We start from the raw sequence: 57,671 nt of genomic DNA on the forward strand, positions 1-57,671 counted from the left end.
CGAAATTCCGACACCCATAAATACCATGTTCAATATTAAAAAAAACGAATTTGTTTGAGGCGTATGAAGAGACATAAGAACTATAGAAACAGCAAAGATGATTAGGGCTGCAACATAGACAGGCTTGTGTCCTCTCTTGTTTATTATGCGGTTATGAATCGGCAGGGTTGCCATCATGGTCAGCAAAAGAGCACCTTGGGCTATTACAAAAACGCTTCCGCGGTTTAAATAATCTACAATGTAGAAGAGAACTAAAGACATTACTATATCCAAGGCTCCATAGGAGCATACATACATAGCAATATGAATTCTACAAGACTTGCTTTTAAAAAGAGACAAAAAGTTTTTTATAAATTTAGCTTCGGATTTTTTTTGAGGTTTTTCTTCAGGCAGTTCCCATGTTTCAAAATAAAGAGGAATCCACGGAAGGGCAAAGATGAGGGCAAAGACTATACTCATCACAAAATAGCCCATCATACTGCCGTGAAAGGCATCGATAATAGGCTGAGCCAAAAGTCCGCCTAAAAGGGTAGCTATAAAAGAAAACATAAGGCGGGAACCGTTGAGTTTATTTCTTTCGGAAAAGTCCTTAGTTATTTCGGCTGAAAGAGCCGCATAAGGTATGTACGAAACAGTAGAAACCGTAAAGAAGATAATGTAGGCTACCGTATAAAAGATAAATTTTCCGGCCTGACTTTCGATCCCGGTCGGAAACCAAATTATGATAAAGGAAAGAGCAATCGGAACAATCGAGACCAAAAACCACACCCTTCTTTTACCGAAGCGGTTTTGCGGTGTATTATCGGCTATATAGCCCATCATAGGATCCGATATAGCATCCCAAAACTTTCCGATTGCAGGAATAAGCCCTGCAAGTACCGGATGAAGTCCTATTACATTTACCAGATAATACATTGCAAATGTAGTAACGATAAAAAAACATCCTCCGCCGTATAAATCGGCAGCCCCATAGGCGAGATAAGTCCGCCAAGTCATCTTTCTTTGCTTGTTTAACATAAGGACTATTATACAATAGCTTTTAAGGGAATTCAAGCATAGTATTACAGATTAAGGGGTTCAGGTTTATATAAGATGATTCAAAAAAATACGGGCCCTACACTAGACAATTTATAAAAAAGCCACTAGAATAATAAACAGGTATTAAAATTTATTTTTAAAAACATCCCATATTTTAAGGAGTCGTAAATGAAGAAAGGATTTGTATTTATACTGCTGTTAATATCATTGTCAGCGGTAAAAGTTTTTGGCGATGACGGTATGAGAATAAAAATCGATAATTATGAAATTACCGTCCCATCAGGCTGGATGGCACAGAGAATCGATTCGGCTACAGTATTTATGTTGTATTCGCCAATCGAGGAAAATGATGACTTTCAAGAAAATGCTAATTTAGCGGTTGAAAAATTACCCACAAAGTATACGGTAAAAAAATATTTGGAAACAGGAAGAGAAGCTCTAAAAATCGTGTACGGCGATTTTAAATTGATAGAGGAAGGAAAAAATTACCATATAATATCGGGAAATATAAATGGTATACTTGTAACCCAAATACAGTTTGTTGAAATGAAAGGAAATGAAGCATATGTTTTAACATTTACTTCCAATCCTAATAATTTTAATCGATATCTTGAAATATTTAAAACCATATATAAAAGCTTTAAGTATTAGTAAATTGGAATCCCCCCGCCGGATAATCCGATGGGGGGATTTTTATTAGCCGCACGGATGTAACGCCATGGGCGGCAGTGGTTCCACGCAGCAACGAAGTTTGAGGCGAAGCCTCAAACTTCGCCGTCCGGCAAGGCACAAGGAACTACCTTGCCATACAATTACTTCTTTTGTGCAGTTTCGATATAGCCGTTCATCGCCTGCCGTATAGCATAAGCCAGCACGGGATTTGCGGTACCGTTGCCGTATACCGTACCGTTTTCAATACCGGAACTATTCGTGCCGGTTACGGAATTCTTGATAACACCTCCGGAAGTTTTCCATACGCCGACGTTGATATTGTCCTGCTGGACACGGCTGGCAGTCGGCACAACCGAAACCTCCCACTTACCGGTAAAGTAGCCGGTATCATCGGTACCCTGGGCCGAGCCGGATACGCCCGTTTCCGTATCCACAAGATAGGCAAGTTTGGAGCGTCCCGCGGAAGCCGAGTAGTAGCCTATATAGGGTACCGGCTTACCGGCCGCCGTATATGCGACATCCAAAGTAATATGAGTTCCGGCTATGCCGTAAGAATCAACCGTAGAGGTTTGGAAACTCGCAGCATTATAGCTTGCCAAATAAGCGTACTTCAAATCAGCCGTATCCGAGTCAAAGGCTGCAATATGTATACCGCCGGCCTTATCGACGGCAATCTTGCAGTATTCGCCCACATTCATCTTATTGAAAACATCTATAGGTTTTTTCCAAGTTCCGCTGCCGTTGCCGCTTTGAGAAGCGTGGTTTCCGTTTTGCGGATCGGTTTTATAGGTGTATTTAAGCTTTCGGTTCGTTTCGTCAAACCAAATTAAGACGGCCGTATCCGCCGCCGCCGTGGTACCCGACACAACACCTAGTGACAAATAGGTTCCCGTAGCGTTACCCGTATTAACAACGGCGGAACTGCTTTTATATTCTCCTGCAACGATACTTACATTGGCTTGGCTGTACGGCTGTACTGCTCGTTTCGATGCTTCATCTACAAACTGCCCGAATCGGGTCGGACTGGGATTTTCATTGTTTGCAGGCGGGCTTGTATATGTCAATGAATCCGCAATAGTGCCGTACTTAAACCGTATTTGATCGTTTATGCCGTCATAATAGGCAAGATAAACCCGTGTTTCATTAGCAGTACGTTTTGCCGCCGCAAGAGAGGGGTGCTGGATACGGGTTTTATCGAGTATGGCACCTCCTGATCCATTCATATCGTCAACTTGCCCGATAGATTCCAATCGTAAGGATTGTTGTCCGTTATAATTGGCACCCTGATCCGAAACACTGCCGGTTCCCCATTGACTTGTAAAATAAGCAAATTTACCGCCTTGATTACCGCCCGAGTTTATATCCCGTCCTACAGCTACACCGTGTGACTTTCCTACACTGTCGTATACAAACTCCACATTACCATAGTCGTCATAGTTTCTTTGCCACTTTGTATACGAATTGCTTGTTCCGTTACTCATACTGAAAAAGTCGGGGCCGTTGGCAAAGGCAAAGCCTATCATGCCGTTTGAAGGATTGATACGCATAACGGGTTCGGTTATAACACCGCGGCCGGGCAAAGCAGCTTTACTGTTAAACTGCCAGACATCAAGGAAAAGGTCATCCGTCAGCTTATCGTTACTGGCGGTTTTCTTTGCCTTGTTGTATGGCTTCTCGTTATTGTTGATATTGTTGACGGCCTTAACTGCACTTCCTCCTGAAGGAGTTACGGTAAGCTCAAGAGCACCGCTTTTTGCACCGGCATCAAGAGTCAAAGACCACGGAGATCCTGTATCGGTCAAAGTTCCGGAGGAAACGCCTCCCACCGTTACGGCAGCACCGGTAAGGTTAAAGCCCTGTATCTCTATTTTTTCCTTATCCTCTACCGGATAGCGGCCCGTTGCTGTCCGTGCATACAAGTCGGGATCGTTTCCGCCGAGTTTTGAAAGAGCTGTTTTTATGCCGGTTACATAGGGCACCACATTTACGCTCATCGCCGGCTTATTAAAGGAAGGTTCATCGCCCGCATACCCTACAGGATAGAGGTAATAAGACATCAATGTATCATCTGTAGCAGGATTGGCTACTGTAGGAAGAAGTACATCTTTCCACTCAACAACCGAGCCGTTTACCGATGTTATAGGAAGCAAATATGAAGCATCGGCATCGGTTGAACCGGTCTTACCAACAATACGGATAAATTGTCCGGGCACGGCCTTATCACCAGGAGCAAGGGTAAGAGACTGAACCGTTCGTGCCTGGGCATTTTTTTTCGTAAGACTACCTACAACTGTATTGCCGCTTACTACTGTACCGCTGTGGTATGCCTTAAGTAAAATCTGCTTGTTGTTTCCCGGTGTTCCGGTTATCCAGCTATACTCCCATGACACCCAGTGACCGTTTACGTCTAGTCTCGTATCTTTAACCTTTAAATCAGTCAGGGAGGTCCAGCTTCCGGCAGCATACTCTGCTTTTTTTTCCGATCCGTCCACAGTAAGTGTAAGCTTGGTAAGCTTGGTCGGATGATAGGCTGTTCCTCTGATAACAACCTGTCCCGAAACATCGCTTTCTCCTGCACCGGATGAAACTTTTGCAATCTCAATATGCCCCTTATCCCGGCTGTTTGATACCAGGCTGTTTTCGTTCTCTCCATTCCAATAGAAAGGAGAAACAAAGGCAGAAGGCTTGCGGGTATCCTTTGTTTTTACGTTAAATGTTACCTTAAGAGTTAATTTTCGCCCTGTATCCTCAACTGAAGCACTATCCGTTAGAACAATAACGAATTTTTGATTATCACCATCCTGTATTGCAGCATTTCCAAAATCTACGTTCTCAAAATTAATCGCATCGTTAAGCTCAGGATTCGAATTTGAAGAGCTGAGAGTTCCGGTTTTAACCGGCGCTCCTGACTGATTACCCGAGCTATCAGCCTTATAAAGTTTATAACTGCGTGCTCCATAACCGCCAAGTAATTCAAACTTAATTTGAGACTTATCTGCATTTTTAATAGTAAATTCACTTGCTATATCAATAGTTTGACTGTAATTTTTTACTTCATCTATGTATGAATCATCACCATTCTTTGTCACTGTTTCAATCAAGCCGGAGCTCACATTATTAGAATAAGAATTGCTGCCGTTTAGATCCGTACTAAAGCTTACATTCGTTAGCTTTAAGGGCTTGTTACGCACATATATGGGACATGAATATTCATCACCCTTATTACCGGCATCATCGGTTGCATTAAGTTTTAAGCTATACATACCGTCATTGATATTTTTAGTTTCTATACTATGCTTAAAACTTACAAAGTCTCCGATTTCAGCATCAAATTTATTAATATCTGCCATAGATGTATCGCCAAACTTAACTGAAAGGGTCTTTGTTTTAGATCCGCTGTCATAGGCAAAACCCTGCAGTTGGTAATTGCTGCCATCTTTATCGAAAACAATGGGATTTTGCTCAATCAGTATACAGTTCGCTGAATCTGCAAAAATACCTGTACTTGCAAAGGTTACTTTTGCATGACTTCCATCTACCTCTATATTAGTTATTTTAACAGCCTTAGCCGATCCATCCTTTGTTTCAGCAAATAAGACAAGGTTACCTATATTCTTTTTAAGCCTTGCAACAGCCTGTGTTATATTTTCAGAACCTTGAAGACTTACCGAAACACCTGAAGCTGAGGTAGCGGTAAATACAGCCTTTTTAAATTTACCGGCAGCCGTTCCGAATACTGCAGACGGAAGACTATTATCATATCTAAGAACTATAGTATAAGATACCGGAACGGAGGAACCATCGTTACGGGCATCTATAGCCGAAATATCAAACTGAATATTTCCTGCCTTTTTTGTGTAATGAGATGTTTTGATAGGAATTGTAAAAGCGTAGCCAGGTAAACCTCCTACAGTAACAATATCTCCGTTATCATTAATATTTCCCTCAGTAAACCAGCCTAAAGTATTGCTTGTATCAAGACTTTGATATCCGGCCGGCAATGTCGGCGGTGATTCGGCTTTAATGTTGGGCTTTATACCGGCACTATGCCTTACAGCACCTTTTATTTTAAATAAATCACCTTTTACCCAAACCGAATTCTGAACGTACGTTTCTTCAATATAATCAGGAGGAGGAGCATTATTCGGCACTAATTGCTTTATACCGGTAAATTGGGCAACATCCGTATTTATTGTAAAGCTAACTATAGAAGTCCAATCTCCGATTAGTCCGTCGCTATTTTCTGCCTTTACGCGTAAAAATACTTCCTTTTTATCGGCTCCGGCTAAAATATCTGTTTTCACTTCGGATGGGAGAATATGGTTCCAATAATACACATCAGCATTACCCGAGTCAGGATAAATTTGAACTCCGGTTGCTGATCCGTAGTTTTGGTTATTTAAAGACCAAGCTGTATTTGCTTCAAGCTCAGCCCGAGTTTTTCCCAACTGTAAATAAATCTTTTTGACGGTTTTACCTGAAGCAGGGTTTGCAACATGGGCACTTCCGCTTATTAATATATCGCCTCCAAGGGCATCACCATTTTTTGGTGAAACCAGCTCGGCGAAGGGTGTACCTCCGGCAGGGTCAAACTTCACACTAAATTGAGAAGAAGTAACCTCATTGCCCGCCTTGTCTGATGCCTGTAATACTATAGGAATACTATAAATGCTGCTGCCTAATCCGGGAGCTGAAACACCGCTAAAGGTTTGATATTTTGCTATATCCGGAATTACTATAGTCCATGCTCCGCCTGAATAAATTATTTTGCTTAATTCCTCACTGTTATGCACATGAGATGTTAGAAAACCTGAGTTACCGATTTTATATTTTACAGTCATTTCATTAACGCCTGAGGTAATTACATTTCCGGAAGCCGATTCATCAACTATGTTGCCCATCAGCTTTACTTCTTTGAAAAAGATGTTTTGTAAATCCGGAGATGACTGCGTTACCTTCGGCGCTGTAAAATCAACTACTATAGGATTAGGCCATTCGGTTACTGTACCTGAATTAGACTCAACATAAAGCTTAAAATTGGGATTTCCTTCAACATGAGCAAGATCAACATCGTTTATTGTCCATTCCTCATAGTCTCCGGAAACACCTGTTTTTGTTCCGTTTTTTTCTACACCGCCGCCTATCGAAACTTTTACGGTTTTAATTCCAAAAGCATTTTTTGCGAAAATCCTGAAAGAAGCTTGTTTATTTGCATAGTTACCGATAACGGTATTTTGTTTTACTAAGGTTATGGGTGACGCCTCAACATATGTTGCCCCCAACGAAAACCTTACATCATCGAATTTAATCTGCGGAGCATCGGTATTTACCTCATAAGGACCGAATTCTTTATCGGTTTTATTTCCTGCTTTGTCATATACGCTTACAAGTACATAGTTTTCTTGTTTTTGCCGGAAACTTACAATAGCCTCCCATTTGTACTCAGTCAAACCTGTTTCCGGAGGAATTAATCTTGCGGGTGTTTCATCTGCTTCATAGTTAATATTGCCTCCGATTTTTGCCCCTATCTTATAGGTTACTTTATCTATACCTGAACCCATAAGATCACTGCCTATCGGCATATCCGCTGCTGTTCCTTTAAATGTACGGGACCAAGTACTGAATACAGTTTGAAGGGGGTCTAGCAATGAAGGTTCTTTAGGGTTTGTCCTGTCAAGTACAAAACTAACCTGCCCAACCGCAAACACTGAATTTGTACTGCGAGCTCGAAAATGAATATGACGCCTACCTTCTGAAAGTCCAGCCACCTTAACTTTACCTTTATATATATTGGTTGCCCCGACTTGAGTTAACAAAAAATCAGTATCCGTAGGCGTCTCTGCATCTGCGGGCGAATCAATCTTATAGTAGACCGAACCGCCTGCAAGATTTTCAACAGCACAGCTTATATCAACATCTCCATTCTGATATTCATTAGGTTGATGGGGAAACATATATGGAGCTCCGGCCGCTTTAAAATCAACAATAAGCAAACCATTTGATGGTTTATTTTTATCATTATATGGTGTAAAATCTGAGTTTCCTTTTACATCGTGCCCTTCAACATTAATCCTATAAAGTCCCGGCTCAATGTCTCCAGGAAGAGGCTTAGTTATTTTTATAAGTCCTCCGCTTTGCGTAACTCCCGAAAAATCAGGGCTTGGTACTGTAGCATCAAAAAATGGAGACTGCGAGGTATAATTACCGTTTTTTAAATCTGTAACAGTATTACCCTTGCAAAGAATAACTTTTAATTCGCTTCCTGCATAGTCTGTACCGGCAACAAGAGCATTCTTGTCCATATTCGGATATAACTCAACAGTTAAGGAAGAAGAAGAACCGAACAACATTGGAGCCGGAAGAGGAGCCGGATTAGTTGATCCTTCAGGGAAGATTACCGGATGAGCTCCGATAACCTTAAACCCGGGAGACTTATCCGGATTTAAAGAGAATACGCTTTTATTTTTTGAAGGTTTTACTTGTTTATTTAATAAAATATTTCGGATACTTTCACTTTCAGATTTTCTTAAATCATATATAGCTTGTTCGTGAGATGTCCCCCCGTCTTTTCCCTTTTTACCGGAGAAATAATCGCTTATTACCTTTGCCGTATATTTATTTAAATCAACAGAGCCTTCTATTTCATTTTTTACGTAATAAAAATCTGATTCGTTTCCTTTATTGTCTACGCTTCCGTTATACATACGGGCGTTATCCTGCAATTTTATATCGGCTCTTATTGGTTTATCTATATTTACCCCGTTATTTATCAAATCTGAATAGTATTGGTCGGGATAAGCTGCCATAACAATATCAACAGAATTTTCTTTGTTCTGTTTTGTTATGGATAAATCATCTCTCACCTTTAATGTAATCAAACTCAATTCATGCATATCACCTGCCGAACCTTCTATTTTCATAACTGCACCATATTGGTCTACAGTAGGGTAAGGGTCTTCATCGATCGCCACTAATGACGGTCTTGAAACAATAAATACAGGAGGAGTATTATCTATCTTATAAGTTTTATTTAGCATTGTAATTTTATCATTCTTGTCTTTGATAGTAACGGTAATCTCATACTCCCCATCAGGTATGGGATAAATCTTTACCAAGGGATGACCATCTTCAGTACCGGTAGACTCGTTATTTATCGCTATTTCCCAAGTTACGTTTCCGCTGCCGCTTGCAGTAACATGCCCGGGAAACGGGCCTTTCTGTATTCCAGGGTTTTCTTTATTTTTAAACATAACCGATACAGATTTGACTTCTTCATCGTCAAAGGCGGTCCCTTTTATAATAAAGCTGCCCCGGATAGGCGTTTCTCCTGTTTCAGGATAGGTTATTCTTCCCTCAGGCGGTAAGACGTCTACCGTAGTTCCCAACGAAACAAGAGGTTTACATGTCAGTAACATTATCACCGTAAATAAACTTAATACTAAAAAACTTAAAAATTTTTTGTTCTTTTTCATTCATTTCCTCCTAAATTAAAATATATCAAACCTTAAGCCGACAGATATATTAGGAATTACAGATCTTATCGCAGACGTTTTTCCCTTAGAATCTACATCAGTAGGTACAAACCACAATTGTCCTTCTGTAAATAAGGATATAGCGCTGAAATACTTTTGCTTATGAAATTTAACTCTAGGAAACTCAAGCTGCATAAGCAAAGCTGACAATACTTGAGGACGGCCGCTCTGGGTTTGCGTAAACAATCCAAACTGTGCACCCAAGGCCACATCCAAATATAACCACTTCCAATCAGGTCCAAAATAATATCCAAAAGGCAGCTCATATACGTTTGCCAATAGCTTTAACGATATTATATGCCCTCCATATCTCATCTTATGGTTACCGCCATATAGCAGATTAAACTGACTTTGTAAAAACTGCCCATAATGAAGCTGGAGTTTTACGTTATCATCAAAAAAGCTTAAACCTAAGCCTATATCCCATAAGGCCGCTCCCCAAAACGCACCTTCAACATGCAAGCCTTGAATAAACTTTGGTACTCCATAACTAGCCTTATCTCCCTTCCTTAAAAGAGCTTCTACAGTTGACAGCTCTATGTCATCTGAAGATAAGCCGCTAAACTCTATTGCTCCATTGTACCGGCCTCCCTCACCGGGCGATATCAAGGTAACTTTTGGAGCTGTCTTATCTATCTTTATTATTGTCCTACAAACCGCTACCTCTCTATTTTCCATAACGGCCCTTAACAATAAAAAGTGATTTCCTTCTGCCATATCCTCTGTTTCAAGCCTGTACTTCCAATTAGCAGCCGACTTAACAGGAGCAAAGGTTTTTCCGTTGTCAAAACTGATTTCTACATACTTAACGCGCTTTGCTTTAAAAGCTCTTTTATCCTCAGATGTAGAACCCTTTGAGTAGACACGGGTCTTTTCTTCTTCGGATACTGTATAACCGGCTCTTCCTCTAAGGTAGGGCCTTTCTATTGCAAAGTCTCCCATCGCAAAATTGTCTATGGTGATCCACGGCCCCTCTGCGCCATAATTTATCTTATGTACCTCAGAATTAAGCGGTCCGGCACCTGCACGGTTTGCCCTTAACTCAAGGCTATGCTCTCCATTTACGAGCTTTTCACTGTCTAATTTAAAACAAACATAACCCGTTTTAGATACAGAAACCCTTTCAACTTCTTTTCCGTCTATATATAAAGCGGCCTCTTCTACACCATTATCAGCCATCAGCCTTCCATATACATTGAACTCGCCTCTTACCGTTTCGCCGTTTAAAGGATACAATAACTCTATCTTGTTTTTATCCTTCTTTCTATACACATCAAAGTTGATAGAAGCCTCATTAGTATTATTGGCCTTATCTACTCCGCTTATCTCAAGATTATACCTTCCTTCAGGCAATGAGCTTATATCTATATCTTTTGAAAGAATTATATCTTTTTCAAGCTTGATCTCGGATAGCTTTTGAGGCACCGATTTTCCGTCAAGGCTCTTTATTTTTAACATTACTCCTTCAAGAGAAACATTATCATAAACTTGACCTGATACAAAAAGGTTGTTATCCAATTTTGAACCGGCTAAGGGATATTCAAGTTTTAATATAGGAGGCGTGTTATCTATGTTTATCAATGTCGAGTATAAAAATACTTGCTCATAATTATCTGTCGCCTTTACAAAAACTACATGGGTTCCGTCATTTATTATATGGGTATTTATACGGTATTGCCATTTTTCTCTGCCTTCTGCAAGGTTATAGGTCTGCCCGTTATCAAAGGATACTTCAACCTTCTTGATTCCGTTTTTATCCAATGCACTTCCGGATATTACGCTTACCCCTTGCACTGTGTCAGTTATAAGAGGGTAAGAAACTGCAACCTGAGGTACATCGAGAGACACTCTGATTTTTCTGGTTACAGGCTGGCTTGTTACTCCGTAAATATCCTCAGCATACATGGTTATCTCATGTTCATTATCCGTAAGCTCGCTTAGTAAAATAGGTATAGAAAAGCTGTTTTTTATATCCATCGATTTATAAGCACCCTTATCTATCCTATAATGGATCTTTGCTGCCTCATCGTCATCATATACCATACCGGATATTTCAAAGTCTTTTATTATTATTTCGTTTTCATTCGGTAAATGTAAGTCTACCCGTGGGGCATCTTCGCTATTGTCTATTTCAAAACTATAACTATTAAAACTTCTTGAATTGCCTGCAAGGTCAGTAAACTTAAACAGCATATTCTTACTCAAGGGCTCTTTTGCACTGCCTATTATAAGATTCGGTAAGGAGCTATATTCAAAGCTCTGCCATTCGGCACCCTTACTTGCTCCCTTATACTCAGACTTTACTCCGGCAAACCTATCGCTTACCTTAAAAGCCGAGTATATTGAACCGTTTACCTTTTCTCCGCCTTCCGGCAAAATCATAACAACCTCAGGAGCTTCGCTGTCCTTATAAAACAGTCTTCTCTCATAGCTTTCTCTTCCGGCTGCATCTGTTGCCTTTACGGTAACAACAATGGGACCGTCCGCCTGTCCGCTTATATTTATCTTCTCGTTAAATGAGTTAGATAACTTTACATAAGGAGAACCGCTTCCTAAGCTATATTCAACTTTTGTAATTCCAACCGAATCTTCAGCATTACCCTTTAAATTTATAGAACTTGTCACAAAAGAAGCTGCTTCGCTCATTTCAAGATTTATATTAGGAGAACTCTTATCAAAAAGAATATCTACTAAAGGGCTTGTAAAAACTACACCCTCACTATCGGTTATCTTTACTCCGATTCCTTTATATACGCCCTCTTCTTTTATCCTTAATCTTATTAATTCTCCTTCTTGCTCTGCTTCAATATTTTTACCGCCTATTACTTCTAAACTCTCTATGACCATTCCGTCCCGAGGCTGGTAAATCCCTTCCAAGGCTTTATCGTTTATCAATACTATTTGATTGCTCTCATTTATCTTGCCTTTAGACCACACAAAGTTTTCTTCACCGCCTGCTCCCGATGCATTTAAAACTCGGATAACCAGAGTCTGTTTGCTAACCTTATCATTAATGTCTGTTGCCGTAACAGACACTGTATATATACCCGGCTGCGATTTTCCGCTTATATTTGTCTTTATCACATAATCGGTTTGTCCGGTCTTTAAAGGTAAAACGGATTCTTCTTCTCCGTTAAAGCCTGCACTTATATATTTTAACCCGGAAGCCGATTTTACATGGACAGAAGTAGAATTCTTTGTTTGTGCCGTATATACAGGGATGATTGTCTGCCCGTTATCAAAAGCGATTACAGGCTCCTTCCCTTCTACGCTGAACTTTACACTTAAAGGATTTCCTTTAATGCCTTTTTTATTAACCGCATAAATAGTCAATGTATGAGTTCCTGCACTCAATCCGCTTTCTACAGCTGCAAAACCTGCATCGGAGGCGTCTATTATTTTTTCTTCCCCCTTGTCTATCTTGTATCTTACCTCACTTGGTCCATATAAGTCATAAATTGCTCCTGAGATATAGAGATCTCCCGAAACCTTTCCATCAAGGACAGGGCTTAGCATTTCGATTACGGGCTTTCCCTTATTTTGATCTATGTAAAATGTCTTTTTTGCTCTTACTATGTTTCCGGCTATATCTTTTGCGGTTATTTCGACAACAGCACTTTTAGCTCCGCTCTTACTAACATCGAACTCTTTTATCCAATAATTATTACCCGCAGTAAGCTCAAAACTGCCTTCTTCTCCATTACACTTCCAAGAAAGGCTTGATAAACCTGCCGAATCACCAGCCTTCCCTGCAACAGAAAATACCGGAGCAGCAGGACTGTCGTCCTCAGGATAGATAAATTCTACGATAGGGGCTGTGTTATCGACAAACAACAAAAATGTGTGTATGCCTATACTTCCTTGCTTATCTATTGCCTTAAACCAAATTACCTTAGGCCCGTCTTCCAGCGTTTTTGTGTTTAATTTTAATGAAAACGTTGATTGCTTTGTTTTTTTGTTATACGCTAACTTTACTTCTTCAAAGTTCTCTCCATGGTTCAATGAATATAGCAGTCTTTCTATACCGTTACCGTCTTCTACCGTTCCGTCAATTGTTATCTTACCTGAAACAAGTTCTCCTATACTCTTATTGCCTATCTCAGTAATCGGCGACAGCCGATTTATGTAAAATCTGTTTTTTACTGATTTTCCCTTTACGCCGTTAATGTCTACGCCCCAGGCCTCTATAGTGTGAGTTCCTTCTTCAAAATTTTCAGTGTTTATATAGTATGACCAAAATTCTTTCCCCTTGGCCCGGTATATATTTTCTCCGCCGTCTATGCGTAACTCTACATACTCTACAGCATCATCGTCTACGCAGGTTCCTATTATGTTTAAGTTACCTGATACTACTGCTTCAGTTTTAGGATTACTTATGTTTACTATCGGTAAGTCTGAATTAGGGTCTACATACATATTAAAAGGACCTACATAACCCTCATTACCGGCTATATCTACAGCCTTTATCAATACATTGTATTTTCCTTTTTTCTTAGCCGATATATCTATCGATTGCTGCCAGCTTTCCGTGTTGGTCATCTGTACACTGTCTATATCTTTTGATCCTCCTGCATATAGCAAACTCAAAGAGCTAAACATTATCAATAAATACATTGTTATTTTTTTCATAAAATACTCCTAAACTAATTCAATAATTTAACCGATAGCTTATCGGCTAAAGCAGCTGAAATCTTTAATATATCTAAATTAAAATGAAAAAATGATAGGGATGGATATATTTATAATACAATATACACACAAAATGTCAATAATATCAAGTAATTTTTAATATTTTTTTATAATTATATGTCTTCCCTATTTTTTAATAATAGGGTAGAATAGCGAGAATATGAAGCTTAAATTTATAGGACAAACCACAGCACAAAGGCGAGAGCTTATTTTAACCGCTTCACCTATCAAAACATTAATCATCCTTTCTTTACCGGCTCTTATGATGGCTATGCTGCAAGCTATGATGCCTTTTACTGACGGTCTCTTTATAAACAGACTTACCGACCATGTAACGGCAAGTGCAGTCAGCTTTTCCCAGCCTATTATCTTCATTGTCCTAGCGCTTGGTCAAGGCTTAAGCGTTGGAGCTACAGCAATTATCGGACAGCTCAACGGGCGCGGAAACATAGATGAAAGCAAAAAAATTGCCACGCAGATTTTCGTATTTGCCTTTTTGTTGGGATTGGTTTCAATTCCCGTTTTATTTATACTGGGAACGGTAATAAGCTATACGCTCAAAAGTGAAATAGCTCCGCTGGTTTTTAGGTATATTTCGCTTTATTGTCTTGTAATGCCTCTCAGCTTTATGGAAGCTATATACAACGGTATAAAAAATGCCAACGGAAAGCCGGAAGCTCCCTTTATAAGAATGATCATAATGCTTATCATAAAAATCATAGGCAACTTTATCTTTTTATATATTTTTAGAATGAAAATAGACGGCTGTGTTCTCGCCTCTCTTTTAGCCAATATTGTAGTCGCAGCGTGGATGTTCTACGATCTTTTTTTGAAACCAACACCCGATAAACTAACTTTAAAACAATTTAAATTCTCCTCTCCTGCGATATACGAATTATTACGGGTCGGCTTCCCGGCAATGCTCAATTATGCCTTTATATATGTAGGCTTTTTTTTAATAAACAGAGAAATGGAGCCTTACGGCGCAGTAATCTTAAATGGTCAAAGTATTGCAAACAATATATCTACAATTTGTTTCAATATACCCGGCTGCTTTAGCGCTGCAGTTACAACTATGGTAAGTATGAATATAGGCTCCGAAAATCCCCAAAAAGCAAAGCGGTCCTGCCTTTTAGGCTGTATCACAAGTGCAATAAGCGGAGCAGTCCTTATAGCTATCATAGTGCCGTCTTCAGCCTATCTTGTATCAATGTTTAAGCCCGAAATGCCCCAAATAGGGGAAATCGCAGTAAAGGCCCTGCACATTTACACCTACTCGGTAATAGGATTCGGTATATGTATGACAATTCAGGGAGCCTTTATCGGCCTCGGAAAAACCAAGGTTCCGTTAATGTTGGGTATTTTGCGTATCTGGCTTTTGCGCTACATATTTATAATTACAACCGAAAAATATCTTTCCTATTACTCGATATACTGGGGAAATCTTTTTTCGAACATAACGGCCGGTCTGATTGCCGTAATTTTAATCCTAAACACCAAATGGGTGTCGGGAATAAAAAAATAGACCTCATTGAAAAAAAACGGCAATAGGTGTAAAATCCTCGTTGATTAAAAAAACTTTTTGGAGGTTTCTTTATGAAAAATATAAAGATTGATTTTGATGTTTTGGAAATGATGGTTTTCTTTTGGGAAAGCGTAGCTTCAAAGGATAAGATGGGAGATGATTACTTTGTAAGCATTGCCGAAAAGCCGCAGATGGAAGTTGTTTACAACGGGGACTTTTCTAAGGATTCTGTCCGCAGGGTTATGTCTGCAATTTCCAACAGGGAAAGACTTAACGACCGCACGATGAGCGAGAGCCGCTTTTGGAATAACAATATGTGGATTTTGGAAGACTTACAGACCATGCACAATATGATGGCTCCGATTAAGACATTAAACCTTACAGAGCTTACCGAAAAATATAAGGCTTCGGCAAAATTCGATGAGATCGAACTCATTTTTATTCCGGCCCATGCAGAAGAATTCTACATAAAGGAAAATAAAATATATATTAACTTTTTTAAACTTATTCCGAATTATGAAGACCCGAAGGATATTAAGATTTCGGGCCTTCCTTTAAAAGAATATGTAATTAAAAAGATCGAAGATTTATTGCACTAAGAGCATGGCAAAAAAGGGTTGCGGCTTGGGCGACGTTTAAGCTTTCCACATTGCCGCTTCCCTTTATTTTTACAAGGTGCGAGCAAAGCTTTTTAGCTTCCTCGCTTATTCCCCTTTCTTCATTTCCTAGAACAATTACGCAAGCCTCATCCCTTTCGATCAATCTTCCCATGTCGGCTATTTCGTGGTGGGCTTTTAAGTCGGTTCCTATACATGTGAGCCTTCCGCGGCACTGACGCAAAAACCAAGCCGTTGACGAAACCTTAAAAATGTTCACAAATTCCATTCCGCCTTGAGCTACCCTGTAAGCCGAGGTAGTAATCGAAGCCTGTTTATCTTCCTTTGTTAAAACTATGTTTTCTATACCGAAAAAGGCAGCACTCCTTATTATCGCACCGAGGTTGTTTGCATTTCCTATTTCATCGAGCATCAAAACCTGAGCCCTATTTTGAGCCCAAATGTTTATCGTTTCATGTTCCAATACAGGGATCTCGGGCTCAAAAATCATCGCCGTTACCCCCTGATGATGAACCGATTCGGAGAGCCTTTCCAGCTCATCATCGGAGACTATTCTATATAATCTCTTATTGGAAGCCAAATACTTACAAACCTCGCCGAACTGTTTTGCTCTTTTTTCCGAAAAAAACAGGCGTGAGATTTTTTCGGGATGATGTTTTGCCAAGGCTAGACAGCTTTCAAAGCCGCAAACCGGCAATTCTTTTTCAAATTTCTTACCCATGTGTTCATCATACACCAAAAGCAGAATATATGGAAGCGGACTCTTTTTTTGACCTTGCATAGATTTTTTATTTTTGTTAGAATGAGGGCCTTATGAAAAAAGCATGTATTTTTGATTTGGACGGAACCTTAACCAATTCTCTTTACTCGATAGCTCATTTTTTAAATACGGAAACGGCCAAGCACGGCATACCGGCTGTCGATCCTGAAGAATTTAAAATTTTAACCGGCAACGGAGCAAGAAAGCTCGTACAAAGAGTGCTTGAACGCTCAGGAAAAAATGACAAAGAATTGGAAGAAAAAATCCTTACAGGTTATAATGCAGCCTATGATGCCGACCCTGTTTATCTTTGTGAAGCCTACCCCGGAATCAAAGAGCTTTTAGCCGGCCTAATCAAAAACGGAATTTCGGTAAACGTGCTTTCAAATAAACCCCACTCGACGACAGAAAAGGTTGTTAAAACCATCTTCGGCGAAAACACCTTTTCGTGTATCCTTGGTGCCAGGGATTCCGTAGCCCTGAAGCCTGACCCCGCAGGCGTCTATGAAATTTTAAAAATGCTTAATCTCGAAAAAAAAGATTTTCTTTACATAGGAGACACGGCAACGGATGTTCAAACCGGAAAAAATGCAGGTCTTTTTACTATCGGCGTTTTATGGGGTTTTAGAAAGCGTCCCGAATTGGAAAACGCAGGAGCTGATGCAATAATTTCAAGTCCTGAAGAAATCCTAAGGCTTGCCTTAGCCTAAGCCTGTAATCCGGTTTTAATTTCTATAGGCCGGACTCTGCTTACATGCCCAACACAAGAGCAACCCCTGCACAAACCAGAGGAATCAGTATATTATCAAAATCTTTTAGAGGGAGGGCTTCCGTTCCTGCAGCGATGCCGGCAATAAACAAGCTTTTTACAAGACTCAGACTTATTGCGAAGGTAGAAATAAAAACCGCCGTAAAACAGGCTATGCTTCCTGCTATGGTTTTATCCTTGGAAATATTTAAGTGATGCCTTCCCCAAAATTTTCCTACAAGGCTTGCAAGGCCGTCGCCTAGGGCCAAGGCCATAATTCCTATACTTGCATCCTTAAACGGAAAGATAAGAAGAGTGCTGATAACCCCGGCCGAAAGAGTTACGGGCCCTAACACAAATTTTCCCTTATCCCGTTCTCTTGCTGCAAAGCCCGTAATGCTTGAAACCATAAAAATTTGATGGCCCCTTAACCTTAAAATTTCAAAGACTATATAAAGACATGTTATTACGGACAAGGCTATAACTGTCGGATAAAAAAAGTATCTTGCAAAGAGGGGAACAAGGGCTGCACAAAGATGAATAGCTTTGCGGAAGGTTTCTTTTACCAGATCCTCTACCCTTGCATTTTGAGAAAGCTTTTTATACCGTAGATTTCTTAAAAAACTCATAAACTAAAACATCCCTGCACACAAAACTGCGGCTATCTTAAAATAGATAATCAAACTTACAGTGTCTACAATGGTTGTAATTAAGGGCCCTGCCATAATTGCGGGGTCGAGCTTTAATTTTTTTGCCATAATAGGGAGAAGACCTCCCGTAATCTTTGCGATAGTTACGGTTGCAACGAGGGTGGCTCCCACAGTAAGGGCTATCATAGGGTTCTTTCCTCCGAGGAAAACCGATTTTAAAAAACTAAAAATACCTAAGATAAGACCTACCAAAACGGCGATACCCAGTTCTTTAAAAAATACCTTTTTCCAATCCTTTAAGTCGATTTCTCCTGTGGCCAAACCTCGGATAATGAGGGTGGAAGACTGATTTCCCGAATTTCCTCCCGTATCCATCAGCATGGGAATAAAGGCCGTCAAAATAGTCATAGAGGCAAGTAAATGGTTATAGCGTTCGATTATGGTTCCCGTAAAGGTTTCGGATACCATGAGCAAAAGAAGCCAGCCTATTCTATGCTTTGCAAGTTTAAAAATTCCGGTTTCGAGGTAGGTTTCTTCGTTGGGCTGCATACCGGCCATCCTCTGGAAGTCCTCGGTAGCCTCCTGCTCCATAACATCCATTATGTCGTCAACGGTAATAATGCCGATGAGCCGGTTTTCGTTATCGACAACAGGGAGGGCCAAAAAGCCGTACTTTTTAAAAGTGAAGGCAACCTTTTCTTGATCGTCATGGGTGTTCACGCAGATATACTCTTTATTAAAAATCTGCTCAATCTTTTTGTCCCCATCGGCGAGTACCAATTCTTTTAAAGAAATAAAGCCTTCAAGAATGCGATTTCGGTCGGTAACATAGCAGGTGTAAATGGTTTCACTTTCCAAACCTATCTTGCGGATGTAGGCAAGGGCCTGCTCAACGGTCATTCCTTTTTTTAAGCCTACGTACTCGATGGTCATAAGGCTTCCCGCCGAATCTTTGGGATATTTTAAAAACTGATTTATGAGCATCCGCTCTTCACTGCCCGTATTTTTTAGGATTTTTTTTACGACATTTGCAGGCATCTCTTCAACAATATCTACCATATCGTCCAAGAAGATTTCATCCAAGATGGAAACCAGCTCCCTGTCTGTAGCGGCAGCTATAAATTTACTTTGCTGTTCTGTAGGAAGGAGGGTAAAAACTTCGGCGGCCATGCTCTTAGGCAGCATTCTGAACATAAGAATGGCATTTTGTGCCGATTCGGCCTCAAGAAATTCGGCTATATCTACCTCGTTTAAATCGGCCAAAAGCCTTTGTACTTCAATATACCGTTTTTCGGATAATAAATATTCGATTTGTTCAAACTTATTTTCTTCCAATTCCATAAGATACCCTCCGAACGATATAATTCTTGAGAGTATATCACATTTTTAAGAAAAAATATAGGGGAGGAAAAAAAGCTTATACAGCTATTCGAGTTTTTTATATTAAATTAGTCAACAATTTTTTAAATTTTACCATTTATTACAAACTTTTTATACAATAATTATGAAAGGGGAAAATTTTTCTTCTTTTAAAAAACTATTAGAGAGATTAAACATGGAAAAACTATTTAAAATCACTCTCCGTAACGACTATGCCTTTAAACGAGTGTTCGGAGTAGAGGAAAACAAAGACATTCTTCAAGATTTTCTGGAATGTATTTTGGACATTCCACCTGAAACCATCGCAGGCTTGGAACTTCTGGATAAGGAGTTTCATAGGGATTCGATAACCGATAAAACGGGTGTTTTAGATGTAAAACTACGCCTAAAAAACAATACCATTATCGATATAGAAATTCAAAACAGGTGGAACAGTGAGTTTGCTCAAAGAACTATCTTTTATTGGGCTAAAATGTATACGGAAAACTTAAAAACAGGTGAAGTGTATACAAAATTGCCTAAATGTATTACAATAAACATAGTGGGTGAAGGTTTTAATTTGAACAATCTGATTCACAGTGAGTATAATGTAGTAGAGAAGCACTTGAACGACAAACTTTCTGATGAACTTGAAATCCACTTTTTAAACTTAGCCAAGATTGAAGAACAAGAAAATATTGAACAGGATGAAAAGAAAAAAAAACTTTATAACTGGTTGAAGTTTATTGAAACCGATGATAGGGAGGTCCGTAATATGTTAGCCCAAGAATCACCGATGATGGCAAAAGCAAATACAACTATTGAAATAATGGAAATGAGCCCGAAAGAAAAATGGCTTTATGAAAACCGAATGAAATACGAACATGACAAGGCTTCTTGGAAACATGTTGGTTATCAAGAGGGGATTGAACAAGGAGCCTACCAAAAAGCTCTTGAAACAGCGGCTGCTTTTAAAAAACTTGGAATTGATATTGATAAAATAGCCCAAGGAACAGGTTTAAGCATTCAGGAAATCCAAGCCCTATAAAAATCGGCGTTTTTAAAATGAACTTATATGGCAGGTTTAAGCCCAATGGCCCTATCCCCAAAAGCCGTTGTTTGCAAGGAGAACGGCTAAGGCGGAAGTAAGAGCAGTTTCGGTGCGTAAGATGCGTTTTCCCATCGAGTAAGAAACAAAGCCTTCGGCTAAAAATGATTCCCGCTCGTTTTGAGTCCAGCCCCTCTCGCTTCCTATTGCTATAGTTAAATCTTCCCCTTCCTGCATCTTAAACGTAGAAAGTGATGGAAAGGCTCCTATGTCGAGAAGAACCTTGCTCCCCTTGAACGAGGAGTTTTTTATATCTTTTAAAGCTTCTTTTACAGAATTGCAAAAATAAAATTTAGGCATCAGGGTTTGGCCTGCTTGCGAGATTCCGTCGATAATGTATTTTTTTATTTCTTCGGAACTTGAAAGGTTCGACCTTAAATAGGAACGCTCTCCCAATTCCGTTCCGCATAGTATGATTTCTGCAAAACCCAAACTAGCCGCATCCCGCAAGATGCGCCTCAACTGAATGGGTCGTGGAAAGCCCAAGATTATTTTTATCGGCGGAAGAGGCAGCGGTTTTCTTTCAATTTTATCGGCATCTGTGTTATCATCAATTTTACCGGCACCCTTATCGGCCCTGCTTTTGACGGATGCATTCGGAGAAAAAGAAAAAACTATTTTTTCTTCGGAAAGGTGAGAGATAAGAGCCTTTCCTATGTTTCCGTTTATAAGACCGGCCTTAAAAACATCGCCTTCCTTTAGATGCAAGACCTTTTTTATGTGCTGATAGCGTTCATCGTTTTTATAAAAAACACAGCTCCCATCTTCGGCATTTTGAAAAAATCTTTCTTCATTTAAATCGGATAAATCGGAGTTTACGCAATAAGATTGTACGCAATCATCGTCTAAAAAATCATCAGCCGAAAACAAAACAATATTCATCTATCTCTTCCTAAATTAAGATGAGCTTCCGGCACAATAATCCAGTTCGGCTTCGGTAAGAATCGAATAGTCATAGCCCTGTTCGGCCAAAAACTTTTGACGCTTTTCGGCAAATCCCTCTTCTATGGTTTGGCGGGTTACGATACTGTAAAAATGAGAATCGCATTCCTTAGGCCGCAAGATTCTGCCCAAGCGCTGTGCCTCTTCTTGGCGGCTCCCGAACACACCGGACACCTGAATAGCAACCGAGGCATCAGGCAGGTCGATGGCGAAGTTTGCAACCTTAGAGACCACCAAAACATTTATCTCCCCCTTTCTAAATGCATCATACAAAACCTCCCTTTCGGCATTTGTATTTTTCCCGGTAATAAGGGGCGCCTCTATTTCTTTTGCAATTGTCTCAAGTTGGGAAAGGTACTGCCCGATTATAAGGGTTTGATTTTCCTTATGCTTGGCCAAAAGTTTTTTGACTACTTCGAGCTTTGCAGGATTTTCACTTGCAATGCGGTGCTTTTCTCGCGTTGTACCCACAGCGTACTCTATCTCCTTTGAAGGAGCAATGTTTACACGGATTTCGGTACAATAAGCCCTTGCTATCCAGCCCTTTTGCTCCAGGTCCTTCCACGGCACATCGAAGCGCTTAGGCCCGACAAGACTGAACACATCGCCTTCACAGCCGTCTTCCCTCACAAGGGTTGCAGTAAGCCCGAGCCTTCTTATAACTTGAAGCTCGGCCGTAATTCTAAAAACGGGAGCGGGCAATAGGTGAACCTCGTCATAGATTATAAGCCCCCAAGCCCTTTCCCTAAAAATTTTAAAATGAGGAAAGGCCGCATCGGTGCTAGGTCTCCAAGTGAGTACCTGATAGGTGGCTATCGTAATAGGCCTTATCTCCTTTACCTCACCGGTATATAAACCTATATCTTCTTCGCTTATATTTGTCTTATCCAAAAGCTCCCGCCTCCACTGGTAAACGGCAGCCACATTGGGAGTAAGAATAAGGGTGCTTGTTTTAAGAAGACTCATCGTGAGCATTCCGACTATAGTTTTTCCTGAACCGCAGGGAAGAACAATAGTACCGAAGCCCGTTCCTGCCGACTTATCTCCCACAAAGGAAGAAGCCGCATCCCTTTGATAATCTCTGATTTCGAATTCGGCCCCGCTCGAAGTTTTTTCTTTTAGAGAAATATCTAAGGGCTCGCCGTCGCGGAGGGGAAACTCATCTTTCACGGGCCAGCCCTGTTTTAAAAGAGCCTGCTTTACCGTTCCCCTGTTTAAAAGAGAAATTAAAAAAGAGTTTTCTTCATCCGGGTCTTCTATTAGATATTTTGAAAGAAGCTTACTGCTTTTTAGTTCTTTAAAAATAAGAGCGTTTTCAGTCTTTAGCCGCAAGAATTCCGCCTCAACAGTTTCGAGATTTGCAGCGCCGGTTTCTTTTTCTTCTATAATGTCAGTATTGTCCTCTTGAGGCTTTTCGAGAGGGAGAAGCTTTATCTTCCCGTAACGGCCCATCGTCTCTTTCATCCAAACCAAGATCGATTCGGGAACCTTAAAGCGGGAAAAACTGGTGAGAGTTTTCATAATAGAATCGGCTGAAAGCCCGACCCCTGCCGCATTCCAAAGCGAGAGGGGAGTCAGCCTGTAAGTGTGAAGATGTTCAGGCGACTTTTCAAGCTCTGCAAAGGGTATAAGGGCAAAGCGGGCCTCATCTGCCTCCGGGTCGTGAATGTCCAAAAGAATGGAGCGGTCTCCTTGAATTATAAGCGGTTTCGATTCTTGCATAGCCTGACATTATACACGTTTAAAGAGGACAGTTCAAGTTAGGGGAAATGAAGAAGAGCGATCGACCCTATAATGCTTTTACTTCTTCAATGCTTAAGCCCGATATTGTACAAATATCGGTAATCGGATAATTCATCCCCTTCATCAACTTTGCCGTTTCAAGTTTGGTTTGATAAGAGCCTCGCTCAATTCCTTGTTGTATTCCAATCATCAGGCTTTCTTCTCGTTGTACTGCTATATCTGTTTCGTAATCATATTCGGCCAGCAACATATTTATTACCTCCTTGGTCTTGCGTTTTAGATAATCACGCAAAATATTATTTTGTATACATTCATCGATGGCTTTTTGAAAGCCGTTTTGAGGGTCTTCTTTTTTCCATCTGCGCACCGTTTCCACAAATACGGTGTATTCATACATCGTCTTGCAGTTTTCCAATAAAGGATGGCGGTTTTGTTGGTTGATATTTATTACTTTAACGGTTAATTCAAGACTAGGCAATGAAGATTTTTCGATAAAAGCATCCGATAGTTTCAGAGTTTTATCGGAAGGATAAGTTTCTTCTCCGTTATAAAAAACATAAAACTCCGGTGTCGGAATATTTAGGAGTTTACGGCTGTATTTTTCCTTTGATTCAAAGAGAGTTTCATACAGGCGTCCGATATATTCAAGACACCGCAAAGGCATATTAGGATTGATAGTAGATTGATGTTCCGCGAGCACTATTATTTTGTTATCGACCAGATAAGACACATCGTTATAGAAGGCCATATAGAGAACCTGATCCAATCGGATATTTTTCAAATCTTCAGTAGCCGTAAGCGAAGTACCGTGCAAGGCATTATAGAGCGACAAAAAGTTTTCCTTGGCCTTTTCGTCTTCTGCAAAAAGGTCAACGAATACCGAATCTTTATAGCTGCGTTTATGCTTAGACATTTTCTTGCGCCTCCTCGCCCATTATTATAACATAAATTATTAAAATTGACAAAGGGCAAAGTACGAAGTTCGGCATTTCCCCTTTTCCAAAATAAATTAAAAAACTTTCCCGAAAAGTTGTTATTCCCAAAAACTTGGGTTATAATGTATAGTATGAACGGCAAAATAAACCGCTTAAACAGTATAATAAAGGGTTCTCAAAAAAGTTTGGAAAAGTCGGCAAAACTACTTGACAAAGCCGAATTCGCCCCCATAATTACTCAGCACTCAGCGCACTTTTAAATAAACCGCAAAGATCGCCAAGATCGCAAAGAATTATAAAGGAATTTACAACATCTCCCTCAAATTTCTTTGCGTCCTTCGCGCCCTTAGCGGTTAAATTAAAAAACACGCAAAATAGGCAAACCCCGCCAAGAATAATTAATGCACATCTAAAACCATCTCTCTTAAATATCTTTGCGCCCTTGGCGGTTAAATTACACAATTATAAGGAGGTTTCTTATGAAACACACAAACAAAAGCCAAAAATGCTTTAAAAGTTGGGCGGCAGTCCTCACACTTGCCGCATCGTTATTGATTATCGGGCTCTTTACAGCCTGCCCCAACGCCGCAGGAGGGGGTGGAGGCTCAATTACGCCTGTTACACCCGGCAAGGCTGTTCTTACCGTAGACACTGATAATAAAACAATAAAAATTACGGTAATAACCTCCGGCGGAAGCAAGGTAACGGTAGAAGGTGCGGACAAAACAAGCATAAACAGCGGTGAAGAAACCGAACTTACGGCAATAGCGGCGGATAACAAAATCACCTTAAAAAACGCCGTAATTACAGAGCTTAAATGCGGCGGGAACAAGCTTACCGCCCTTGACATACAGGAACTTTCCGACTTGCAAGCCCTGAGGTGCTATCAGAACCAATTAACGGAGCTTAATGTAGACAATGTGACTAAATTATCGTACCTGGACTGCGACGAAAACCAATTAACGGCACTTAAAGTAGACAAGTTAACCGAACTGACAGACCTGTCCTGCGTCGACAACCGATTAACAGAGTTAAGCGTAGACAAGTTAATCAAATTGCAGAAACTGTCCTGCGGCGGAAACCAATTAACGGCACTTAAGGTAGACAAGTTAACTGAACTGAAATATCTGAACTGCTACGCTAATCAACTGGATGCCGCCGCCATGACCGCCATACTGAAAGATCTGCCCGCACGGCAGGCAATCGACGGCGCCGAATGTTTTCTTTTCAGCGAAGACCCGAGCGATAACGAGGGAAACTACAAATTCGACGGCACCGTTCCGGCAGACTTGAGAATAGCCTTTGAAAAAGCCCGTGACGAAAAACACTGGACACTCAAAAAATACAACAGTGCAAGCATCAGTGAAGAAATTGTACTGCCTATTATATCAAACGCGGCAATTCTTATCGTAGACCCAAGTAAACCGACAATCACTGTTACGGTAGTATGCACGAGCGGTTCAATAGAAGTAGAGGGCGCGGACAAAACCGATATACCAAGCGGTGTGCCAACCGCCTTGACCGCAACCGGCTCGCAGATTATCTTAAAAAACAACTCTATTACGGAGCTTAAATGCTTTAACAACAAGCTTACCGCCCTTGATGTACGGGGCCTTTCCGGCTTACAAAAGCTGGTCCGCGACAAAAATCAACTGACAAGTCTTGATCTGCAAAACTTAGCCGAATTACGGTCTGTTGTCTGCTTCGAAAATAAATTAACAAGTCTTAATGTGCAAAATGCGGTTAAATTGGAGAAGCTATTCTGTAGAAATAACGAATTGCAAAGCCTTTTAATTCAAAACACTCCTAAGTTAAAGGAATTCACATGCAACGAAAATAAACTTAATGCGGCCGCTTTTACCGGCATTTTAACCAATCTGCCTACCCGTGCAGCGGGTGATGGAGCAAAAGGCACTCTTTTTAAAACATCTTCGAATGAACACAACTATGATTTCACCGATCCCCTTCCCGCAGATTTAAGAGATACTTTTTACAAGGCCCGCGACACAAAAAAGTGGAAGTTAATCAAGAAAGATTCGGGAAGTGTTAAAAGCCCTATCATCTTGCCGCCTCCTCCGCCTCTTTTATATGTACCGGTAGACTATGCCGATTTGGAAAACTACCTTAACACGGAACCGGCGGCTACAGACGGTGTCTACTACATCGAAATAACCGGAACCATACCGGCTGCCGCCTTTAAGGGCGATAGCTCCGGTCCGGGAGCACTCGGGCAAAAGATACAGAATGCATCCCCTAAAAAAATAGACCTTAAACTGCCCGAAACGGTTGCAGGTCTTGTAAGTATGGAAAGCTGTTTTAGAGACTGTACCGATCTTGTATCGCTTGCGAATATCCCCGCAAATGTTACGAATATGAGTAATTGTTTTTCAGGCTGCACAAGTTTAATTAAAGGCCCCGATATTCCTGAAGGCGTTAATGATATGTCTTACTGCTTTAAAGGTTGTTCTTCTCTAAAAAAAGTAAAACTTAACTGCCCTTACAATGCCTCAGGAATAAACTTTGCCGCTGTCTTTTTCAACTGTAATGCTTTAGAAATAGGCGGCATACAGGTAAAGACTGCACACTATGACGCATACACAACCTACAGCGCCCTTGAGAAGATGAAAGTACCGCCTGTCGGCAATCAAACCGAACAAAAAAAGAAGTTCAGCACATTTTAGGGCATAACAGCCATACGCCTTATGCGAGCCTCTCGCATAAGGCTATGCGGCAGGCTAGAATATAGCTATTCCATCAGCGGCTTCGTTTATCGAGGCATAGGTTTTAAGAGAAGTAAAAACTATTGCGGCGTTGCCCAAGAGCTCGGCGTCGGCTATTTGCAGCACCTTAAATTCTCTGCCCGTAATTTCGGCCTTTAGTTCCCGCCAAAGTTTGTTATTGGCCTGCCCGCCCGAGAGTGTATACACAGGGCGAAAGCCTGCGGCCTTTTCAAGCAAATCCATTCCCTCTTTTACCTTAAAAGCAAGAGCCTCGATGATAGCCCTTCCTTCCGCTTCATTTTCTTTATAGGACTCGATAGTATTTATACTGTGCACAAAGGCATCAAAGTCCATAAAACTCCCCCCGTGCTTTTTTATATATTCGTAAAAAAGGCTGCCCGAATCCTCTATTATGTACGAAAGATTCCAAAGGTCAGGAATGGGAGAAGGAAGAAGGCGTAAGCCTTTCAGTTTGGAGCTTTCAGGAGGAGCTTCGATACAGATATTTATTCCCTCGCTTGAACCGGCCCTGTCGCAGGCCCTTCCCGGCTTCAAGGTGTTTGTGCCGATGAGGGCTGCTATAAAATCGGGAGGCCCTGCAAAAACCGGGATATTACGGTAAAGGCCGCAATGCTCGCCTAGCGGAACAAAGGGTGGGATCTTTTTTTTGGGTATTGATAAGGCCTTTAGCTCTTCATCCGACCAATAAGCGGATACATATCTCTTTTCGGGTAAAACGGTCACCGCATTTTTTGTAAGCTTATAAATTAAATATTCGGGGCCCGATAAAATATATTTTGCATTATCGAATATTTCCGGGTAAGAGTTTCGGAATAAATCCAGGCGCGGCAAAAAAATGGACTTACCGTAAAGAAGATTTTTCTCCTTGGCGTTTCCGTCAGAGGCTTCGGGAGAAGCCTTGTTCCACAAAAGCAAAAAATCCCTGCTTCCGCTTTTGTCTGATACGGCAACCAAGCTCGGCCCATTCCCCGAAATGCAGATACCGCAAATCTTAATGCCTTTTATTTCCGCAAAGTCGGAAAACTGTTTAAAAAGGTTTTCAAAAGAAACAAGCCATGTTTCGGCTTCAAGGTTTTGAGGAAAAAATAAGCGGCCTTGAGTATGAACCTTGCCGTCTTCGGCTATGAGGGCTCCTTTGAGGGAGGAAGTTCCTATGTCAAAGACGGCAGCACAAAAATTATTTTTTAGGCATTGACGCATTTTTAAGCAATTTTTCGATAATATCCCTGTTATCGAGGAGGCTCGAAAGCGAGAGATTTTCGTGAAGCCGCGTGATAACTTGAGCAAAGAGCCCCGACACATCGGTTTCGATATACCATTCTTTTTGTTTTAACTCGGTGTGGTAAACGGCGTTTGTACCTATAACCCTGTAAAAAAGCCCCTTGGAATAGGCCTCATCAAATTGCTGAATGGCATCTCCCGTAAAGAAGGGAAGACTTACTGCGGCTATAACCTTTTTTGCTCCCTTGCTCTTCAAGAATTCCATAGCCTTTAAAAGAGTTCCTCCCGTACCCAACATGTCGTCTGCGAGGAAGGCGTTTTTTCCTTCAACATCGCCCAAAAGTTTAATGCTTACAATATTCGACTGTTTGGCATTTTGGGTAACGACGGAATAATCCCTTTCCTTATATATCATGGCGAGGGGTTTTTGCAAGCCCGACGAATAGAATTTGTTTCGGTCAACAGCCCCGGAATCGGGAGAAACGACTACAAATTGTTCTTCCGAGTCGGCACTCAAATCGAGTATTCTCGTAAGCTCACGGATAATCTGATAGCTTGCATGAAGGTTTTGTAAGCGCGCGGAATGGAAGGAATTTTCAATTTCACGGGAGTGAATATCGAGGGTTATAATCTGCTCTACATCGAGGTCTTCATAAATATGGCCGAGTAAGCTGGCTGTTAAGCCTTCCCTTCCCTTCTTTTTATGCTGGCGGCTGTAAGGATAAACCGGAAGAACCAAGGATATTCTTCCTGCACCTGCATGGCGCACTGCATCTATGGTTACAATGAGGGACATGAGGTGATCGTTTACCGAAAAAACTACCTTGTTTTTTCCTTCATTGATGGTAATTTCCTGCTTGTTTTCAACATCCTGAAAAATATAAACATCTTTTCCGCGGATTGTTTCAAGGAGTTCCGTTTTAAACTCCCCATTCATAAAATATGTAAAACGGGCATCTACCTTAAATTTAGGTACATGGATTTTATTTGTATCTTTGTTTACCGACATTCTGCCTGCAAACAAATCGTTATAAAAGTTAAACTTTTGAATCATATCCTCAGCGGAGGTATTGTACCTCTTTGCAAGTTTTTCGCTTTGCTGGTACAACTTACGGGCATAGATATGCTTTAAGTTTTTAATCGTCAAATTTGCAAATTCCTCTCCTCCCGGACAAGCGATAATTGCGAGGTTGTTCGATTCAAGATAATTCATTTTGCCTCCAAAAAGAACATAAAAAAATTTTACTCGGCTTACTTTATCACTTGTTGAGGAAAATTACAATAGGGGGAAGATGCGGCTATTTTTGATAAACGGAAACTCTGTTTCTTCCCGATTCTTTCGCCGCGTAAAGAGCTGTATCGGCAAATTTTAAAAGTTCAGATGCGGATATTTTTTCATCATAAGAAGCAAGACCTATTGAACATGAAACGCGCAGTTCCGGGTGTTCTTGAAAAGTCAGGGCATTAACCTCAGCACAAACTTTTTTGCATTGGAGCTCGGCTCTTTCCATAATTCCTCTTATGATAAATGAAAACTCATCGCCGCCGTACCGGATTAAAATATCATCGGTGTCAAAATTATGTTTAAAAACTTCGACAATGGCTAATAAAACCTTGTCGCAAAAAACAGCTCCGTAATCTTTATTAAGCTGCCCGAAATGATCAACATCGACCATGGCAAAATTTACTCCCAGATGCTGGCGGACACATCGCTTAAGAAGCCCTTCGAAAGATTCGTCCAGATACCTTCTGTTATAAAGCCCCGTAAACTCATCCGTAATGGCTCGTTTTTTTGCATCATCACCCCATCTGATTATCTGGGAAAGAAGACCGTCAGTTTTGCTTAAACGGCTTCCCGTAATTTTAAGCATATTATACAAAACCGTTGAAGCGATTTTCGGCTGGTCTATAATAAGAGAAGAAAAATCTTGGGACTTTAAAACAAGACAAGAGGTCGGTTCTACCGCCTTACAGGTCGCCGAGCGGTGCTCTTGTTCAAGCATAGCCATCTCACCGAAAAAGTCTCCTGCTCCAAGGCAGACAAGCTCGATCTCTTTTCCTTCGGATTTTACCGAAACCGAAATATAACCTTTTACAATGATAAAAAGTTCATTACCCGATTCTCCTTCATAAACCAAGGCCTGTCCTGCCTCAAATTCGGAATAAAACATGGCTTCGGCCAAAACCTGAATCTCCGGTATAGAAAGATGAGCGAAAAGCCGAGCTGTCTGTAATATTTCAAGCCATTTTTGTTTCGAGCTATTCATTTATGTCCTCCTCAAAAAGAATGAGAGAACCGCCTCGGGATCTTCCTATAAGCGGAATTTCGGAACACTGCTTTATAAAATCGGCTTGATCTATCTTAGTATCGGGATAGAGCAATACGCCCAGACTCATGCTTAGCTTAAAATGTTTTTGCAGCACGGGAGAAATATCCAAATTTTCAAGCTCTGCCTTTATCTTTTCGGCTAAACTTGCAGCTCCGTCACGCCCTAACTCGGGAGTTAAAACGGCGAATTCGTTTCCCTGATATCGGATTAAAACCGAATCGGTATCTAAAAACCGGCTCAGGTGATTACCGATAAAGGTAAGACACGCATCTCCTTTTTCGTGGCCGTAGGTGTCGTTAATAGCCTTAAAATTATCCGGCTTCATCATGATAAGAGAAAAAGAGCTTTTCATAAAATTTTTAATATTTTCTTCAAGATAAGCTTTATTTAAAAGTCCGGTCAATTTATCTCCGTAAACCTGTTTTTGTAATTCCTGCATGATTGGGGAGTTTTCTTTTATTAGCGAGTTCGCCTTTCGGGTTCTTCTTGAAACCATAACCAGATAGGACTTTAATAATTGGGCATAGGTTATAGGATTATTTTTAAAAACTTCTTCCATAGGAATTCCGTCTTTAGGAAAAGAAAGAATGACAGAATCTTCATTTGCAGAAGCGATAGCCTTTTGTTCTTCCGCGGTAAGCATAGCCGTTTCACCGAACATTTCTCCTTTTACAAATTCGGCAAGAACCGACTTATCTTCAGGAGATACAATGATAACATTTCCTTCTACAATAATATAAAAACGGTCGCCTTTTGTATCCTGCCTAAAAATAACATCACCTTTCTGATAGCTGTCTATACCGGCATTATCGGCTATGTCTTTTAAGTAAACTTCATCCCAGCCTGCAAAAAGAGGAGTATTACTTAAAGTCTCCATCTTCTGTCTATCACTAATCATGCATACCACCTGAAAGAATTATAGCACATTTTCGGCAAAAGAAAAACACATATTGAAAAAAAATCGGGAAAGAACTAAAAAAAACTTATTCATAAAGCAGCTCATCCAAATCTTTTTTAAAGGTTTGTTTTATATTTTTCTTTTCTTTAAAGCGCCTTTTTGCCGACTTGGATTTTTCTTCCTTCCTTGTTAAGAATTTTTCCTGCCGTTTTTCCCGTCTTATTTTTCTTCTATCCTCTTTTAATAATTGCAGGTAGAGTTCATACCTGTTTTTATCCAGTAAGCCCGTTTTAAGAGCTTCTAAAACGGCACAGCCTTTTTCGCATGTATGCGTACAGTCGCTAAAAAGACACTTGGATTTTAGCTCGGTAATATCGGCAAAAGAATTTTCCCCGCTGTCCGAATCCCAGATACCCAGAACCTTCATGCCGGGAGTATCCATTATAACGCCCGAATCTTCTCCTAAAGAAATTATCTGACGGTTCGTTGTAGTATGAACGCCCTTATCTATCTTTTTATTTGTTTCGTTTGTGCGTAAAATTTCTTTCCCGGTTAAGCTGTTTACAAGGCTCGATTTTCCAACGCCGGAAGAACCGATCAGCACCGAAGTCTTTCCCTTTTTAAAATAATGCTTTATATTTTTTAAACTTTCAGGTTCAAAAATACTTATGCAATAAACTTTTAAATGGGGATAAATCTTTTTTATTAAATTTTCGGCATCTCCCCTTGTTTCGGATAAGTCCGCCTTAGTTAAAAGCAAAACGGTTTCGATATTTTGCAGGGCAAAAACATATCTAGCCAAACGGTTTAAATTAAAATCCTTATTTAAGGACATACATATAAAAACTGTATCAATATTGGCAGCAATAATTTGTTCAAGCTCAATGCCTGACCTAGGGTCTGTCCTCGAAATCTTATTTTTGCGCTCATATAAAAAATCTATAAGTACAATAAAAGAATTTTCTTTAGATTCAAAACCGATCCAGTCTCCTACCGTAGGATAAGTACCGGATACCTCGCATTCTTTTTTAAAAGAGCCTTTTAAACGGGCTTCTTTTTCACCGTCTTTACATATTATTTTATAAGTATTCCCGGCAAAAAAAATAATACGTCCAACCTCTTTTTCAATTTTTTTATCCTTAAAAAAATCTTCAAACCCGAAATTTAAAATTGTTTCCATAATGTTTCCTTATACATAGAGAATTATTTTCTCCCGGAACATACATCACAAAAAATTCGGATTTAAAAATTTGCAAACTTGAGCAAAAATAAAAATTAAGCAAGTGAATTTAAGGTGAGAATCTTTATAAATAAAATTGATTTGATAAAATGCGGTTTATAAAGAGCTTCCGGGAGTAAGATCTTTGCCGCTTGTTAAAAGTAATACTATAGTCATAGAGCACCTCCCATAAATTTTAAAATTTGATATTCGGATACTAGCGTAAAATATAAATTTTGTCAAGAAGCTATTTTCATAAACATCTTGCCCCATTTTAGATTTTTGCGTATTTCCGCATTTTTCTAAAATAGAATTATACCATATATTGTTATAAAGAGCAATACCAATTTATCTAAAAAACATCCTAATATCGGCTGTGCAAAAATTAAGCGGCACCGGATAAGAGTCTTAACCGCTGCCGCTTCTCAAGCTGAGAGTTTTAAACTCTTAAGCTCCTATAATTCCTATTGCTCCCAACACAATTAAAAGTTGGGCAATAATATAGGTTTTCATAATAATAAAGCGGGTCGCGATTCTGCTTCCCAAAAAATATTGGGATGCAACAAAGGTATCAGATATTACAAAGAAAAGACTGCCTATCGCTACCAGTATGAGTCCTACCACAGGATTTGCAAATGCAAATACTATAAAAACCCAGCTCATCGATGAAATTATAAGCCCGTAAAGAACCACAATGGGTTTAAGACCTTTTAATTGTTTTTTTGTTATCATTACGGCATAAATAATTGCAGTTAAAAAAATAACTGCTGAAACAATTCCGGGAATAAGGGGAATAGAATCAACCTTAACACCGAGTATTGCAAAAACTATATAGCAGATTTGAGTAATCGCAAAAAATAAGATTCCAAGAGCAAAATTTTGTTTTTCTCTATCAAAAAGAAGAGCAACATCCCCAAAAAAGCTGGATATCAGAGCAATAATTATTAAAATGTGTAAAATAGAGAAGTTTTGAACATTAACAAAAGTGAAAGCCAAAAAGAATAAAAGCAAAGACGGCATCAGCATAAACTTTGTAATATCTGCCCATTTTTGTTTTTGCTTAAAACACTTAATCAAATGGATTGTCGAAATAACAACAAACAAAACGATAGTTGCTATACACCAAGGATCTAAACATTGATTATACATAATATACCTCCAAAAATATACCTACATAATAATCATATACCGAAATCATCAAAAAAGCAAGATATTTTTATTATTAACATAAATTATTGACAATTTTTAGAATTTAAGTTGACGATTACGCTTTTCTATGCTATTCTGTAAAAGACGGTAGTGTTACCTTAGTTAATAGGTAAAAATTTATAACATCAGTTTACATGGAAGAATAATATGCAGATTTTTGATACTCATGCTCATCTCGGCTTGATATATTCTGATCCGATTGAGCAGTTGCGTGTTGTACAAGAAGCCAGACAAGGCTCTGTAACAAGGATAGTAAGTATATGTAACAGTCTCCACGATTTTTCAAAGGTGTACGAAACTCTAAGATTTTCACCTGCGGTATACCATGCCGTAGGCGTATCTCCTTCTGAAGTTACATCTCCCGGAAAGGACTGGCAAAAAATAATCGAAGAAAGCTTAAAATTACCAAATGTCATTGCCGTAGGAGAGATAGGTCTTGATTATTGCAAAAAATACGGCGATAAGCGCTCTCAGATTGAGCTTTTTATAGCTCAGCTTGATATTGCTTCAAAAGCGGGATTTCCTGTAATTATCCATAACAGAGAAGCCGGAAAGGATCTCCTTGATATATTAAAGGAAAGAATCCCTAAAGAGGGCGGAGTTTTGCATTGTTACTCCGAAGACGATATTTATGCAAAAGAAGCTTTAAAGCTTCCTCTATACTTCTCCTTTGCAGGAAATTTGACTTACCGCAATGCTAGAAACTTGCACGATACGGTATTGGCTCTTCCTCTCGACCGCATCGTAGTTGAATCCGAAAGCCCATTTATGCCGCCTTCGGTATACCGGGGACAAAGAAACATGCCGGCCAATACTATTGAAACCGTAAAGTTTATGGCGGAAATGCTTTCGATGGATATTGAAGAACTTGCCGACCAGCTATGGAAAAACAGCTGTAAGCTATTCAGGCTGCCGGAATAAGATGGCAAAAACACCGCTTTACAAGCCCGTCTCAATAGGCGGGCTTCTTTTATCTGGAAACATATTTTTGGCCCCTGTTGCAGGCTACTCTGACAAGGCCTTCCGCTCAATCTGCGTGGACTGCGGTGCCGATTTTACATACACCGAAATGGTCTCCTCAGAGGCCCTTGTGAGAGATTCCGATAAAACCGAGAGCCTAATCGGAAGAGCCCCTAACGAAAAGGCCTATGCCGTGCAGATTTTCGGCTCAAACCCCGAATACATGGCAAAAACAGCAATTATAATCGCCGAAAAATATTCTCCCGAATGTATCGACATAAATTCGGGCTGCCCTATGGCAAAGATTACCAAAAATGGAGCCGGCTCGGCCCTGATGACGGACATCCCGCTTTTATACAAAATTGTAAAGGCAGTAAATGATGCAATGGCTCCATATAAGATACCCGTAACGCTAAAAATAAGGTCGGGCTTTACCGCCGATAAACTCAACTGGAAAGAAGCTGCTTCAGCCGCAATTGATGCCGGGGTTAAAATGCTCACCCTCCATCCGCGCACCCGTGCACAGGTGTATTCGGGGAAGGCCGATTGGAACATCCTTGCAGAGCTTGTTCAATTTGCGAAGCCTTATCAAATTCCTATTTTTGGATCGGGAGATCTTTTTTCGCCTGAGGATGCCAAAAAAATGCTTGAAGAAACCGGCTGCACCGGCATAATGTTTGCCCGCGGGGCTATGGGAAACCCCTTTATCTTTACCCAAACAAGGGAGCTTTTGACCAAGGGGGCATACGGAGAAATAAGCACCGAACAAAAAATCCGCACCGGCTTTAGAGAGCTTGTCTTTTTATGCGATGAAAAGGGAGAAGAAAAAGGCTGCCGCGAAATGCGTAAACGCTTCGCCGCATACACCAAGGGCATACCTGACGGCTCTCGCCTCCGCCAAGAATTGGTACAAGCCTCAACAATCGAGGAGTATAAAGCTATAATTCAAAGTGCTTTTAATATTTCTTGCTTTTAAATAAAAATGTCTGAAACATTGAAACAATTAAAAAATATTCTCTTACAAAATTGCAGTAATTGTGATATAATACAATCAATGAGGGGATGGCTATGAGTACTTCAAACAGAAAATACAAAGACTCGGTTTTTGTCGACCGTCAACGACTGTACATCCGTGTACAGTCGTTGACTTCGAGTTTTGAGCAAAGCTCAAAACATCGCATTTGCGTGGAACCACCGCCATCCGTGGCGGTTATATAGTATGAGCACTTTTGCAAATAGGCGGAGCAGATGCAAGGAGTTAGGCAAAAAAGTACCGCAGGCGTATCGGGTATACGTCGAGGACACTTTTTTGCCGTGCGACGCAGCAGATGCCCGCATATTTGCAAAAGAAAATTTCTTATCTCTTTACAACGCCTTGCACGGTACACACCTTCCGCTTTCGTCTCCGGTTGAAAATATAAGACTCGATAATGTTATGTACATGAATATAATCAATGACGTTTCCTGCCTTATAGACGGTAAAATCATCGTGCTGGCAGAACATCAATCCTCTATAAATGAAAATATGCCTCTACGATTTTTACAATATATAGCTAGGCTCTATGAAAAACTGCAAGCACCGACAGACAGGTATTTAAGAAAGCTGTCTAAAATACCTACGCCTGAGTTTTATGTCTTTTACAACGGCACGGAAGACTATCCCGAAACTACGGTTCTAAAACTATCCGATGCGTTTATCACAAAACCTGAACAAGTGCCGCTGGAGTTGACGGTGCGGGTTCTCAATATCAACACAGACAAAGCAAATAAAGTCTTAGCAGCCTGCAAACCGCTTGAAGAATACAGCCTCTTTGTAGAAGAGGTAAGAAAACAAACACAACTCGACCCAGAAAGCGGCTTTACCAATGCGGTAAAGATATGTATAGAAAAAGGAATCTTAAAAGAATATTTACAGAGAAAATCACGGGAGGTAATCAATATGCTAGTAGCCGAATACGATTATGATACGGACATCGCAGTACAAAGAGAAGAAAGTCTAAGGATTGGCATACAACAGGGAATACAACAAGGTTTTTCTGACGGCTCATACAAAACAAAGCTTGAAACGGCAAAGCTGATGAAAGGTATGAATTATCCAATCAATGATATTTGTACAATATCAGGGCTTTCCGTTGAAGAAATAAAAGCTCTATAAGAGTCAGCCTTTTTGCAAATAGGCGGAGTAGATTCAAAAAAAACACGAAGCCCGCAAAGTAAAACCATGCTATACCGTACACTTAATAACAGAGAAACTCACCCATAGCAGTTACAAACAATTCTCAAACTGAACCGTTATCGTAAAAGTGAAGTAAAACATCGCATGACAAAATCACCGTACACCCTGTACGGCGCGTAAAACCAGCGGCGGACAGGACGTCCGCCCAAAACACATCGCACGAGTTTTTGCGTATGCAAAAACTCGAAGCTGAAAAATGTACACGGATGTACATTTTTCAGCAGGTAACCAAAGTTCTTTTTTGGTAACCTTGGTTCTTTTTACCCGTACAAGCTCTTTTTTATGGATAATATACTAAAATTGTACTATTATGATGGACAATTATTAATTGGGTAATTGGACAATTCGATTAAAATTGAAAAACAAACAACTTTTTATGGAGGTTTTCAAAATGAAAACAAACAACTCAAAAACTAAGACAAAAGCCTTTTTGGGAGCCGCTTTTATGCTGCTCATCGCACTTATCTTTACAGCCTGCCCGCAAAGGGCAAAGCCGAAGCCTAAGCACGCCATCACTTTCAGCGTGGACGGAGCAAATGGCAAGCTCACCGCAAAGGTAGACGGAGGCGATATAGCCTCAGGCAAAGAGGTGGAAGAAGGCAAGGCGGTAATATTCACGGCAACAGCTAACGACGGCTACAGAGTGAAAGGCTGGACGCTAGACGGCTCAGCCGTAAACGGCACAAACACGGAATACAAGCTCAAGGTGAGCAAGCCTGCAACAGTCAAAGTGAGCTTTGAAGCAATACCGCCGACCAAGTACACTGTAACACTCACTCAAACGGAGCACGGCAAAGTAACAGCCTCGCCTGAAATACCTGAAGATAAACAAGTGGCTGAGGACACTGAAATCACCTTCACGGCAAAGACTGACGACGGCTACAAAGTTGACAAGTGGACGGTAACGCCTGCCGAAGCACTACAAGCAGGAACAGGAGCGGACGGAAGCGAGAGTGCAAAAGTGAAAATCACTGCCGACACAACGGTAAGCGTGAGCTTTATTAAAAAAACCTACGCCATCACCTTTAGCGTGGAAGGCGGCACTGGTGGCACGCTTGAAGCAAAAGTTGACGGAAAAGAAATCAGCTCAGGCGACATGGTTGAACACGGCAAAGAGGTAGAATTCACACCTAAAGAGGAGAAAGGCTATAGGGTGAAAAAATGGACGCTTGACGGCGAGAACATAGGTGGCATGGCGTATTTCACGCTCGGAGTAAGCCAAGCTGCAACAGTTACCGTGAGCTTTGAGCCAAACCCTGTCGAAGGAGGCGCTGTACTCATCTTGAGCCCCGACAAGCTCACCATCAAAGTCAGAGCGGTAACGGAGGACGGCTCTGCTATAACGGTAGAAGGTTGCAACGAGACAACACTCGAAAATGGTAAATACACAGAACTACATGCAAAGGGGACAAAGGTCATCCTCAAAGGCAACATCACCGGGCTTAGCTGCGACGGCAATAACCTCACCAGCCTAAACGTGCAAGGCTTGACCGCATTGCAAAAGCTTTCCTGTTCCGCAAATAAGCTCACTGAGCTTAACGTGCAAGGCTTAACCGCTTTGCAAGAGCTGTGGTGCTCAGGTAATCAGCTACCTGAGCTCAACGTGCAAGGCTTGACCGCATTGCAAAAGCTTGAGTGCAGGGAAAATCAGCTCACTGAGCTTAACGTGCAGGGCTTGACCGCATTGCAAAAGCTTGAGTGCTGGAAAAATCAGCTCACTGAGCTTAACGTGCAAGGCTGCGCCGCATTGCAAAAGCTTGGTTGCTACAGCAACCAGCTTAACGCCAAAGCAATGACGGAGTTATTAAACGCATTGCCAGCTCGTACTGCAGGCGATGATGCAAAGGCGTGGCTTTACACTGAGGAAACAGACAAACCCGAAGGCAACTGCAAAGACTTCAGCCAGCCCGCCGAGTTGAAAGCAGCCCTTGACGATGCAAAGAGCAGGAACTGGAAGCTAAAGAAAATAAATGAAAGCGGAATCTTGAAAGACATTTAATATTACACCCCAGCCCACACCCCAGCAACAACTGGGGGTCTCGGGGGTGTCCCCTTTGGCAGACGGAAAAGGAAGGAGGGGTTTGGGGAGGAAGGTTCTGCCAGCGGAGCTTCGAGGCAAACCTGTTCTGTCGGGGTGTCCTTCCTCCCCAAAAACAGTTGGGGGTCTAAGGGGATACCTCCCCTTAAAAAACATTTTTAGGAGGAAGCTATGCTGAAATACTCGCTTCGCGAAAACTTACTCACCCCTGCGCCCGATGACTACATGGCGCAGGCGGCCGACGTGCGCTAGTACACTCTTGACGAGATTATCGACTTGATGATGGAAAAAGGCTCAACCCTTACACGGGCGGATGTGGCGGCAACGCTGCAAGTCTACGGAGAGGTATGCTCGCTGCTTATCAAAGACGGCTGTGCGCTCAATACCCCGCTTATGAACACCGCTTTAAGCATCTCAGGCGTGTTCAACGGCGCAAACGACAGCTTTGATAAAAAACGGCACACGGTCAACTTGAACATAACTGCGGGCACGCTCCTTCGCGATGTACTTTCCAAAATCAAATGCGAAAAAACCGAAGCCGCCGGCACCGACCCGTATATCACGGAAGTTACCGACGTCGTATCGGGCAAGGTAAACGAAGTACTTACCAAAGGCGGGGTCGTCCGGCTGGTAGGAAACCGCCTTAAATTCGATGCAAAAGACGCGGCTCAAGGCATCTTCTTTGTACCCGAAACGGGAGAAGCGGTACGGGCAACAGTAATAGCCGAAAACAAACCCGCCCGCCTCATGGCCATCATCCCCACCGGCCTTAAAGCCGGCACCTACTACATAGAGGTAAGGACAAAAATAGATATGGGCGGTAAAAAACTGAAAACGCTCAAAACCGGACGGTTTGCCAAACCGCTTACCGTTACCGCATAAAAACATAGCCGGTCTACCGGCATAATGGTAGGCAGTCTACCAACATAATGGTAGACACCCTACCGGCATAATGGTGGGCAGTCTACCAACATAATGGTAGCCGGTCTACCAATGTAATGACAAAGTCCTTTTGGATTGGGACAATTCAAATTAGGGGAGGTACAGCCGGCGGAGCTTCGAGGCTAAGACACTTTTTCGGATAAAAGTTTCTTTCCCTCCCCTTAAAACAAACACACAACTTTTTATGGAGGTTTTCAAAATGAAAACAAACAACTCAAAAACTAAGACAAAAGCCTTTTTGGGAGCCGCTTTTATGCTGCTCATCGCACTTATCTTTACAGCCTGCCCGCAAAAGGCAAAGCCTAAGGCAGAGGAACCGCCGGCACCGTCTGAGTACACACCCATTGCGTTTGCAAAACTTGCAGACTACCTGCAAAAACTGCCTCCAGGCGATACCGAACAAAAAATTCGCACAGGCTTTAAAGAGCTCGTCTTTTTATGCGATGAAAAGGGAGAAGAAAAAGGCTGTCGCGAAATGCGTAAACGCTTCGCCGCATACACTAAGGGCATACCTGACGGCTCTCGCCTCCGCCAAGAATTGGTACAAGCCTCAACAATCGAGGAGTATAAAGCTATAATTCAAAATTATTTTAATCCAAAAACTTTATAGAAAAACTTCCGTTTCCGCCTTTTATATGTAAGGTGTTTTTTGCATTTTGATTTCCGACAGTAAAAATGGACTCTCCATTAATTTTTATATTTGAGCGGGAGGCGTCTTCAAAAAAAACACCGTAGTTGTTTCTTGAATCTTTAATATCCAAATTAACGGAACCTATAGACCTTTCAATTGAACAGGCTCCTTTTAATATGCCGGAAAAATCGAATTTTCCTATACTAAGATTAATAGCAGCATCTTTTAAAATACAGTTATCTAAATATGTACTCCCATTGCTTGTCTCAATAAACGCCTTATCTGCTAGAACATTTTTTATTTTTGTATTGCCGACGGAAAATTTCATTTTTAACATATTTGCAGTAAAGTTTTTAAGCTCAATATTCCCTACTGAACCGTTTATATCGAACTCGTCTATTTTGTTTGAATTTTGTAAATCCATATCTACATGGCCTATGCCGCTTTCAATTTTTACCTTACCTTCAAAAGTTCCTTTAAAATTAAAACCTCCGTTTATTGAAAGTCCGGGATTTTTAAAATTACCGTTTTCCACAGTAATTGAACCTACTGAAGTTTTTAAAGCCGTTTTATTTTCTACCGATATATTTTCTATTCGGGTGTCTCCTACACTCGTTTCTATTTTACAATCATCACACAAAATATTTTTCATTTCAAGAAAACCTATGCTTCCTTCCACATCAAGATTTTTACATTTAACATCGGAAACCTTGACTTGATTTATTCCTGCGTTTAGTGCAAATGAAGTACAAGATATCCCCGTAATCTCGGATCCGCCAATGTTCGAGTTCACAATCAGACTACCGATGGAAGCTGAAGCAGGGATGACAAGATCAATATACGCAATAATCCTGTCTTTCTTTTTTCCTGATCTTCTATTTTTCGGTCTGATTTCTTCTTCGGTAATTACAAGTTCGGAAGAAGATCTTTTCACTTTTACGGCATGTTCCGGTAAGCCTTTTATACTGTAATGCAGGGAAGCCGCCGATACATGGGTATGGATAGTTAATTTTGCATTGCAATTTTCTACTTTAATTATTTTAGGAATTTTATCTAACGGAACATCCGAACCTATTACGTTATCAAGCCATTTTTCATTATAACACACTCCCGGATCATCAAGATTATCTTCATCAAATGCCCCGTTACAAAACAGCTTTAAACCTGAAATGCCGATTAAAGAAACAGCAATAAAAAAAATAATTATCCTTTTTTTCATACAATCCTCCTTAAAACAGATAATTTTAAAGACTCTGTTATTAGTCTAAGCTATTTTTCACAGTTTGTCCAGTATAAAAATCGCTTCTTTACCTTCAATTGACATAAGATGATTTCTTCTATATACTTATGGGCATCTCTAAAAACTCGGTTAGATTTTTAGAGATGCCCGACGAGTTTTTAATAAGTCCTTATGTAATAATGACCTATTAAAAACATCGCAAATAAGATTAAGGAAAACCTCTAAAAAGCTGAAGTTTTTAGAGGTTCCCTTATTTTTGTAAAAAATTCGGAAACTTCTGTTTCCTCAATATCTTAGGAGTACTTATGTCAGACACATGCACAGTAAAAGCACTGCCTTTGGTTCCGTTTAAGGAAATGCCTTATACGCGGCCGGATATGAAGGCGATTGAAAAGGGCTTTGCCGATGCCCTATCTAAATTTAAGGCAGCAGCTTCAGTAAAAGAACAAATCGAAGCTATCGATATGGTGCAGACCATAAACCGCGAGTACAGCACTATGGCTTCACTGGCCTCTGTCAGGCACACCATCGATACAAGGGACGAATTCTACGATAAAGAAAACGATTTTTATGATGAAGCAGGGCCTCTTTTTAGTAAGCTTTCAAACGAATTCGGCGCAGAAATGGTCAAGTCCAAATTCAGAGCCGAGCTCGAAAAAGAATTCGGTCATCAGGTTTTTGATTTAACAGATCTATCCTTAAAGGTATTCAGCCCCGAAATTATGGACGACCTCATGGCCGAAAACAAGCTTACCAGTAAATACAGTAAACTCATCGCCTCTGCCCAGATCGAATTCCAAGGCGAAAAACGAACCCTTTCACAGTTAAGTCCCTTTATGCAGGACATGGACAGGGAGGTAAGAAAGGCAGCTGCAAAAGCCTATTACGGTTTTTTTGAAGAAAACGAAGCCGAATTCGATTCAATCTATGATGAGCTTGTAAAGATACGCACAAAGATAGCCAAAAAACTCGGCTACAAGAACTTTGTTCAGCTTGCCTATGACCGACTCGGAAGAACCGAGTACAATGCCGAAATGGTTGCAAAATACCGAAAGCAGATTTATGAGCTTGTTGTTCCGATTGCCCAAGACTTAAAAAAGCGCCAAAGCAAGAGATTAAAGCTCGATAAGGTCTATTATTACGATACGGGTCTCAAATACCTTACGGGAAATGCCGTTCCGCAAGGCGAGCCTGATTGGATTGTTGAGCAGGCAAAGAAAATGTACAACGAGCTTTCGCCGGAAACAAGCGAGTTCTTTACAATGATGACAGGCTACGGCCTTATGGACTTGCTTTCAACCAAGGGAAAAGCAGGCGGAGGCTATTGCACGGGTTTCCCCATGTACAAGGTTCCCTTTATCTTTGCAAACTTTAACAAGACCCAGCACGATGTCGAGGTTATGACCCACGAAGCAGGCCATGCCTTCCAAGCCTATCAAAGCAGGGATGCCCGTCTTCTCGAATACGGATGGCCCACCCTTGAAGCTTGCGAAATTCACTCGATGAGTATGGAATTTTTCACATGGCCCTGGATGGAGCTTTTCTTTAAGCACCAGACAGAAAAGTTTAAGTTTACCCATCTTTCAGGCGCCTTCGAATTCCTCCCCTACGGAGCCACAGTAGACGAATTCCAGCACTGGGTATATGAAAACCCCGAAACAACTCCTGCCGAAAGAAAGGCGGAATGGCATAAGATAGAACTAAAGTACAATCCCTCAATCGATTATGCCGATAACGACTACCTTAACCGAGGCGGCTTTTGGGTAAAGCAAGGGCACATCTTTGCTTCTCCTTTCTATTATATAGATTACACCTTGGCCCAAGTTTGCGCCCTGCAGTTTTGGGTAAAGGCCAATGCCGACCGCAAAACGGCATGGGAAGATTATTTACGCCTTTGCAAGGCAGGCGGAAGCCTCCCCTTCTTGGAGCTTTTAAAACTTGCAAACCTAAAAAACCCCTTTGAAGAAGACTGCATCGCTTCGGTAACCCCCGAATGCGAAAAATGGCTCAATTCGATAGACGATTCAAAACTGTAGCAGCACAAATGAAGCCCCAGCCTGTCGCCGCATTTGATGACAAGGCATTAAATGAGGCGACGCATCCAAAGCCGTTCCTATCGATAAATTATTGGTTTTGTAAGACGACCCCTGTACCGAAAAGAATATGACATAATTGTTATTATGAGAAGTTCTTTGGAAAAAAAGATGTTTGTATTGATAATGAGATTCCTTTTGAACTGCCGGCAAAATGGCAATGGACAAAATTAGGACGAATTTGCGATAAGCTTGTAGATGGAGATCATAATCCGCCTAAAGGTATCGAAGAAAAAACAGAATATATAATGGTTTCTTCAAGAAATATTAATCATAACACAGTAGAAGATTTAGAAAATGTCAGATATTTAACGAAAGAGATGTTTGATTCAGAAAATTTGAGGACCAATGCTACAACGGGTGATATACTTTTCACATCCGTAGGTTCATTAGGAAGAAGTTGCATTTATGACGGCAGAATGAATATCTGCTTTCAACGGAGTGTTTCCATTCTTAACACCAAGGTTTACAACAAATATGTGAAATTCTTTTTTGACAGTAATTTTTATCAAAATTATGTAGCTGAACATGCTACCGGTACTGCTCAAATGGGATTTTATTTACAAGAAATGGCAGAATCTTTTATTGCTATTCCTCCAATTTCAGAGCAAAAAAGAATTGTTACTAGAATTGAAGAAATATTTTATGTTTTAGATAATATTCAAAGCAATCTTGTCTAATTTTTTCATTAACTTATTGATGGTTCTACATATTTTGATCTGTTCATTTAACGGTGGAATTGGAATAAGAGTTTCTGCAATAAATTCTTTTCCAATCCTTTGTTGTCCTACAGCACCGGTGAAATTATTGATTCCTTCCTTTATGAAAGTATCTGTTTTTATAAACCAAAATACATATTCATTGAAAATATATTCATTGTTTGTTCGTAATATATGTAATTCTGTTGTTCCGGCCCCATATTTGTTCTTTAAGTTCTTAAAAATCACAGATTTTCTATTTTCAAAACAAGGTGTAATCTTTGCAATTCCAATATCATTATCCGCAAAATGACTAAATCCTGATTTTACAGTTTCCCATCTTTGCAATTCATAGGTAAAATTGTTATTAAACTCGGAATCAATTAAAGTCATTGGCACAAAAGAAATTTCTAAAGTATTATCCAATTTATTCTTAGGATTTATTTCACATATTGAAGAAATTTTTTGCCAGCACCAACCCTCCGGTAAATCAAACGGTATTTCGATCTGTTCTTCTGCCCCCTCGAACTTCTCATAATAACAAGAAATCACATTACAAGTATACTCTCTGGTAAGCGAGAGATCGCTAATCTTGTTTATTGGGAGGTCGTTATGGAAAACGGCACAAGTTTTGAAGAGTATTTAAAGAAAAGCAATCTTTCTCAGAATACTCTTACATCGTATTTATGGACAGTTAAATACTACACAGAACATTATGATTCTGTCAGTAAGGAAAATCTGCTTGCATACAAAGGCTATTTGATTGAGTTTTTTAAACCGAAAACGGTGAATTTAAGGATTCAGGGAATTAACAAGTATTTGCAGTTTATACATAAAGATCAGCTGCAGTTAAAATTTGTAAAAGTTCAGCAGAAGAACTTCCTTGAAAATGTTATCAGTAACGCCGACTATCAATTTTTGAAATCGAGCCTTAAAAGAGACGGAAATCGAGAATGGTATTTTGTCGTGTGGTTCCTCGCAGCTACAGGGGCGCGAGTCAGCGAGCTTATTCAGATAAAAGTTGAGCATGTTAAGTTGGGATATTTTGATCTATATTCAAAGGGCGGAAAACTCAGGCGGCTCTATATTCCAAAAATTTTGAAAGAAGAAGCCATGCAATGGTTGGAATCAATCAGGCGTGAATCCGGCTATCTGTTTCTAAATCGTTTTGAAAAGCATATCACTACCCGAGGAATTGCGCAGCAGCTAAAGAATTATGCCAAAAAATACGGAATAAATGAAAAAGTTGTCTATCCGCATTCATTCCGGCACCGCTATGCAAAGAATTTTCTTGAAAAGTTCAATGATATTTCTCTTCTTGCCGATTTGATGGGGCATGAAAGTATCGAAACAACGCGCATTTATTTACGCCGCACCGCAAGCGAACAGCGGGAACTGGTTGATAGCATTGTAACATGGTAAAAATTGAAACTGTCCAGAAATTTCAGTTTTTGGACAGTCTTCTTACTTTAAACGGCCCATCTTTTGAAAAACCATATCGGCAATTCTAAGTAATAATTCTTATAGCAAACACCTTACTGCAACTGAATTTGCCTCTGTTGCTAACTTGGAAGCGAATGTTATTCATAGCTAATCTCTTTCAGTTTTTTAATAGTATCTTGATCTTTTCTCCATACATCCATTGAACCAAAACTATTTTGTTAGTGTAGTCGTGATAAAATCAAGCTGAGCAAACAGTTCTTCAATTTTGGCAACGATTCGTTTTTGTTCGGCGAGTGGGGGGAGAGGAAGAAAGAATTCGATTAGAATGTTTTTCGGGAGTTCTTTTTGGTTGGTAGATCCGGTTGCGGCCTTATTAATTTTATTTTGCAGATGCTCAGATGTAAAAATAGCATATATATACTTTTGATATATGTATGCTTTATAACATCTCACAATGGATATATGTGAGTCAGGGACAATAAAAGGATATTTTCCCAGAATTCCTATATCAAAGATACCAACTCTCCCAATAGTACCTGTTCCCGTAGAGTTTATTACAATATCTTCGTGTTGCAGATGATATTCATTAGTCCATTTTGATAATGAATTTGGATCTAAAAAAAGAACCTTGTCTAATCGTATACTATCCCATTGATTACATTTTTGTGCCAAAACCGGATATTGACTTTCTTTTGTGTAAACCGGTGTTTTCCCTCTGGATAAGAATTCAGAAATCTCCCCCAATCTACACCACGCCCAGCCCTCCGGTACGGTAAACGGAATTTCATCAGAAATATTTTCCTCGCGGCCATCGGTATATTTTTGATAATAACAATTATCAGTAGAATTTTTATAAATATACGAATCATTCTTGCCGCGTTTTATCTCTCCGGAAGCGATTTTAGCTTCTTTTTCAGCATGGAGTTTTTCCAGCATAACACTTGCAGGTTCATCGTCAGGATCTTGCGGAACAAGCTTCCCTCGGATTGCAAGATCGAGGATTTTTGACTTTGCCTGTTTGACGGCTGTCTGTAAGTCGGCTTTATTTTGTTCCAGCAGGTCGATTTGTGCAAAGATTGCTTCTATATTTGTAATTATACGCTTCTGCTCTAAGAGTGGAGGAAGGGGAAATAAAACTTGCTTTACCGTATCAGCCTTTAAATTTTTGACAGTTGAACCTGCGGCAACCAAAGAAAATGAGTTGTAAATATACTTAGAACTTAGAGCATAATACAAGAAATCTTTTAGAAGATACTTTATTATATCAGCAAAAACAAGCCAGCCGTCATGTATGCAGCCATCTATTTTTAAAATATAAGGCCGACCGAAACTCATAGAATTTGTTAGTAGGAAGTCCCCTGCATGAACAAAACGAGAATGTTTTTTACCTTCGGGTTTGATTTTTTCTTTTGCAGAAATTATATATTTACTTTCCGGAACCGTATCACCTATCTTTATCCAATTTATACCATTTTTTTTGTCAGTAATGAAGTCTTCAATAGGTCGCGGTGAGCCACCTCTCGCAATATCTGCCACTACCCCCAACCTACACCACGCCCAGCCCTCCGGCACGGCAAACGGGATTTCGTCCTCGATATCCTTTACTCTGCCGTCTGCGAACTTCTCATAGTGTCTGTTATCATCACCGAAAAAAATATACGAATCATTTTTACCGCGTTTTATCTCTCCGGAAGCGATTTTTTTCTCTTTTTCTGCACGGATTTTTTCAAGGAGTATGGCTGCACTCTCATCGGTCGGATCTTGCTTTACCAGCTTTCCGTGAATTGCGAGGTCTAAAATTTTTTGACGTAATGCATTTGTGTTCACGTTATAATCTCCCTGTAACAGCCATTATCAGCTGCCGCTCATTTCAAGCGAGGTTTTATATTCTTCTATCTGCTCGCTCAAATTCCGTATATGGTGCGAAAACATAAAATGTAAGAACTCCGCAGGATCATCCTTGTCTTGTGAAGAAGAAAGACTTTGAATATATTCCGCTTTGTTTTCTTTTTTGATTATTGCAGGAACTAGCCCCGCTTCATATTGGATAACATTCATTAAGAGCCGGCTCATCCGTCCGTTTCCATCCGCCCACGGATGAATGTGAACAAGTTTATAATGAGCGAGAAAGCTAAAAGCGTATTGAGCTTCTATATCTTTTTCTGCAATGCTTTTTCGTTCCGCATTAAGCCAACTACAAAATTCTTCCAGTTTTTGCGGAAGCTTCTGCCACGCCATATAGCTTTTTCCGCCTCGTCCTGCACTGACATTTACCAGTCTGAGTTCTCCTTTTGCAGAAGAAAATGTTCCGCCGATTGTATTGTATACAGTGCCGGTATTTTTCATTACTAGAGCTGAAAGTTCACAAAGAATTTCCGGTGTGATTTGCGTATACTGTTTTGCAAGCTCAAAACTTTTTTCGTATGCAGCTTTTAGGTCAAGATTCATTAGCTGTTCGTGAATCGGTTTATTTGCACTTATCCCTTCGTCAAAGAGAAGCTGATTTTCAATTTCCGTTACGGTAGAACCTTCTATTGCCGTTGAATGTGTGATAATCGAATATAAATAGAATTTATCATAATCAAGCTGCTGAGAAATTTGCAGCTTGTTGTATTCGTTTATAACTTCTGAAAGTTTATTAAAGTTTTGTTCTTCGTTCCGATTTATCATTCTTCAATTCCTTCAATCAGTTTGGAAAGCTCGGTAACCGCTGCGGCAATGTTTGCGCTTTTGGTTTGAATGGTTTGCATAAGCTCGGCGAGTGAACAGTCCACTGTATCGGAACCGTCTTTTATCCATTTTAAGTCGAGGCTGGTCTTTTCATCTTTTAAGATTTCTTCAACCGGAAACTTGCGCCATCTGCCGTTCGGATTTTCGGGCGACCACGTTTCTTTGCGGTCTTCGAGATGTCCTGCACAATAGAGCGATTCAAATTCGGTAAAGTCTTCTTTTTTTAACGGATTTGTTTTTCCGAATGAACGCATATTGCTGCGTAAATCATACACCCATACGGTTTTTGTGTTATCTTCATCAGTTTTACCGCGAGTAAAAAAGAGTACATTCGTCTTTACACCCTGTGCATAAAAAATACCGGTCGGCAAGCGTAAAATCGTATGCAGATTACATTTATTCATCAAGTCTCGGCGGATTTTTTGACCGGTATTGTCTTCAAAAAGTACGTTGTCCGGCAATACAACAGCAGCGCGGGCTGTGCCGGTTGTCTTTAGCGAACGGTAAATATGCTGCAAAAAATTCAACTGCTTGTTACTGGTGGTATAGGTAAAGTCATCGCGAGTTGTGCGCTCTCCGCCCTTTTTTGTTCCGAATGGAGGATTCGTAAGCACCACGTCGTAGCCGGTCATTGCCTTACCGCTTTCGCTCAACGTATCACCGAGTACGATTTTCCCTTCGATATTATGGAGCATTGCATTCATAAGCGCCAAACGATGGGTTTCATGTACCAGTTCTCCGCCGGTAAAAGCTTCTTTGAGTTGGAATGCAGCTTCTTTTTCGGTCAAGTCGCAGTAGTCGTCGGTAAGGCTTTTTACATATCGATCTGCGCTAATCATAAAACCGAACGTTCCGCACGCAGGATCGTTGCAACGCTCTCCTACCTGTGGAGAGGTAAGGCGTGTCATCATATCAATTAAAACGCGAGGAGTAAAGTATTGCCCCGCCCCGCTTTTCTTTTCGTTCGCATTCTTTTCGAGCAGCCCTTCATAAAGGTTTCCAAGTCCTTCCTCTTTTGCGGAATACCAGTCGAGCTCATCGATAGACTTAATAATTTTTTCAAGGTTTTTCGGCTCATCGATGTTGGAACTAGCCCCCTGATAAATCTCACGTACCCGCCCCTTTGTGTTTTCACCAAGGTATGACAGCAGCTCTTTGTAGAACTTCTTCAGCTCAATTCCGCTGTAAGAAACAAGTTTATCCCAGCGATAGTTTTTCGGAAGCGTATTTTCGGCTTTTGTCTCCTTTGCCATTTTTAAGAACAGGATATAGGTCAGCTCCGTAACATACTGATGATAGGTAATTCCGTCATCACGTAAAATATTGCAAAGATTCCACAGTTTTGAAACGATTTCTTGATTTGTCATATTGTCTACTCCGCCTATGCTGCTTTGTCTTCATAAAGATACGTATTCAGTTCACGCACGATTGCAGTGAGTGCTCCTGAAAAAATCTTGTTTATTTTTGAAAACCCGCCTTGTGCACGCCATGCACTAAATTCATCGAAGGTTTGAACATTTAAAACCGATTCGTTGATAAGATACTTTTCTATGCGCTCAATCCATTTCTTTTCGCTTGCGGTAAAATTATAAGCTTTGCACAGTTTTTTAACGGCATTGCAGATTCTCTCTTCGTGCGAAATGAGGGGACTTCCGATAGCATATCGGCGAATAAATGTAATAATATCCGCAGCGCATTCTTCCTTTGTAAGCTGCGTGATGGCTGTATTGAGCTGCATTGAATTAAAACCGTTCGCATCGAGCGTCATGCTTACATTCCGCAGGTCTTTAAGGGTAAGGTCGGCGGGACGGGTACAGATTATTTCCAACGCTTCGATCTTATCGCGGTTCGTTTTTATATATTCAGAAAAACTTTCCAGATAATCCTCCGGCTCTTGCCCCTTTCCATATCCCCGTGTTATTTCGTGAAATTCGTCCGGCTTATCGCTGACAATCACATAGCGGGCATTTTCTCCGGATTCCTTGAATGCGTTAAAGGCCGCTCGTTTTTCCAAGAACAAATCCCTACACGATTCTTCACTGTGAGTTCTCATTTCTTTCGCCGCGGCAATAAAACTTTCTACGCTGTCGTAATTCGCTGTAACAGTAAAAAAGTTTGATTGATGTTGATCCATACGGCGTTTTGCGCGTTGGAGTTTTGCAATAATCTGATCATTTATATACGCGATATGGTCGCTGTCGGTTACCGTTTTATAGCCCTCTAACAGTTCATCAAACGTTACGCTTGGATTTGATACGGTAGGTTTCATCGAAGAAACTTCATTCAGATAGCCGTATAAATCAACTGTGTCATAAATCTCAAAATGGGTTTTATTTATTTTGGGACACAGGCGAGTGGCACGACCAAGCATTTGTTCGTAAAGAATACGGGATTTTATACGGCGCATAAAGACAATCTTTGTAATTTCCGGCACATCAATTCCGGTAGAAAGCAAATCTACAGTTACGACAATCGTAGGATAATGCTCATTCTTAAAACGCTTGATTGCATCCTGTACGCGCTTTCTGTCTCCTATTGCGTACGTGATTTTTTCTATCGCTGCAGCAGTGATATCATGTGCTTTATATATCTGACGCAGTTGTTCGACAATCTCATCTGCATGGCAGTCGCTTACGGCAAAGATAATTGTTTTTTCGTCGCTTTCAGGATCTATGTATTTTGAAAGCTCGGTAAGTACCGTCTTGTTAAAAGCGGGGGTAAGCACATTTTTGTTGAAGTCTTCTACATCAAAATCAAGCTCATCTGCAAGCTCCTCAGGATTTAAAAGTTCTTTTGTAACGGGATTATAGCGGGCAAGCTTTTCTCCTTTTTGATGATGAATGCCGTGCTGATTTAGTTCCGTTTTGATGCTGTAAGGTGCATCGTAATCTACGAGATAACCGTCTATCACTGCTTCGCGGTATGAATATGTGAATACGGGATTTCCAAAAATCTGCGTGGTGTGCAGAGCCGGCGTCGCAGTCAGCCCTATTCTGACCGCATCAAAGTATTCAATCACTTTTTTGTATTTGCTGATAAAGTCATTTTGATCACGATACAAAAGTTCGGCTTCGCTTAACTCTCGATCAAGCGTATATCCGCGGTGCGCTTCATCAATAATGATACAGTCAAAGTCTCCAGATGAAGGAATACGGTCTTTCTCTTCGCTCATGATGCGGGAAATCATTCCCTGCACGGTAGCAACTTGTACGCGCGTCTCCGTTGCAATATCTATATCATCAAGCGTGTTGATATTGTAAATTGTATTCAACGGCTGCAGGTCTTCAAGTTTTACATCGTTAAACACATCTTGCACCTGTTCGCCCAAAGCCGTGCGGTCTACCAAAAAGAGAATACGGCGTAAGCGGTTGGTTTTTAAGAAGCGGTAGATCATACCTAAGACCGTTCGCGTCTTGCCCGTGCCTGTTGCCATTGCAAGCAGAATCTGCCGCTGCCCGCTCACAACTGCCTGTTCGACAGCCTCAACAGCCGAAAGCTGATAGTGGCGGAGATTCAATCCGTCTGGGTCGCGCAAAAAATCGTACGGTAAATTTTCGAGAGCACGGTCGGCTTCATCAATATTCTGACGGGATTTGGCAAGCAAGTCTTCGGGACTGTACCATCCTTGCAGCGCACGCGGAATATTGCTGCTTTTCCGTAAATCATGGAACCAAATCCCCGACTCGGTTTCCAGCTGCTTTAAATAAGGCCGCCCGTTTGTAGCAAACACAAAGGGCACTTTATAATTATGCCAAACGCCCATACAGAACTTTTCATCTTCAGCTTTTATATTCCGGGCATATTCATGACATTGATTGTCTATGACTGCGTGAATGTTTTTTGCATACGGTTTTGCTTCTACAATGCCGATAAGCAGTTCGCCGACGAATAACGCATAGTCTGCATGAGCAGTTGTTCCCTTTTCCGATGCGACCGGCCATTCCGCAATCGCCAGTCTTTTACCATTTTGCGGCCAGACACCTTTTGCGTAACGCAAGTTTTCCGTATCCGCTTCCCAGCCGACTTTTCTCAGCTGTTCGTCAATAATTGCACGGGTTTCCGCTTCGGTCAGTTTTGTCTTTGCAATTGCTTGAGCAGATGTATCTTGACGCTCCTGTTTGGAACGGGAGCTTTGCGGCGTAAGAGTGAGCGCCTTCTCTCGGATTTTGCGTTCTTTTTTTATTTCCGCTTCAAGTTCCTGAAGCCTTTTGTCACGCTCCGCTATCAGGGCATCTTTTTCCGCAATGGTTGCTTCTGCATGTACAAGCTCGATTTTCTGTTCTTCAATTTTCTTTTCCTGATTTCGAACCAGTGGCATTATATTGATTTTTCGCTTCGTCAGTTCTGGTTTGATAAACGGCTGCGCTGTAAATGAGCTGTCACCGTAGGTCTGCATAAACCAAACCGCAATATGGTGGGCAAAACGGAGTACTAAAAGTGCTTCTTGCTCGTTAGCATCGTTTTCATGCGCAGAATTATTCCGTTTGATACGGACTTGATTAATCCATTGGTTTACATCATACGGAATAAGCCCCTCATTTTTGAGGATTCTTGTACGGTTAAAATGATTGTTTTCTTTTACATCTATTGGCTCCGGGATATGTTCGATACGCATCATTTCGCGAACCATCAGTTCTACAAATAAGCCGGATTTATTCTTACTTGATGCAGGATCCGAATATACATAGCGTTCTGCAAATTCCATTGTTTGAGCAAAATCAGGCCAATACATCTGTAAAAAAGTAAAATTACCCATAATTAACTTCTCATATCCCAAAACTATAGGAACAATTATAACACTATTTTAGTTATTTTAATAGTACCTTATAATGCTTAAAAGGCAACCGCTGAATGGCCGTAGCGTATTTTAGTTTTGGGGATGTTTCAAAAGTTTGTTACTTTTTTACCACCTATTGCATAAACTGCACTTTAAGTAATATACTGGTAAAAAAATAGGAGTTGTTTATGATAAACATTATAAAAATAGAAAACAAAGACGAAAAAGCAAAAATTGTCGAAGAAGTTTTGACGGATTTACCGGAATGGTTCGGCTTGCCTGAAAGCACAAAAGAGTATATCAATGATTCAAAAGAATTGGATTTATGGGCAGCAAAGGAAAATGATAAAATTATCGGGTTTATAACATTAACCGAATCAAGCCCAGATTGTGCTGATGTGCATTGCATGGGAGTAAAAAAAATATATCACAATAAGGGAATCGGCACATTATTATTTAATGAGCTGAAAAAATTTGCTTCAACTAAATATGATTATATACAGGTAAAAACGGTAGATGAAGGACATTATAAAGAATATGACCAAACAATAGCCTTTTATAAAAAACAAGGATTTAAAAAATTAGAAGTTTTTCCCACACTCTGGGATGAATGGAATCCTTGCTTGGTAATGATCCAAAAATTATAAAACATCAAAAGTATTATCGGATAATTTTAGTATTTTATCATTACATTGTACTTGCAAAAAAATTATTTTATATTATAATATTATTAGGGGGTAAGTATGGCAAGTACATTAGTTCAAATTAGGGTTGATGAGAAACTGAAAGATGATGTGACTGCTGTTTATGAGCAGTTAGGATTAGACTTATCCACAGCCGTACGTATATTTTTTAAGCGTAGTGTTGCTGAAAATGGGATTCCTTTTAATATGAAACTGGAAAATACCAAACAAACTTTAATAAAAAAAGAAATCCCTCCGGACATTCTTTCAGCAATGCAATCTATGTCTAAAAGTGCAGCAATTTATGGCGTTTCCGAAATGAGCATTGAGGAAATTAATAATGAAATCGATGCAGCACGAAAAGGAAAATAGAGTGCCGCTGTACGCCGTAATTGATACAAATGTTCTTGTTTCTGCATTTTTAAAAGAAAATTCTATTCCTCGTTTTGTGATTAACTATATGTATGCAGGCAAAATCATCCCAATTTATAATGAAGAAATTATAAGCGAATATTTTGCTGTGTTGTCCCGTCCAAAATTTTGCTTTCCTAAGGAAGCTGTCAATATTGCGGTTAATGCAATACAAAAAATAGGCTTAAAAATGGATGGGATAAATGTTTTAGATCCTATGCCTGACCCAAAAGACATTGTTTTTTATGCTGTTACACTAAGTGCTAGAAAAAATTTTGAAACTTATTTGATCACCGGTAATATAAAACACTTTCCTATGGAAACCTTTGTTGTAACACCGCGTCAAATTTTAGATTTACTTGAGAAACCAATTTAGTAACAAAGGAGCTTCACGGCGTGTACATAACCGATAACGAAACAAAAAAGGCCTTGCTTATTTTTACGGATATCTTATCAAATCCGGCAAAAACGAATATAAGCCGTTCATCCTTGCATGAAAAGAGTGCTGAGGCTCTAAAAGAAATAGAAGAAAAGGAGCTAAAAAGCCTCGTTAAAACCATATTTTTAAAGCCCCTATCTTCTCTCCGCTTTAGAGTTGCAAAGGAAAATCCTGCGACTCTTGTAGGTTCGGGGCAACTTGAAAAAGTTGCTCAAGCTATCGAAGATGAAGGAGCCGATCTTGTCGTCTTTAACAGTGCTATAAGCCCCCGCATTCAGCGAAACCTTGAAGCAGCCCTCAACACTTGCGTTATCGACCGCTCCGAGGTAATTATCCAAATATTTGCAGACAGGGCTCAAACAAGGGAAGCCGTCTTGCAGGCAGACCTTGCCCGTTTGGAGTACTCTATGCCCCGCCTTACCAGACGATGGACCGGCTTAGCCCAGCAGAGGGGAGGTGCAAAGGGAACAAGGGGAGCTTCCCGCGGTGCCGGCGAAAAAAAGCTGGAGCTTGACAGAAGAACCTTAAAAACCGGAATTGCCAAGCTCAAAAAAGAGGTAGAAAGGGTAAGGCTTCAAAGAAAGGAACAGAGGAAGACCCGCTTACAGGGAGACAAAAAAATAGGGGCGATTGTAGGCTACACAAACGCCGGAAAATCCTCCCTTTTAAAAAAACTTTCGGGAACCGAAATTTTTACCGAAGATAAACTCTTTGCCACCCTCGATGCCGAAACCAGAAAAGTTTTTTTACAAACAGGTGAAAAAAATATTCAGGTTCTATTAACCGATACTGTAGGCTTTGTAAGTAATCTGCCCCATCAACTGATTGATGCCTTCCGCTCAACTTTGGAAGAAGCTGTCCTTGCAGACTTTTTAATAATAGTCTGCGATGCCTCCCATCCTGCAATGACGGAATGCCTTGAAGTTACAAGACAGGTCTTGGATGAACTTTCATGCAAGGAAAGACCTGCCATAATCGCAATAAACAAAATAGATGAAGTCTTTGATGAGGGTGAAATTTTAAGATTAAAGGAGCGTTACCCGGAAGCTGTCGAAATTTCGGTTAAAACAGGAAAGGGGCTTGACCTTCTAAAGAAAAAAATGACCGATATAATTATTCTTAATAAATAACAGATAATTATTAAAATACACTTGACACAGTATTAGGTTTACTGATATAATCCTCGTATGTTATGGGGATATAGCTCAATTGGTAGAGCGCTTGCATGGCATGCAAGAGGTCAGGGGTTCAATTCCCCTTATCTCCAATACTAAAAGTTGGTACACTTCTGACGTATTGATTTAATAAGGCGGCTAATCGGTGGATTCGACAACTGAAATAGATCTTGACGAGCTTCTCAAAGATGTAGTAATGCCTTCAGGCAGCGCAGCACAAGCACCGCCAACCCCCGGTGGTTTTGATTTCGATATAAATCAACCGAATCCTTTTCCCAGTATAAAGGCCGGCGGGTTAAGCAAGGAGACTATGCTGTCAATGGCGCCTGAAGCCAGAGGAGAAGCAAAACGAGATCCTAGCGAACCGGATCTTACCCTAACTCATTTTGAAAAAGTTGAAAAATTTTTTGCAGATACCCCGCATACTTTATTTGATACGGCAGAATTTTACAAGATAGTTTTAAAAGGTGAAGGAGAAAACGCCCAACGCCTTCATGCATCCCTAACTAAATTTTTAACGGCTACAGATCCTAAAGACAGAAGCGTATTCAGACAACAGGTTGAATCATCCTATTGGAACCTTGTTTCCGATATGGTCATGAAAATTGCATCCGGAAAATCTTCAAAAGAAAAACAATACGCGATAAGATACGGCCTTGTTCTCCCCACTCTTTTAACAACGGCACAAAAAGATATGTTTGCAAAAATAATAGACGAAAACCCCTATTGCGAAGCTGTCTATTATTTGGATGAATGGTTTAGAGAAATAGGAAGCGGTAAAATCAATCCTTCAGCAACAGATGAAGTCAGGGTTCCAAAAAGAGACGATAACTCACGATTTAACCAGCTTTTAGAAAAGGCCAAGGGAAAACTGCAAACGGCCGACAATTTATTAAGAGCAAAATCCGAAGAAATCAGCAGATTTGAAGACTCCATAAAACAACAAATCGATAATATGTTCTCTCATGATATGCTGGCTAACTTCTCAAATGTTAAATCACCTTACAGCGAATCACAAAAACAGCAGATATTGCAAATAAATGAAAGGCTAAAAAAACTCCTCAATTTTGACAAAGAACTGCAAAACTGTATTTCCGACTATAAAGAGGCTGATGCAGATGTACGCAGCTTAAGGGAAAAGGCCGATGCTTCAGGCGGAATTACGACAAATATGTCCGGGGCCGAAGGCGAATTTGATACCGTAAAGCAAATGGCTAAGATGACATGCGGAAGAAAAGG

40 protein-coding genes, 1 tRNA gene and 2 pseudogenes (2 of these 43 running past the window's edge) are annotated in these 57,671 nt (G+C 40.5%); 22 read left to right on the top strand and 21 right to left on the bottom strand.

From position 1 onward, the window contains the following. A protein-coding gene (locus E4O04_RS13635) for an MFS transporter (RefSeq protein ID WP_253686712.1) crosses the window boundary here: on the bottom strand, positions 1-1,017 show its 5' portion. Its footprint begins 840 nt before the window's first position; 1,017 of the gene's 1,857 nt are visible here — the first part of the coding sequence; it begins with the start codon at positions 1,015-1,017; the stop codon falls past the left edge of the window. Between the two features lie 189 nt (positions 1,018-1,206). Between E4O04_RS13635 and E4O04_RS13640 the strand changes: the two genes are divergently transcribed. Beyond that, positions 1,207-1,689, top strand: coding sequence for a hypothetical protein (locus tag E4O04_RS13640; RefSeq protein ID WP_253686711.1), 483 nt, complete (start codon positions 1,207-1,209; stop codon positions 1,687-1,689). 161 nt (positions 1,690-1,850) lie between these two features. Here E4O04_RS13640 and E4O04_RS13645 read toward each other — a convergent pair whose 3' ends face one another. Next, the gene (locus tag E4O04_RS13645) at positions 1,851-9,182 is read right to left on the bottom strand and encodes a hypothetical protein (protein ID WP_253686710.1); all 7,332 of its coding nucleotides are present in this window, start codon (positions 9,180-9,182) and stop codon (positions 1,851-1,853) included. Positions 9,183-9,197: 15 nt separating this feature from the next. Then, positions 9,198-13,871: an Ig-like domain-containing protein gene (locus tag E4O04_RS13650; RefSeq protein WP_253686709.1), complete on the bottom strand. Its 4,674-nt coding sequence runs from the start codon at positions 13,869-13,871 to the stop codon at positions 9,198-9,200. A gap of 220 nt (positions 13,872-14,091) precedes the next feature. On the opposite strand from E4O04_RS13650, the gene E4O04_RS13655 reads away from it, so the two are divergent. Together E4O04_RS13655 and E4O04_RS13660 are read left to right on the top strand one after the other, a co-directional pair. Beyond that, positions 14,092-15,456, top strand: coding sequence for an MATE family efflux transporter (locus E4O04_RS13655; protein WP_253686708.1), 1,365 nt, complete (start codon positions 14,092-14,094; stop codon positions 15,454-15,456). 71 nt (positions 15,457-15,527) lie between these two features. After that, positions 15,528-16,055 (top strand): TDE2712 family protein, encoded by a 528-nt coding sequence (locus E4O04_RS13660; RefSeq protein WP_253686707.1) that lies wholly within the window; start codon positions 15,528-15,530, stop codon positions 16,053-16,055. Here the strand turns inward: E4O04_RS13660 and E4O04_RS13665 are convergent. Further along, the gene (locus E4O04_RS13665) at positions 16,027-16,794 is read right to left on the bottom strand and encodes a TrmH family RNA methyltransferase (RefSeq protein ID WP_253686706.1); all 768 of its coding nucleotides are present in this window, start codon (positions 16,792-16,794) and stop codon (positions 16,027-16,029) included. The genes E4O04_RS13660 and E4O04_RS13665 overlap by 29 nt on opposite strands. A 92-nt stretch (positions 16,795-16,886) precedes the next feature. Between E4O04_RS13665 and E4O04_RS13670 the strand changes: the two genes are divergently transcribed. Further along, positions 16,887-17,543, top strand: coding sequence for an HAD family hydrolase (locus E4O04_RS13670; protein WP_253686705.1), 657 nt, complete (start codon positions 16,887-16,889; stop codon positions 17,541-17,543). Between the two features lie 40 nt (positions 17,544-17,583). Here E4O04_RS13670 and E4O04_RS13675 read toward each other — a convergent pair whose 3' ends face one another. Both E4O04_RS13675 and mgtE read right to left on the bottom strand, forming a co-directional pair. Beyond that, a complete protein-coding gene (locus tag E4O04_RS13675; protein WP_253686704.1) occupies positions 17,584-18,210 on the bottom strand; it encodes a diacylglycerol/polyprenol kinase family protein in 627 nt (208 codons plus the stop codon). Between the two features lie 3 nt (positions 18,211-18,213). Further along, positions 18,214-19,572, bottom strand: a complete 1,359-nt coding sequence (mgtE, locus tag E4O04_RS13680; RefSeq protein WP_253686703.1) for a magnesium transporter — start codon at positions 19,570-19,572, stop codon at positions 18,214-18,216. A gap of 214 nt (positions 19,573-19,786) precedes the next feature. On the opposite strand from mgtE, the gene E4O04_RS13685 reads away from it, so the two are divergent. Then, complete coding sequence (locus E4O04_RS13685) at positions 19,787-20,638, top strand: Rpn family recombination-promoting nuclease/putative transposase (RefSeq protein ID WP_253688149.1); 852 nt, start codon at positions 19,787-19,789, stop codon at positions 20,636-20,638. Between the two features lie 51 nt (positions 20,639-20,689). On the opposite strand, the gene E4O04_RS13690 is transcribed toward E4O04_RS13685, so the two are convergent. From E4O04_RS13690 to E4O04_RS13700, 3 genes are all read right to left on the bottom strand, one after another. Then, entirely contained in the window at positions 20,690-21,580 is an 891-nt protein-coding gene (locus tag E4O04_RS13690) for a 16S rRNA (uracil(1498)-N(3))-methyltransferase (RefSeq protein ID WP_253708701.1), read from the bottom strand. A 15-nt stretch (positions 21,581-21,595) separates the two neighbouring features. After that, a complete protein-coding gene (locus E4O04_RS13695) occupies positions 21,596-23,362 on the bottom strand; it encodes a DNA repair helicase XPB (protein WP_253708704.1) in 1,767 nt (588 codons plus the stop codon). Positions 23,363-23,429: 67 nt separating this feature from the next. Then, positions 23,430-24,296 carry an Rpn family recombination-promoting nuclease/putative transposase gene (locus E4O04_RS13700; RefSeq protein ID WP_253692240.1) on the bottom strand — a complete coding sequence of 289 codons (867 nt, stop codon included), beginning with the start codon at positions 24,294-24,296 and terminating at the stop codon, positions 23,430-23,432. Between the two features lie 153 nt (positions 24,297-24,449). On the opposite strand from E4O04_RS13700, the gene E4O04_RS14095 reads away from it, so the two are divergent. Both E4O04_RS14095 and E4O04_RS13705 read left to right on the top strand, forming a co-directional pair. Continuing rightward, complete coding sequence (locus tag E4O04_RS14095; RefSeq protein ID WP_256488835.1) at positions 24,450-24,578, top strand: hypothetical protein; 129 nt, start codon at positions 24,450-24,452, stop codon at positions 24,576-24,578. A gap of 219 nt (positions 24,579-24,797) precedes the next feature. Then, a complete protein-coding gene (locus tag E4O04_RS13705) occupies positions 24,798-26,999 on the top strand; it encodes a leucine-rich repeat protein (RefSeq protein ID WP_253708707.1) in 2,202 nt (733 codons plus the stop codon). Positions 27,000-27,053: 54 nt separating this feature from the next. Here the strand turns inward: E4O04_RS13705 and E4O04_RS13710 are convergent, their stop codons facing one another. The 6 genes from E4O04_RS13710 to E4O04_RS13735 all read right to left on the bottom strand — a co-directional run bounded on the left by E4O04_RS13710 (position 27,054) and on the right by E4O04_RS13735 (position 33,876). Continuing rightward, positions 27,054-28,259, bottom strand: coding sequence for an FGGY-family carbohydrate kinase (locus E4O04_RS13710; RefSeq protein ID WP_253708709.1), 1,206 nt, complete (start codon positions 28,257-28,259; stop codon positions 27,054-27,056). Then, positions 28,237-29,493, bottom strand: coding sequence for a ribose-phosphate pyrophosphokinase (locus E4O04_RS13715; RefSeq protein ID WP_253708712.1), 1,257 nt, complete (start codon positions 29,491-29,493; stop codon positions 28,237-28,239). Before E4O04_RS13715 ends, E4O04_RS13710 begins: the two co-directional genes overlap by 23 nt. A gap of 85 nt (positions 29,494-29,578) precedes the next feature. Further along, positions 29,579-30,547: a GGDEF domain-containing protein gene (locus E4O04_RS13720; protein WP_253692245.1), complete on the bottom strand. Its 969-nt coding sequence runs from the start codon at positions 30,545-30,547 to the stop codon at positions 29,579-29,581. Beyond that, positions 30,540-31,508, bottom strand: coding sequence for a GGDEF domain-containing protein (locus E4O04_RS13725; protein WP_253692246.1), 969 nt, complete (start codon positions 31,506-31,508; stop codon positions 30,540-30,542). Before E4O04_RS13725 ends, E4O04_RS13720 begins: the two co-directional genes overlap by 8 nt. 85 nt (positions 31,509-31,593) lie before the next feature. Beyond that, complete coding sequence (gene rsgA / locus E4O04_RS13730; protein ID WP_253708715.1) at positions 31,594-32,688, bottom strand: ribosome small subunit-dependent GTPase A; 1,095 nt, start codon at positions 32,686-32,688, stop codon at positions 31,594-31,596. Between the two features lie 486 nt (positions 32,689-33,174). Next, complete coding sequence (locus E4O04_RS13735; protein WP_253708718.1) at positions 33,175-33,876, bottom strand: lysoplasmalogenase; 702 nt, start codon at positions 33,874-33,876, stop codon at positions 33,175-33,177. A gap of 207 nt (positions 33,877-34,083) precedes the next feature. On the opposite strand from E4O04_RS13735, the gene E4O04_RS13740 reads away from it, so the two are divergent. The 6 genes and pseudogenes from E4O04_RS13740 to E4O04_RS13765 form a co-directional block, all read left to right on the top strand. Beyond that, positions 34,084-34,857, top strand: coding sequence for a TatD family hydrolase (locus E4O04_RS13740; protein ID WP_253692249.1), 774 nt, complete (start codon positions 34,084-34,086; stop codon positions 34,855-34,857). 1 nt (position 34,858) lies between these two features. Beyond that, a complete protein-coding gene (gene dusB / locus E4O04_RS13745; protein WP_253708733.1) occupies positions 34,859-35,872 on the top strand; it encodes a tRNA dihydrouridine synthase DusB in 1,014 nt (337 codons plus the stop codon). A gap of 333 nt (positions 35,873-36,205) precedes the next feature. Beyond that, complete coding sequence (locus E4O04_RS13750) at positions 36,206-37,051, top strand: Rpn family recombination-promoting nuclease/putative transposase (RefSeq protein ID WP_253695215.1); 846 nt, start codon at positions 36,206-36,208, stop codon at positions 37,049-37,051. Between the two features lie 472 nt (positions 37,052-37,523). After that, positions 37,524-39,131, top strand: a complete 1,608-nt coding sequence (locus E4O04_RS13755) for an InlB B-repeat-containing protein (RefSeq protein WP_253708735.1) — start codon at positions 37,524-37,526, stop codon at positions 39,129-39,131. Between the two features lie 210 nt (positions 39,132-39,341). Next, positions 39,342-40,052: pseudogene (locus tag E4O04_RS13760) on the top strand (DNA-binding domain-containing protein). 454 nt (positions 40,053-40,506) lie between these two features. After that, positions 40,507-40,722, top strand: a pseudogene (locus tag E4O04_RS13765) (tRNA-dihydrouridine synthase); the annotation flags it as partial. Here E4O04_RS13765 and E4O04_RS13770 read toward each other — a convergent pair. After that, on the bottom strand, positions 40,703-41,962 hold the full coding sequence (locus E4O04_RS13770; RefSeq protein WP_253708738.1) for a DUF4097 family beta strand repeat-containing protein: 1,260 nt from the start codon (positions 41,960-41,962) through the stop codon (positions 40,703-40,705). The pseudogene E4O04_RS13765 and the gene E4O04_RS13770 sit on opposite strands and share 20 nt — an antisense overlap. A 326-nt stretch (positions 41,963-42,288) precedes the next feature. Here E4O04_RS13770 and E4O04_RS13775 point away from each other — a divergent pair, with 326 nt between their 5' ends. Together E4O04_RS13775 and E4O04_RS13780 are read left to right on the top strand one after the other, a co-directional pair. Then, positions 42,289-44,019, top strand: a complete 1,731-nt coding sequence (locus E4O04_RS13775; RefSeq protein ID WP_253692260.1) for a M3 family oligoendopeptidase — start codon at positions 42,289-42,291, stop codon at positions 44,017-44,019. 200 nt (positions 44,020-44,219) lie between these two features. After that, positions 44,220-44,756, top strand: a complete 537-nt coding sequence (locus E4O04_RS13780) for a restriction endonuclease subunit S (RefSeq protein WP_256488903.1) — start codon at positions 44,220-44,222, stop codon at positions 44,754-44,756. Here E4O04_RS13780 and E4O04_RS13785 read toward each other — a convergent pair. Further along, complete coding sequence (locus E4O04_RS13785) at positions 44,727-45,326, bottom strand: restriction endonuclease subunit S (protein ID WP_002691718.1); 600 nt, start codon at positions 45,324-45,326, stop codon at positions 44,727-44,729. The two genes, E4O04_RS13780 and E4O04_RS13785, sit on opposite strands and share 30 nt — an antisense overlap. 60 nt (positions 45,327-45,386) lie before the next feature. Here E4O04_RS13785 and E4O04_RS13790 point away from each other — a divergent pair, with 60 nt between their 5' ends. Continuing rightward, positions 45,387-46,196 carry a tyrosine-type recombinase/integrase gene (locus E4O04_RS13790; protein ID WP_253692263.1) on the top strand — a complete coding sequence of 270 codons (810 nt, stop codon included), beginning with the start codon at positions 45,387-45,389 and terminating at the stop codon, positions 46,194-46,196. A gap of 231 nt (positions 46,197-46,427) precedes the next feature. Here the strand turns inward: E4O04_RS13790 and E4O04_RS13795 are convergent, their stop codons facing one another. Genes E4O04_RS13795 through hsdR form a run of 4 tightly spaced genes read right to left on the bottom strand, consistent with a single transcriptional unit; the run spans position 46,428 to position 53,703 of the window. Continuing rightward, positions 46,428-48,044 carry a restriction endonuclease subunit S gene (locus E4O04_RS13795; protein WP_253708740.1) on the bottom strand — a complete coding sequence of 539 codons (1,617 nt, stop codon included), beginning with the start codon at positions 48,042-48,044 and terminating at the stop codon, positions 46,428-46,430. A 27-nt stretch (positions 48,045-48,071) separates the two neighbouring features. After that, positions 48,072-48,887 carry a Fic family protein gene (locus E4O04_RS13800; RefSeq protein ID WP_253708743.1) on the bottom strand — a complete coding sequence of 272 codons (816 nt, stop codon included), beginning with the start codon at positions 48,885-48,887 and terminating at the stop codon, positions 48,072-48,074. Next, positions 48,884-50,314 (bottom strand): class I SAM-dependent DNA methyltransferase, encoded by a 1,431-nt coding sequence (locus E4O04_RS13805; protein ID WP_253708746.1) that lies wholly within the window; start codon positions 50,312-50,314, stop codon positions 48,884-48,886. The genes E4O04_RS13800 and E4O04_RS13805 overlap by 4 nt, the downstream gene beginning before the upstream one ends. A gap of 14 nt (positions 50,315-50,328) precedes the next feature. Beyond that, complete coding sequence (gene hsdR / locus E4O04_RS13810; RefSeq protein WP_253708749.1) at positions 50,329-53,703, bottom strand: type I restriction-modification system endonuclease; 3,375 nt, start codon at positions 53,701-53,703, stop codon at positions 50,329-50,331. 209 nt (positions 53,704-53,912) lie between these two features. On the opposite strand from hsdR, the gene E4O04_RS13815 reads away from it, so the two are divergent. The 6 genes from E4O04_RS13815 to E4O04_RS13840 all read left to right on the top strand — a co-directional run. Further along, complete coding sequence (locus E4O04_RS13815; protein WP_002691734.1) at positions 53,913-54,371, top strand: GNAT family N-acetyltransferase; 459 nt, start codon at positions 53,913-53,915, stop codon at positions 54,369-54,371. Positions 54,372-54,467: 96 nt separating this feature from the next. Continuing rightward, positions 54,468-54,779: a type II toxin-antitoxin system RelB/DinJ family antitoxin gene (locus E4O04_RS13820; RefSeq protein WP_002673438.1), complete on the top strand. Its 312-nt coding sequence runs from the start codon at positions 54,468-54,470 to the stop codon at positions 54,777-54,779. After that, complete coding sequence (locus E4O04_RS13825; RefSeq protein WP_253708752.1) at positions 54,748-55,194, top strand: putative toxin-antitoxin system toxin component, PIN family; 447 nt, start codon at positions 54,748-54,750, stop codon at positions 55,192-55,194. Before E4O04_RS13820 ends, E4O04_RS13825 begins: the two co-directional genes overlap by 32 nt. A 20-nt stretch (positions 55,195-55,214) precedes the next feature. Then, entirely contained in the window at positions 55,215-56,387 is a 1,173-nt protein-coding gene (gene hflX, locus E4O04_RS13830; RefSeq protein WP_253708755.1) for a GTPase HflX, read from the top strand. Positions 56,388-56,451: 64 nt separating this feature from the next. Beyond that, positions 56,452-56,524, top strand: a tRNA-Ala gene (locus tag E4O04_RS13835). A 53-nt stretch (positions 56,525-56,577) separates the two neighbouring features. Continuing rightward, positions 56,578-57,671, top strand: partial view of a hypothetical protein gene (locus E4O04_RS13840; RefSeq protein WP_253708757.1) — the 5' portion only. It continues 616 nt past the right edge of the window; 1,094 of the gene's 1,710 nt are visible here — the first part of the coding sequence; its start codon is at positions 56,578-56,580; its stop codon lies beyond the right edge, outside the window.

Source organism: Treponema sp. OMZ 799 (genome assembly GCF_024181365.1).
Taxonomy (GTDB): domain Bacteria; phylum Spirochaetota; class Spirochaetia; order Treponematales; family Treponemataceae; genus Treponema_B.

What these genes read in the sequence shown, in the direction of transcription:
- E4O04_RS13640 (WP_253686711.1), top strand. Translation starts at nt 1,207, where the DNA reads ATGAAGAAAGGATTTGTATTTATACTGCTGTTAATATCATTGTCAGCG.
- E4O04_RS13645 (WP_253686710.1), bottom strand. Translation starts at nt 9,182, where the DNA reads ATGAAAAAGAACAAAAAATTTTTAAGTTTTTTAGTATTAAGTTTATTT.
- E4O04_RS13650 (WP_253686709.1), bottom strand. Translation starts at nt 13,871, where the DNA reads ATGAAAAAAATAACAATGTATTTATTGATAATGTTTAGCTCTTTGAGT.
- E4O04_RS13655 (WP_253686708.1), top strand. Translation starts at nt 14,092, where the DNA reads ATGAAGCTTAAATTTATAGGACAAACCACAGCACAAAGGCGAGAGCTT.
- E4O04_RS13660 (WP_253686707.1), top strand. Translation starts at nt 15,528, where the DNA reads ATGAAAAATATAAAGATTGATTTTGATGTTTTGGAAATGATGGTTTTC.
- E4O04_RS13665 (WP_253686706.1), bottom strand. Translation starts at nt 16,794, where the DNA reads ATGGGTAAGAAATTTGAAAAAGAATTGCCGGTTTGCGGCTTTGAAAGC.
- E4O04_RS13670 (WP_253686705.1), top strand. Translation starts at nt 16,887, where the DNA reads ATGAAAAAAGCATGTATTTTTGATTTGGACGGAACCTTAACCAATTCT.
- E4O04_RS13675 (WP_253686704.1), bottom strand. Translation starts at nt 18,210, where the DNA reads ATGAGTTTTTTAAGAAATCTACGGTATAAAAAGCTTTCTCAAAATGCA.
- mgtE (WP_253686703.1), bottom strand. Translation starts at nt 19,572, where the DNA reads ATGGAATTGGAAGAAAATAAGTTTGAACAAATCGAATATTTATTATCC.
- E4O04_RS13685 (WP_253688149.1), top strand. Translation starts at nt 19,787, where the DNA reads ATGGAAAAACTATTTAAAATCACTCTCCGTAACGACTATGCCTTTAAA.
- E4O04_RS13690 (WP_253708701.1), bottom strand. Translation starts at nt 21,580, where the DNA reads ATGAATATTGTTTTGTTTTCGGCTGATGATTTTTTAGACGATGATTGC.
- E4O04_RS13695 (WP_253708704.1), bottom strand. Translation starts at nt 23,362, where the DNA reads ATGCAAGAATCGAAACCGCTTATAATTCAAGGAGACCGCTCCATTCTT.
- E4O04_RS13700 (WP_253692240.1), bottom strand. Translation starts at nt 24,296, where the DNA reads ATGTCTAAGCATAAACGCAGCTATAAAGATTCGGTATTCGTTGACCTT.
- E4O04_RS14095 (WP_256488835.1), top strand. Translation starts at nt 24,450, where the DNA reads ATGAACGGCAAAATAAACCGCTTAAACAGTATAATAAAGGGTTCTCAA.
- E4O04_RS13705 (WP_253708707.1), top strand. Translation starts at nt 24,798, where the DNA reads ATGAAACACACAAACAAAAGCCAAAAATGCTTTAAAAGTTGGGCGGCA.
- E4O04_RS13710 (WP_253708709.1), bottom strand. Translation starts at nt 28,259, where the DNA reads ATGCGTCAATGCCTAAAAAATAATTTTTGTGCTGCCGTCTTTGACATA.
- E4O04_RS13715 (WP_253708712.1), bottom strand. Translation starts at nt 29,493, where the DNA reads ATGAATTATCTTGAATCGAACAACCTCGCAATTATCGCTTGTCCGGGA.
- E4O04_RS13720 (WP_253692245.1), bottom strand. Translation starts at nt 30,547, where the DNA reads ATGAATAGCTCGAAACAAAAATGGCTTGAAATATTACAGACAGCTCGG.
- E4O04_RS13725 (WP_253692246.1), bottom strand. Translation starts at nt 31,508, where the DNA reads ATGATTAGTGATAGACAGAAGATGGAGACTTTAAGTAATACTCCTCTT.
- rsgA (WP_253708715.1), bottom strand. Translation starts at nt 32,688, where the DNA reads ATGGAAACAATTTTAAATTTCGGGTTTGAAGATTTTTTTAAGGATAAA.
- E4O04_RS13735 (WP_253708718.1), bottom strand. Translation starts at nt 33,876, where the DNA reads ATGTATAATCAATGTTTAGATCCTTGGTGTATAGCAACTATCGTTTTG.
- E4O04_RS13740 (WP_253692249.1), top strand. Translation starts at nt 34,084, where the DNA reads ATGCAGATTTTTGATACTCATGCTCATCTCGGCTTGATATATTCTGAT.
- dusB (WP_253708733.1), top strand. Translation starts at nt 34,859, where the DNA reads ATGGCAAAAACACCGCTTTACAAGCCCGTCTCAATAGGCGGGCTTCTT.
- E4O04_RS13755 (WP_253708735.1), top strand. Translation starts at nt 37,524, where the DNA reads ATGAAAACAAACAACTCAAAAACTAAGACAAAAGCCTTTTTGGGAGCC.
- E4O04_RS13770 (WP_253708738.1), bottom strand. Translation starts at nt 41,962, where the DNA reads ATGAAAAAAAGGATAATTATTTTTTTTATTGCTGTTTCTTTAATCGGC.
- E4O04_RS13775 (WP_253692260.1), top strand. Translation starts at nt 42,289, where the DNA reads ATGTCAGACACATGCACAGTAAAAGCACTGCCTTTGGTTCCGTTTAAG.
- E4O04_RS13790 (WP_253692263.1), top strand. Translation starts at nt 45,387, where the DNA reads ATGGAAAACGGCACAAGTTTTGAAGAGTATTTAAAGAAAAGCAATCTT.
- E4O04_RS13800 (WP_253708743.1), bottom strand. Translation starts at nt 48,887, where the DNA reads ATGATAAATCGGAACGAAGAACAAAACTTTAATAAACTTTCAGAAGTT.
- E4O04_RS13805 (WP_253708746.1), bottom strand. Translation starts at nt 50,314, where the DNA reads ATGACAAATCAAGAAATCGTTTCAAAACTGTGGAATCTTTGCAATATT.
- hsdR (WP_253708749.1), bottom strand. Translation starts at nt 53,703, where the DNA reads ATGGGTAATTTTACTTTTTTACAGATGTATTGGCCTGATTTTGCTCAA.
- E4O04_RS13815 (WP_002691734.1), top strand. Translation starts at nt 53,913, where the DNA reads ATGATAAACATTATAAAAATAGAAAACAAAGACGAAAAAGCAAAAATT.
- E4O04_RS13820 (WP_002673438.1), top strand. Translation starts at nt 54,468, where the DNA reads ATGGCAAGTACATTAGTTCAAATTAGGGTTGATGAGAAACTGAAAGAT.
- E4O04_RS13825 (WP_253708752.1), top strand. Translation starts at nt 54,748, where the DNA reads ATGAAATCGATGCAGCACGAAAAGGAAAATAGAGTGCCGCTGTACGCC.